This window comes from Phytohabitans sp. LZ39 (assembly GCF_059359075.1).
In genome coordinates this window covers 113,052-170,722 of the sequence record NZ_JCADBM010000002.1, presented here as the reverse complement: position 1 = coordinate 170,722, position 57,671 = coordinate 113,052, and the positions used below count along the sequence as shown (strand labels likewise).

49 protein-coding genes and 1 tRNA gene (2 of these 50 cut by a window edge) are annotated in these 57,671 nt (G+C 70.0%); 24 read left to right on the top strand and 26 right to left on the bottom strand.

Annotated features, from left to right (window positions below):
• The 5 genes from AC5L36_RS04365 to AC5L36_RS04345 all read left to right on the top strand — a co-directional run.
• On the top strand, positions 1-520 hold the 3' portion of the coding sequence (locus AC5L36_RS04365) for an SDR family oxidoreductase (RefSeq protein WP_441214037.1). Its footprint begins 212 nt before the window's first position; 520 of the gene's 732 nt are visible here — the last part of the coding sequence; its start codon lies off the left edge, out of view; its stop codon occupies positions 518-520.
• Positions 521-542: 22 nt separating this feature from the next.
• Positions 543-1,316, top strand: coding sequence for an SDR family NAD(P)-dependent oxidoreductase (locus tag AC5L36_RS04360; protein ID WP_441214036.1), 774 nt, complete (start codon positions 543-545; stop codon positions 1,314-1,316).
• A gap of 127 nt (positions 1,317-1,443) precedes the next feature.
• Positions 1,444-2,406 (top strand): coiled-coil domain-containing protein, encoded by a 963-nt coding sequence (locus AC5L36_RS04355; RefSeq protein ID WP_441214477.1) that lies wholly within the window; start codon positions 1,444-1,446, stop codon positions 2,404-2,406.
• A 15-nt stretch (positions 2,407-2,421) separates the two neighbouring features.
• Positions 2,422-3,921, top strand: a complete 1,500-nt coding sequence (locus AC5L36_RS04350; protein WP_441214035.1) for a fused MFS/spermidine synthase — start codon at positions 2,422-2,424, stop codon at positions 3,919-3,921.
• Between the two features lie 35 nt (positions 3,922-3,956).
• On the top strand, positions 3,957-5,528 hold the full coding sequence (locus tag AC5L36_RS04345) for a serine/threonine-protein kinase (protein ID WP_441214034.1): 1,572 nt from the start codon (positions 3,957-3,959) through the stop codon (positions 5,526-5,528).
• A 737-nt stretch (positions 5,529-6,265) separates the two neighbouring features.
• Here the strand turns inward: AC5L36_RS04345 and AC5L36_RS04340 are convergent.
• The 5 genes from AC5L36_RS04340 to AC5L36_RS04320 form a co-directional block, all read right to left on the bottom strand.
• A complete protein-coding gene (locus AC5L36_RS04340; protein ID WP_441214033.1) occupies positions 6,266-6,820 on the bottom strand; it encodes a hypothetical protein in 555 nt (184 codons plus the stop codon).
• A gap of 237 nt (positions 6,821-7,057) precedes the next feature.
• The gene (locus tag AC5L36_RS04335) at positions 7,058-7,855 is read right to left on the bottom strand and encodes an inositol monophosphatase family protein (protein WP_441214032.1); all 798 of its coding nucleotides are present in this window, start codon (positions 7,853-7,855) and stop codon (positions 7,058-7,060) included.
• A complete protein-coding gene (locus AC5L36_RS04330; protein WP_441214031.1) occupies positions 7,848-8,300 on the bottom strand; it encodes a response regulator in 453 nt (150 codons plus the stop codon). Before AC5L36_RS04330 ends, AC5L36_RS04335 begins: the two co-directional genes overlap by 8 nt.
• Positions 8,297-9,889, bottom strand: coding sequence for a sensor histidine kinase (locus tag AC5L36_RS04325; RefSeq protein WP_441214476.1), 1,593 nt, complete (start codon positions 9,887-9,889; stop codon positions 8,297-8,299). Before AC5L36_RS04325 ends, AC5L36_RS04330 begins: the two co-directional genes overlap by 4 nt.
• Positions 9,889-11,103, bottom strand: a complete 1,215-nt coding sequence (locus tag AC5L36_RS04320; protein WP_441214030.1) for a PP2C family protein-serine/threonine phosphatase — start codon at positions 11,101-11,103, stop codon at positions 9,889-9,891. Before AC5L36_RS04320 ends, AC5L36_RS04325 begins: the two co-directional genes overlap by 1 nt.
• A gap of 136 nt (positions 11,104-11,239) precedes the next feature.
• Here AC5L36_RS04320 and AC5L36_RS04315 point away from each other — a divergent pair, with 136 nt between their 5' ends.
• Positions 11,240-13,618: a M28 family peptidase gene (locus AC5L36_RS04315; RefSeq protein WP_441214029.1), complete on the top strand. Its 2,379-nt coding sequence runs from the start codon at positions 11,240-11,242 to the stop codon at positions 13,616-13,618.
• 240 nt (positions 13,619-13,858) lie between these two features.
• Here the strand turns inward: AC5L36_RS04315 and AC5L36_RS04310 are convergent, their stop codons facing one another.
• The 4 genes from AC5L36_RS04310 to AC5L36_RS04295 are packed head-to-tail and all read right to left on the bottom strand — an operon-like array spanning position 13,859 to position 17,912.
• Positions 13,859-16,114, bottom strand: a complete 2,256-nt coding sequence (locus AC5L36_RS04310) for a glycoside hydrolase family 9 protein (protein ID WP_441214028.1) — start codon at positions 16,112-16,114, stop codon at positions 13,859-13,861.
• Between the two features lie 57 nt (positions 16,115-16,171).
• A complete protein-coding gene (locus AC5L36_RS04305) occupies positions 16,172-16,912 on the bottom strand; it encodes a ZIP family metal transporter (protein ID WP_441214027.1) in 741 nt (246 codons plus the stop codon).
• A gap of 41 nt (positions 16,913-16,953) precedes the next feature.
• Positions 16,954-17,208: a Smr/MutS family protein gene (locus AC5L36_RS04300; RefSeq protein ID WP_441214026.1), complete on the bottom strand. Its 255-nt coding sequence runs from the start codon at positions 17,206-17,208 to the stop codon at positions 16,954-16,956.
• A gap of 11 nt (positions 17,209-17,219) precedes the next feature.
• Positions 17,220-17,912 (bottom strand): ArsR/SmtB family transcription factor, encoded by a 693-nt coding sequence (locus AC5L36_RS04295; protein ID WP_441214025.1) that lies wholly within the window; start codon positions 17,910-17,912, stop codon positions 17,220-17,222.
• 83 nt (positions 17,913-17,995) lie between these two features.
• Between AC5L36_RS04295 and AC5L36_RS04290 the strand changes: the two genes are divergently transcribed.
• Complete coding sequence (locus AC5L36_RS04290) at positions 17,996-18,628, top strand: DedA family protein (RefSeq protein ID WP_441214023.1); 633 nt, start codon at positions 17,996-17,998, stop codon at positions 18,626-18,628.
• On the opposite strand, the gene AC5L36_RS04285 is transcribed toward AC5L36_RS04290, so the two are convergent.
• The 5 genes from AC5L36_RS04285 to AC5L36_RS04265 are packed head-to-tail and all read right to left on the bottom strand — an operon-like array spanning position 18,609 to position 23,015.
• Positions 18,609-19,253, bottom strand: a complete 645-nt coding sequence (locus AC5L36_RS04285) for a response regulator (RefSeq protein ID WP_441214022.1) — start codon at positions 19,251-19,253, stop codon at positions 18,609-18,611. The two genes, AC5L36_RS04290 and AC5L36_RS04285, sit on opposite strands and share 20 nt — an antisense overlap.
• Positions 19,244-20,359: a sensor histidine kinase gene (locus AC5L36_RS04280; RefSeq protein WP_441214021.1), complete on the bottom strand. Its 1,116-nt coding sequence runs from the start codon at positions 20,357-20,359 to the stop codon at positions 19,244-19,246. The genes AC5L36_RS04285 and AC5L36_RS04280 overlap by 10 nt, the downstream gene beginning before the upstream one ends.
• A 58-nt stretch (positions 20,360-20,417) precedes the next feature.
• Positions 20,418-21,329, bottom strand: coding sequence for a GlxA family transcriptional regulator (locus tag AC5L36_RS04275; protein ID WP_441214020.1), 912 nt, complete (start codon positions 21,327-21,329; stop codon positions 20,418-20,420).
• A complete protein-coding gene (locus AC5L36_RS04270; protein WP_441214019.1) occupies positions 21,326-21,871 on the bottom strand; it encodes a cysteine hydrolase family protein in 546 nt (181 codons plus the stop codon). Before AC5L36_RS04270 ends, AC5L36_RS04275 begins: the two co-directional genes overlap by 4 nt.
• 43 nt (positions 21,872-21,914) lie before the next feature.
• Positions 21,915-23,015 (bottom strand): LysR family transcriptional regulator, encoded by a 1,101-nt coding sequence (locus AC5L36_RS04265; RefSeq protein ID WP_441214018.1) that lies wholly within the window; start codon positions 23,013-23,015, stop codon positions 21,915-21,917.
• 75 nt (positions 23,016-23,090) lie between these two features.
• Here AC5L36_RS04265 and AC5L36_RS04260 point away from each other — a divergent pair, with 75 nt between their 5' ends.
• Complete coding sequence (locus AC5L36_RS04260) at positions 23,091-23,789, top strand: CTP synthase C-terminal region-related (seleno)protein (RefSeq protein WP_441214017.1); 699 nt, start codon at positions 23,091-23,093, stop codon at positions 23,787-23,789.
• A 16-nt stretch (positions 23,790-23,805) separates the two neighbouring features.
• Here the strand turns inward: AC5L36_RS04260 and AC5L36_RS04255 are convergent, their stop codons facing one another.
• On the bottom strand, positions 23,806-24,252 hold the full coding sequence (locus AC5L36_RS04255) for a macro domain-containing protein (RefSeq protein WP_441214016.1): 447 nt from the start codon (positions 24,250-24,252) through the stop codon (positions 23,806-23,808).
• A gap of 153 nt (positions 24,253-24,405) precedes the next feature.
• Here AC5L36_RS04255 and AC5L36_RS04250 point away from each other — a divergent pair, with 153 nt between their 5' ends.
• Both AC5L36_RS04250 and AC5L36_RS04245 read left to right on the top strand, forming a co-directional pair.
• Positions 24,406-25,815: a plasmid pRiA4b ORF-3 family protein gene (locus tag AC5L36_RS04250; RefSeq protein WP_441214015.1), complete on the top strand. Its 1,410-nt coding sequence runs from the start codon at positions 24,406-24,408 to the stop codon at positions 25,813-25,815.
• A gap of 153 nt (positions 25,816-25,968) precedes the next feature.
• Entirely contained in the window at positions 25,969-26,295 is a 327-nt protein-coding gene (locus AC5L36_RS04245) for a UPF0158 family protein (protein ID WP_441214475.1), read from the top strand.
• Here AC5L36_RS04245 and AC5L36_RS04240 read toward each other — a convergent pair.
• Positions 26,257-26,329: transfer RNA gene (locus tag AC5L36_RS04240), tRNA-Arg, on the bottom strand. The two genes, AC5L36_RS04245 and AC5L36_RS04240, sit on opposite strands and share 39 nt — an antisense overlap.
• Positions 26,330-26,654: 325 nt before the next feature.
• Between AC5L36_RS04240 and AC5L36_RS04235 the strand changes: the two genes are divergently transcribed.
• Complete coding sequence (locus AC5L36_RS04235; protein ID WP_441214014.1) at positions 26,655-27,602, top strand: HNH endonuclease; 948 nt, start codon at positions 26,655-26,657, stop codon at positions 27,600-27,602.
• A 139-nt stretch (positions 27,603-27,741) separates the two neighbouring features.
• Here AC5L36_RS04235 and AC5L36_RS04230 read toward each other — a convergent pair whose 3' ends face one another.
• Positions 27,742-28,992: a 5'-methylthioadenosine/S-adenosylhomocysteine nucleosidase family protein gene (locus tag AC5L36_RS04230; protein ID WP_441214013.1), complete on the bottom strand. Its 1,251-nt coding sequence runs from the start codon at positions 28,990-28,992 to the stop codon at positions 27,742-27,744.
• Between the two features lie 225 nt (positions 28,993-29,217).
• Here AC5L36_RS04230 and AC5L36_RS04225 point away from each other — a divergent pair, with 225 nt between their 5' ends.
• From AC5L36_RS04225 to AC5L36_RS04210, 4 genes are read left to right on the top strand one after another with little or no spacing between them, the layout of a single operon-like run.
• On the top strand, positions 29,218-31,380 hold the full coding sequence (locus AC5L36_RS04225) for a hypothetical protein (RefSeq protein WP_441214012.1): 2,163 nt from the start codon (positions 29,218-29,220) through the stop codon (positions 31,378-31,380).
• Complete coding sequence (locus AC5L36_RS04220; protein WP_441214011.1) at positions 31,380-32,435, top strand: DUF559 domain-containing protein; 1,056 nt, start codon at positions 31,380-31,382, stop codon at positions 32,433-32,435. The genes AC5L36_RS04225 and AC5L36_RS04220 overlap by 1 nt, the downstream gene beginning before the upstream one ends.
• The gene (locus AC5L36_RS04215; protein WP_441214010.1) at positions 32,428-33,078 is read left to right on the top strand and encodes a hypothetical protein; all 651 of its coding nucleotides are present in this window, start codon (positions 32,428-32,430) and stop codon (positions 33,076-33,078) included. The genes AC5L36_RS04220 and AC5L36_RS04215 overlap by 8 nt, the downstream gene beginning before the upstream one ends.
• Positions 33,075-36,233 carry a helicase HerA domain-containing protein gene (locus AC5L36_RS04210; RefSeq protein ID WP_441214009.1) on the top strand — a complete coding sequence of 1,053 codons (3,159 nt, stop codon included), beginning with the start codon at positions 33,075-33,077 and terminating at the stop codon, positions 36,231-36,233. Before AC5L36_RS04215 ends, AC5L36_RS04210 begins: the two co-directional genes overlap by 4 nt.
• Before the next feature lie 68 nt (positions 36,234-36,301).
• On the opposite strand, the gene AC5L36_RS04205 is transcribed toward AC5L36_RS04210, so the two are convergent.
• From AC5L36_RS04205 to AC5L36_RS04195, 3 genes are all read right to left on the bottom strand, one after another.
• A complete protein-coding gene (locus AC5L36_RS04205) occupies positions 36,302-38,623 on the bottom strand; it encodes a PKD domain-containing protein (protein WP_441214007.1) in 2,322 nt (773 codons plus the stop codon).
• 72 nt (positions 38,624-38,695) lie between these two features.
• Entirely contained in the window at positions 38,696-39,367 is a 672-nt protein-coding gene (locus AC5L36_RS04200; protein ID WP_441214005.1) for a response regulator, read from the bottom strand.
• Positions 39,367-40,992 carry a sensor histidine kinase gene (locus AC5L36_RS04195; RefSeq protein ID WP_441214003.1) on the bottom strand — a complete coding sequence of 542 codons (1,626 nt, stop codon included), beginning with the start codon at positions 40,990-40,992 and terminating at the stop codon, positions 39,367-39,369. The genes AC5L36_RS04200 and AC5L36_RS04195 overlap by 1 nt, the downstream gene beginning before the upstream one ends.
• Before the next feature lie 106 nt (positions 40,993-41,098).
• Between AC5L36_RS04195 and AC5L36_RS04190 the strand changes: the two genes are divergently transcribed.
• The 3 genes from AC5L36_RS04190 to AC5L36_RS04180 are packed head-to-tail and all read left to right on the top strand — an operon-like array spanning position 41,099 to position 44,156.
• Positions 41,099-42,106, top strand: coding sequence for a Bug family tripartite tricarboxylate transporter substrate binding protein (locus tag AC5L36_RS04190; RefSeq protein WP_441214001.1), 1,008 nt, complete (start codon positions 41,099-41,101; stop codon positions 42,104-42,106).
• Positions 42,103-42,633 carry a tripartite tricarboxylate transporter TctB family protein gene (locus AC5L36_RS04185; protein ID WP_441213999.1) on the top strand — a complete coding sequence of 177 codons (531 nt, stop codon included), beginning with the start codon at positions 42,103-42,105 and terminating at the stop codon, positions 42,631-42,633. Before AC5L36_RS04190 ends, AC5L36_RS04185 begins: the two co-directional genes overlap by 4 nt.
• Positions 42,630-44,156, top strand: a complete 1,527-nt coding sequence (locus AC5L36_RS04180) for a tripartite tricarboxylate transporter permease (protein WP_441213998.1) — start codon at positions 42,630-42,632, stop codon at positions 44,154-44,156. Before AC5L36_RS04185 ends, AC5L36_RS04180 begins: the two co-directional genes overlap by 4 nt.
• Before the next feature lie 88 nt (positions 44,157-44,244).
• Here the strand turns inward: AC5L36_RS04180 and rraA are convergent, their stop codons facing one another.
• Together rraA and ctaD are read right to left on the bottom strand one after the other, a co-directional pair.
• Positions 44,245-44,712: a ribonuclease E activity regulator RraA gene (rraA, locus tag AC5L36_RS04175; protein WP_441213997.1), complete on the bottom strand. Its 468-nt coding sequence runs from the start codon at positions 44,710-44,712 to the stop codon at positions 44,245-44,247.
• A gap of 29 nt (positions 44,713-44,741) precedes the next feature.
• A complete protein-coding gene (gene ctaD, locus AC5L36_RS04170) occupies positions 44,742-46,469 on the bottom strand; it encodes an aa3-type cytochrome oxidase subunit I (RefSeq protein ID WP_441214474.1) in 1,728 nt (575 codons plus the stop codon).
• Positions 46,470-46,598: 129 nt separating this feature from the next.
• On the opposite strand from ctaD, the gene AC5L36_RS04165 reads away from it, so the two are divergent.
• Positions 46,599-48,203 (top strand): FAD-dependent monooxygenase, encoded by a 1,605-nt coding sequence (locus tag AC5L36_RS04165; protein ID WP_441213995.1) that lies wholly within the window; start codon positions 46,599-46,601, stop codon positions 48,201-48,203.
• On the opposite strand, the gene AC5L36_RS04160 is transcribed toward AC5L36_RS04165, so the two are convergent.
• A complete protein-coding gene (locus tag AC5L36_RS04160; protein WP_441213993.1) occupies positions 48,200-49,042 on the bottom strand; it encodes an LLM class flavin-dependent oxidoreductase in 843 nt (280 codons plus the stop codon). The two genes, AC5L36_RS04165 and AC5L36_RS04160, sit on opposite strands and share 4 nt — an antisense overlap.
• A 126-nt stretch (positions 49,043-49,168) precedes the next feature.
• Here AC5L36_RS04160 and AC5L36_RS04155 point away from each other — a divergent pair, with 126 nt between their 5' ends.
• The 3 genes from AC5L36_RS04155 to AC5L36_RS04145 are packed head-to-tail and all read left to right on the top strand — an operon-like array spanning position 49,169 to position 51,191.
• Complete coding sequence (locus AC5L36_RS04155; protein WP_441213992.1) at positions 49,169-49,819, top strand: fibronectin type III domain-containing protein; 651 nt, start codon at positions 49,169-49,171, stop codon at positions 49,817-49,819.
• 2 nt (positions 49,820-49,821) lie between these two features.
• Positions 49,822-50,211: a DUF1801 domain-containing protein gene (locus tag AC5L36_RS04150; RefSeq protein ID WP_441213990.1), complete on the top strand. Its 390-nt coding sequence runs from the start codon at positions 49,822-49,824 to the stop codon at positions 50,209-50,211.
• Positions 50,208-51,191: a nucleotidyltransferase domain-containing protein gene (locus AC5L36_RS04145; protein WP_441213988.1), complete on the top strand. Its 984-nt coding sequence runs from the start codon at positions 50,208-50,210 to the stop codon at positions 51,189-51,191. The genes AC5L36_RS04150 and AC5L36_RS04145 overlap by 4 nt, the downstream gene beginning before the upstream one ends.
• On the opposite strand, the gene AC5L36_RS04140 is transcribed toward AC5L36_RS04145, so the two are convergent.
• Complete coding sequence (locus AC5L36_RS04140; protein WP_441213986.1) at positions 51,175-51,594, bottom strand: helix-turn-helix transcriptional regulator; 420 nt, start codon at positions 51,592-51,594, stop codon at positions 51,175-51,177. The two genes, AC5L36_RS04145 and AC5L36_RS04140, sit on opposite strands and share 17 nt — an antisense overlap.
• 191 nt (positions 51,595-51,785) lie before the next feature.
• On the opposite strand from AC5L36_RS04140, the gene AC5L36_RS04135 reads away from it, so the two are divergent.
• Both AC5L36_RS04135 and AC5L36_RS04130 read left to right on the top strand, forming a co-directional pair.
• Complete coding sequence (locus AC5L36_RS04135; protein ID WP_441213984.1) at positions 51,786-52,889, top strand: trypsin-like serine peptidase; 1,104 nt, start codon at positions 51,786-51,788, stop codon at positions 52,887-52,889.
• A gap of 24 nt (positions 52,890-52,913) precedes the next feature.
• Complete coding sequence (locus AC5L36_RS04130) at positions 52,914-54,584, top strand: phospholipase D-like domain-containing protein (RefSeq protein WP_441213983.1); 1,671 nt, start codon at positions 52,914-52,916, stop codon at positions 54,582-54,584.
• Between the two features lie 3 nt (positions 54,585-54,587).
• Here the strand turns inward: AC5L36_RS04130 and AC5L36_RS04125 are convergent, their stop codons facing one another.
• Positions 54,588-55,877: a serine hydrolase domain-containing protein gene (locus AC5L36_RS04125; protein WP_441213982.1), complete on the bottom strand. Its 1,290-nt coding sequence runs from the start codon at positions 55,875-55,877 to the stop codon at positions 54,588-54,590.
• A 65-nt stretch (positions 55,878-55,942) separates the two neighbouring features.
• Positions 55,943-57,671, bottom strand: the 3' portion of a protein-coding gene (locus AC5L36_RS04120) for a S8 family peptidase (protein WP_441213981.1). 1,559 nt of this gene lie beyond the right edge of the window; the window shows 1,729 of its 3,288 coding nt (coding positions 1,560-3,288); its start codon lies beyond the right edge, outside the window; the stop codon is at positions 55,943-55,945.

Below are 57,671 nucleotides of genomic sequence, written 5' to 3'. Positions count from 1 at the left end.
GGCCGCGGCACGTGTCGAGCGGGAGTACGGCCGGCTGGACATCCTGGTCAACAACGCCGGCGTCCTCGTCGAGCGGGGACAGCGGCCGAGCCGGACGCCGCTTCAGATGCTGGAGCGCACGTACGCCACCAACGTGTACGGCGTCGTCGCGGTGACCAACGCCCTGCTGCCGCTGCTGCGCCAGGCGCCGGCCGGCCGCATCGTCAACCTCTCCAGTGGGCTCGGCTCGATGGCGCTGACCAGCGACCCGGACGGGCCGTTTCCCGGGGCGTGGCTGCTGGCGTACAACTCCTCCAAGAGCGCGCTCAACTCGATCACCGTGACCTACGCGAACGAGCTGCGGGACACACCGATCAAGGTGAACGCGGCCGATCCGGGCTACTGCGCGACCGACCTCAACGGCCACGCCGGGCCGCGCACGCCGGCGCAGGGTGCGGTCGCCGCGGTGCGCCTGGCCACACTCCCGCAGGACGGTCCGACCGGGGGCTTCTTCGACGACGCGGGCACGGTGCCCTGGTAGCGGTTCAACTTAAGATCGCTGAGTGTCCACGTACCTGGAGAGTCTGTTCTCGCTGGATGGGCGCGTGGCGCTCGTGACGGGTGGCAGCTCGGGGATCGGCCGGGCCATCGCGGAGGCGTTGGGCCGCGCGGGCGCCAAGGTGGTGGTGGTCGCGCGGCGCGAGGCGCCGCTGGCGGCGGCCGTCGCCGAGCTGGCCGCCGTCGGGGTGGAGGCGGCGGCGGTGCCCGCGGACCTCGCCGACCGCGGCGCGCTGCGGCAGGCGGCGCGGGCGGCCGTCGACTGCTTCGGCGAGCCGGACATCCTGGTCAACTCGGCCGGGATCAACCGGCGCCCGCACCTGTCGGAGCTGACCGAGGACGACTGGGACGCCACTATCTCCGCCAATCTCGACGCGCCGTTCCTGCTCGGGCAGCGCTTCGGCCCGGCGATGGCGGCGCGGGGCTGGGGCCGGATCATCAACATCGCCTCGCAGCAGTCGGTGCGCGCGTACGGCAACAGCGGTGCGTACGGCGCGGCCAAGGCGGGCCTGGCCGGGCTCACCCGCTCGCAGGCCGAGGCGTGGTCGCGGCACGGCGTCACCGCCAACGCGATCGCGCCGGGCATCGTGCGGACGCCGCTGACCGCCGAGCTGTTCGCCGACCCGGCGCGGGTGGCGTCGGCGGCCGCCCGCAGCATGGTGGGGCGCAACGGCGAGCTGGCGGACTTCGCCGGGGCGGCGGTGTTTCTGGCCAGTGAGTCGAGCGTGTACGTGACCGGCCAGACGCTCTTCGTAGACGGCGGCTTCTCCGTGGCCTGATCAAAATGCCAAACCGTGTGATCAAGATGCCCTATACCACAGGTGCGGCTTAATTCTGAGGCTCGTGTGGCTTAAGGGACTTGTGAGTCCGGTAGGCTCTCGCACCGTGCTCCGTCGTCCCGTAGTGATGTTGCTCGGTCTCGTGCTGGCGTTGACCGCCGCCGGGCCCGCCAGCGCGGCACCCAACACCGACGACGAAGGTGCCTCCAAGACGTTGCGGGCCCAGCTGTCGGCGGCCAACAAGGGCCACATCGAGGCCAAGGCCAAGCTGGCCAACTCCAAAAAGCGCCAGCTCGAGCTCAGCCTCCAGCTGAAGAAGGTCGAGGGAGACCTGGCCGCGATCACGGCCGAGGTGGCCGTGCTCGCCGCCCAGTCCTACCGGGTCGGCCGGCTCACGCCGATCAACCTGATGCTCAATAGCGCCTCGCCCAACGAGTTCCTCCAGAAGGCGGCCGGCCTCGAGCTGCTCGCCCAGCGCGACGGCACCGCGATGCGGCGGCTGGCCGAGGCGCGCGAAGAGGTAGCCCGCACCAAGGCGGCGATCGACAACGAGGTCCGCGAGCAGACCAAGCAGGTCGCCATCATGGCGTCGAAGAAGAAGGAGCTGGAGAAGGCGCTGGGCATCGGCACGGCCGGCGGTTTCGTCACCGCCAACTCGCCGCTGGCCAAGCCCGCGCCGCGTAACTCCGACGGCTCCTGGCCGAGCGAAAAGTGCATCGTCGACGACCCGACCACCAGCGGCTGCATCACCGCTCGCACGCTGCACGCGTACAACGAGGCGCGGGCGGCCGGCTTCAAGCGGTACACCTCGTGCAAGCGCAGCGGAGGCGGTGGCGAGCACCCGCTGGGCCGGGCCTGTGACTTCTCGTCGGCGACCAGCACGTTCAAAAACAGCGACGCCACCGGCGGCGACCGCACGTACGGCAACAACCTGGCCGCGTTCCTCGTCAAGAACGCCGACCGCCTGGGTGTGCTCTACGTGATCTGGTACAAGCAGATCTGGTCGCCCAGCTCGGGGTGGCGGGCCTACAGCGGCAGTGGCAGCGCGGCGGCCAGGCACACCAACCACGTGCACCTCTCGATGGTCTGACTACCCTTCTCCTTGATGGAGCCCTCCCCACTGCCCCCCAAGCTCGCGGCCGCCCTCGTCTTCCTCGCCAGCGGCGCCGTCCTCGTGCTCGAGACCGTCGCGTTGCGCCTCGTCGGGCCCTATGTCGGGGTGACGCTCCAAGTCACCAGCGCGGTGATCGGCGTGGCGCTCGGCGCGATCGCGTACGGCGCGTGGCTGGGTGGCTTCCTGGCCGACCGGCAGGACCCGCGCCGCCTGCTCGCCCCGGCGCTGGTGCTCGCCGCGATCGCGACCGCCGTGACGCTGCCGGTCGTGCGGTGGGCCGGCGAAGGGCTGCGGGGCAACGCCGACACCGGCATCATCCTGCTCACCGCGCTGGCCGTCTTCGTGCCCGCGGCGCTGCTGTCCGGCATCACCCCGCTGGTGGTCAAGCTCCAGCTCGGTGACCTCAAGCGCACCGGCCAGGTGGTCGGCAAGCTCTCTAGCATCGGCACGCTCGGCGGCATCACCGCCACGCTCGTCACCGGCTTCGTGCTGGTCGCCGCGCTGCCCACCAGCGTGATCATCCTGGGCCTGGCCGGGCTGCTCGCCACGACCGGCGTCGGCCTGGGCGTGTACCTGCACCGCCGCGACCCGGTGCCGGCCCCTCCCCGGGCCCGCGCGCTGCTGGCCGCCGTCGGGCTGGCCGGCGCGGGACTGTCCACTGTGGCACCCAACCCGTGCGACATCGAGACCGCGTACCACTGCGCCACCGTCGTGGAAGATCCGGCCAACCCGTTCGGCCGGGTGCTGATGCTCAACTCCGCCCGCCACTCGTACGTCGACCTGGGCAACCCGGAGCACCTGGAGTTCGCGTACACCCAGTGGCTCGGTGCGGTCGCCGACACCGTCGCGCCGGAGGGGCGGCGGATCGACGCGCTGCACCTGGGCGGTGGCGGGTTCACCATGCCCCGCTACCTCAACGCCACCCGGCCGGGCAGCACCAACGAGGTGTACGAGATCGACGGCGGCCTGGTCGACCTGGCCCGCCGCGAGCTCGACCTGACCACCGGTCCCGACCTGACGCCGGTGGTCGGCGACGCGCGGGTGCTGGTCACCGCCCGGCCGGCGGCCAGCGTCGACTTCGTGGTGGGCGACGCCTTCGGCCACCTGGTGGTGCCCTGGCACCTGGCCACCCGCGAGATGGCCGAGCAGATCCACCGCACACTGCGCCCCACCGGCGTGTACGCGCAAAACGTCATCGACTACCCGCCGCTGCGCTTCATCCGGGCCGAGATGGCGACGGTGGCCGACGTCTTCCCGCACGTGGCGCTGATCGGTCCGCCCGAGGCGCTGGCCGGCGAGGAGGGCGCCAACTTCGTGATCGTCGCCTCCGACTCGCCCCTGCCGCTGGACACGATCCGCGCCCACCTGACAAGCACCGCGCGGGAGCCGGTCACCCTCCTGGCCGGGGCGGATCTGGATGCCTTTGTACGGGATGCCCCGGTGCTCACCGACGACTTCGCACCAGTCGACCAACTACTGGCCGGTCCATAGGTTTTCTGCCTCGTCGCCTGGGCAAATGACCACCTATGACGGTGCTGGGTGGGCGGTACCGCCTCGTTGAACGGCTCGGCGCGGGCGGCATGGCGGTGGTCTGGCGGGCGTACGACGAGGTGCTCGACCGACCGGTCGCCATCAAGGTGCTCGCCCCGCGGCTGGCCGCCGACCCCAACTTCCGCTGGCAGCTGCGCGCCGAGGCGCAGGCCGCCGGCAAGCTCTGCCACCCGCACATCACCAACGTGTACGACTACGGGGAGCAGGGCCTCGACCCAGAGCCGGCGAGGTCCGAGCCGAGCAGCGAAGCGACGAGGACGGACCCTTCCGGCGCCTGGGGAGAAGCGGAGGCGGAGCCGGAGCCGGTCAGCAGGGCACCGTACGTCGTCATGGAGCTGATCGACGGCCAGTCGATGGCGGCTCGACTCGACCACGACGGGCCGATGCCGTGGCCGGAGGCGGTCAAGGCCTGCGCCGAGGTCGCGTCCGCGCTTGCCGTCGCGCACGCCAACGGCGTCGTGCACCGTGACGTGAAACCGTCCAACGTCATGCTCACCGCCAGCGGTGCCAAGGTCGTCGACTTCGGTATCTCCGCCCTGATCGGCGCCAACGACGTCACACCCGAAGGCGAACTGTTGGGTACGCCGGCGTACCTGGCCCCGGAGCGGCTGGAGGGCGGGCAGGTCTCGCCGGCCACCGACGTGTACGCGCTGGGCCTGCTGCTCTACCGCGCGCTGACCGGGCACCTGCCGTGGGAGGTGGCCACCACCACGCAGATGCTGCGCGCGCACCGGTACTCCGACCCCGGCCCGCTACCGCCGGTCGAGGGGCTGCCCGAGGCGGTCGCGCTGCTGTGCCGCCGCTGCCTGTCCAAGCGGCCGGAGGCAAGGCCCAGCAGCGCGGAGGCGGCGGGCCTGCTCGCGTCGTACTCCACGCCGTCGTGGGTGGCGGTCCCGACCTCGTCCACCCCGTCGCGCAGCCGCCAGTGGGCAAGCGCCGTCCTGGCGGCGACCGCGCTGCTGGCCGTCACCGGAGGGCTGTGGATCAACGGCAACCGGAGCCCGTCCGGCACCGCCGGCTCGGGCGCCGCCGCGGCGGTCACGCTCCCGGAGTCCACGGCCACACCCTCGGCGGCCTGCTCGGTCACGTACGCCCTCAAGCGCGACTCCGGCCGCGACTTCCACGCCGACGTGACCCTGACGAACGCCGGCGGCCAGCGGGTCGAGGGCTGGCGCCTGACGTTCGCGTTCCCCGGCGACCAACGCCTCGTCAACGCAAGCCCGGTGAGCTTCGCGCAGACCGGCCGCGAGGTGGTGATCCAGCCGGCGGGCAAGCAGCCGATCGCCGCGGGCGACTCGGTCGCGATGCGGATGACCGGCCGATACCAGAAGGGCAACCCGCTGCCGACCACCTTCGCGGTCGACGGCACCAAGTGCGAGGCGCTGGTCTCCGGCGCGCCACCGCCACCGCCGTCGCCGTCGGCCCGCCCGGCCAACCCGCCCGGTACCGGCGCCGGCGCTTCTGACGACGACAACTCCGGCAAGGGCAAGGGCAGCGGCAAGGGCAAGTCCGGCAAAGGCAGCGACGACGACGAGGACGACGACTAGAGACCTTCCGGGTCAAGGTGACGCCGGCGCGGTGTGCCGCAAGCTTGACTTGCCCGGGTCCGTGTCAGCTGCGGACCGTTGCTCCCGCCGGAGACCGCGCGGGTCGGCGGCGAGCTGGCGCTCGCCGAGATCCCCGACCCGCGCTGCCAGGTCCGCGCCGCAAGCCCGCGGGGCGAACCTTTGTCGGACCGGTCGAGGAAGTGGATCTGGGCCGCACCGTGATCGTTAGCCCTACAGCTGTGCGACACGCCCAGGAGAGTGCGGGTGACGGGCTAACGATCATCGCGGGTGGCGTGTCGAGAGCAGATGGTGGGTGGCCTCGGGCAGGCCCACCCGCTCACGTGGCTAGGGCGACTGGCACCAGACCGAACAGACGCGCCGTCACCGCCAGTAACCGCCACAGCGGGTGTAAACCGCGTCCGATGCCAGATCTTGGAGAGTTAGGGCGGCATAAGAACCCTAACTCTCCAAGATCTGAAAGCCCCACCCCGACACTGGTAACGCTACGTCAAGATGTCGGGGAGTAGAGGCATACGGCTGTCCGCGAACTCACCCGGGGGCTTGTCCCGCGGACCCGGCAGTGGACGGCCGGGGAATTCGGCTCGCCCTGGCGAGCCGCCGGCCGGGAACGGTGCCCGCGGGAGCATACGGTCTACAACTGACACGAACCTGGGAAATCTGCCTCGAATTTGACCGCGCATTGTGGGCAGGCTCGCGAACCCCGACCGCAAAGCTCTCTAGAACAGCGGATCCAGATATACACCCCAGTAGTACCAGCCCGCGTCCTCGACGAACCAGTCCCACGATTTCACCCAAGGCTGCCAGTCCGGGTTGTCGGGCCAGAGACCCACGGTCCAGGTATATCGCTGGCCGCCGCGTGGGTCCACGCAGACCGACATCCCGTACCAACCTCCGCCTACGTATTTGTTTTGGTAGTCCGTAAACTTGGACCCTCGGCTGTCCCAGATGGCACCCCAGTCGTACTGTCCGCTGCGCAACTGGAGCCGTCCGCCCATACATAGGGTTTCCATGTTTTCCGTTGCCTCGTTGGTGAAGAAATTGTAGCCGCGAATTTCCCAGCAGGGGAAAGCTTGGTCTCGACATTTCGGCCAACAAGGCTGAGTGCAATCGGGAGGTGGCGGCGGAGCGGCGTCCGACATGCCGGGCGCAAGATGCCCTTTAGCGGCGACGGTCACACTCGCGGAGTCCGCCGTATTGGCCTGAGCTGGGCTGGCCGTCACCGGGACGACGGTCAGGATCGCGAGCAGGGGTAACAGGATTCTCCTCAGCATAATTGGGCTCCAAATGTCGTCCGGGATCCTCGTCGACATCGTCGCAAATTGCGCATTCAAAGCAACTTCAAGGCGGCTTCACGATCTTGATAGGACAGCACGGTGACTTTACCCATTCCGGTGGTCCTGACCAGAAAGGGCTAACCGAATGGGGAGGCCGCGGGAGCAACGGAGAGCAACCACGACGGCCGCCTATCCAGCAGCCGACCAGCCGCACATGCCCAGAAAGATCGACGCCTAGCTGAGCAGCGTGGCGTGGACGCGTTGCCAGGTGGCTTCGTTGGCGGCGGCCAGCAGGCCGTAGCCGTCCGCGGTCGGGTCGTACTGGCCGCCGTCCAGGCGGCGGACCGCGCCGCCGGCCTCGTGGACCAGCAGCGCGCCGGGCACGTGGTCCCACGGCAGGGTGCGCCAAAAGAGCACGAAGTCTTGCGCGCCGGTGACGATGTCGACGTACTCGCGGCCGGCACAGTGCAGGCCCGGAAGTACCTCGTCGATGGCGGTCAGGCCGCGTCGGACGCGGGCCCGCAGGTCGGCGGGGAGGAAGCGGTTCATCGCGGCCCCGCGCAGTGGCCTGGACGCGTCGTCGGGGAGGGCGGCGCGGACGCCGTCGACGTAGGCGCCGGAGCCTGACTCCGCCACCGCGAGGGTGCCGGCCAGTGGGTCGAGGATCCAGGCGGCCACGGGCGCGCCGCCGCGGACCAGCGCGGCCATGATGGCGAAGGGGCCGTGGCCGGCGGCGAAGTTGCCGGTGCCGTCGATCGGGTCGACGATCCAGACCGGGCCGGGCTCGCGGAGCAGGTCGAGCACGGACGGGTCGGCGGCGACGCCCTCCTCGCCGACCACCACGGATTCGGGCAGCAGGGCGCGCAGGCCGTCGGCGATCAGGGTCTCGGCGCGCCGGTCGGCCACCGTGACGACCTCGCCGGGCACCTTTTCCTCGATGTCGCCCTCGGCCAGGTGTCGAAACGATGGCAGCACCACGGTGGCGGCCGCCTCGCGCAGCAGCTGCCCGACCGAGTCGATCAGATCAGCCACGAGGCGGCAGCTTGACCACGCTGACGAAGAACTCGTCGATCTGGCGGACGACGGCGATGAACCGGTCGAAGTCGACGGGCTTGGTGACGTACGCGTTGGCGTGGAGCTCGTAGCTGCGCAGGATGTCTTCGTCGGCCTGCGAGGTGGTGAGCACGACCACCGGGATGCGGCCCAGCCGCTCGTCCTTCTTTATCTCGGCGAGCACCTCGCGGCCGTCGCGGCGGGGCAGGTTGAGGTCGAGCAGGATGAGGTCTGGTGGGACGGCGTCCTTGTACTCGCCCTCGCGGCGCAGGTAGGAAAGCGCGGCGTCGCCGTCGGTGACCACGGTGAGCTTGTTGCGCAGCTTGTGCTCCTCGAACGCCTCCTGGGTCATCAGGACGTCGCCCGGGTCGTCTTCGACCAGCAGGACCTCGATGGGGCTCCTCCCGTCCGGTGGCACGGTCACGCGTTCACCTCGCTGTCTCGCACCGGCTCAGTTTCGCCCGCCGGCTCCTCCTCGCGCCCGACAAGCACCGGGAGCGTGAACCTGATCACCGTACCCTCGTCGACGTCCGGGGCGACCCAGATCCGGCCGCCGTGGTATTCGACGATCTTCTTTGCGATGGCCAGCCCAATGCCGGTGCCCGGGTAGGAATCTTTGGCGTGCAGCCGCTGGAAGATCACGAAGATCTTGTCGGCGAACTCCTGCTCGACGCCGATGCCGTTGTCGCGGCAGCTGATCTCCCACTCGTCGCCGACCCGCTCGGCGGAGACGTGCACCCTGGGTGGTCGGTCGGGGTGGCGGAACTTGATCGAGTTGCTCACCAGGTTGGCCAGCAGGGTGGTCAGCAGCGCCTGCTCGCCCAGCACCGTGGGCAGGTCGTCCCAGGTCAGCTCGCCCTTGGCGTAGTTGCGGGCGTTTTCGGTCTGGCTGGCGACTTCGACCATCAGGGCGTTGAGGTCGACGTCGGTGAAGCCCGCGGTCATCCGCCCGATCCGGGAGAACGCGAGCAGGTCGTTGATCAGCCGCTGCATCCGCTGGGCTCCGTCGACCGCGAACGCGATGTACTGGTCGGCGCGCTCGTCGAGCTGGCCGGCGTATCGCCGCTGGAGCAGCTGGCAGAAGCTGGCCACCTTGCGCAGCGGCTCCTGGAGGTCGTGCGAGGCCACGTACGCGAACTGCTCCAGGTCGCGGTTGGAGCGGATCAGCTCCTCGGCCTGGGTTTGCAGCTGGCCGTTGACCCACTCGATCCGCTCGCGGGCCTCGCGCACCTCGGCCAGGTCGGATGCGATCTTGCGGCGCATGCCGTCGACGTCGGCGGCGAGCGTGGCCAGCTCGGGCGGCCCGTTGGTGGAGATGGGGTGGTCGTACTCGCCGCCGGCCACCGAGCGGACCTGCTTGGCGAGCTCGGTGAGCGGCTCGATCACCATCCGGCGCAGCGAGATCAGCAGGGCGACGCCGGCCAGCAGCACGATCACCGTGGCCGCGATGAGCAGCACGACGAGGACGTTGCTGCTGCTCTTGGCGTCGTCGGAGGTCTTGTCGCGGAATGTCCGGATCTCGTCCTGCAAGGCCGCCGCGGCAGCCCGGACCTCTTCGAACCGTTGCCGCGACGTGTCGTTGATCAGCGCCTGGCCGGCGGCCGGGCCTTGCGCGCGGACCATCGAGATCACCGGTTCGGCGACATCACGCCGCCAGGTGGCCGCCTCGGCGTTCAAGCGTTCCAGGCTCGCCCGAATGGCCTGCTCGTCTTCGATCAGGCCACTCATCTCGTCGGTCAGCCGGCGCTCTTCGACGATGCCATCCGTGTACGGCGTGAGGTCCGCGTCCTTGCCGCTGAGCGCGAAGCCGCGGACCGCCGTCTCCTGGTCGACGAGCGCGGTGAGCAGCGCCTCCGAGCCGGTGCGGAGCGGGGTGGCGCGGTTGGCCAGCGTGTCGACCTGCGAGCGGGTGGCCGTGGCGGTGACCGAGGCGCCGATCGCCAACAGCGCGAGCAGCCCACCGACCACCGCGCAGAGCGCGGTGACCCGCTGGCGCAGGCTCCAGGACCGCATCACCGGCCCGCGCCCCTCGAGATCACCAGCATGGCGACATCGTCGACGAGGGGCCCGCCATTGGCGTCTTCGGCCCGGCGCAGCAGCCACCGGGGCAGGGCGGGCAGGGGCGTCTGGCGTGCCTCCGGCTCGGTGAGCAGCTGGCACAGGCCGGTCACGTCGAGCCGCTCGTTGCCGCCGCCGACCCGCCCCTCGATGAGGCCGTCCGTGTACATCAGCAGGGACCAATCCTCACCGTCGAACTCCAGGTCGTACGGCCGGGGCGGTCGGGGCTGCACGCCCAGCAGCAGCCCGTGCGGCGCCGGCACCGGCACCACCTTGCCGCCGGACAGCAGCAGCGGTGGCGGGTGCCCGGCCAGCCGCACGGTGGCCCGGTTTCCGGGCAGGTCGAGCGTTATGGCGGCGACGGTGGCGAAGATCTCCCGCGCCTTTCGCTCGCTCATCAGCACCTGCTCCAGCGCCGGCAGCACCGCGTCTTCCGGCACGCCGGCGAGGATCAGGGCCCGCCAGGCCACCCGGAGCTCGACGCCGAGGGCCGCCTCGTCGGCGCCGTGTCCGCACACGTCGCCCACGATCAGATGCAGGCGTTCGCCCGCCTGCACCACGTCGTAGAAGTCGCCGCCGATCACGGCGGCGTGCCGTCCCGGCTGGTAGAAGGGGTGGGTTTGCACCACTTCGGTGGTCATGATCGGCTGCGGGAGCAGGCCGCGTTCCAGCCGGGCCGACTCCTCCTGGCGCAGCTCGACCTCGCGCAGCCGCCGGGCGTTTTCGTCGGCCCGCTTGCGCTCGACGGCGTAACGCAGCGCCCGGGTCAGCAGGATCCCGTCGACCTGGCCCTTGAGCAGATAGTCCTGCGCGCCCTCGGCGACGGCGCCGACGCCGAGGTGCTCGTCCTGGCGGCCGGTCAGCACGACGACGGCCGCGTGCACGGCCATCGCGAGCACCTGGCGCAGCCCGTCGAGCCCCTGCGCGTCGGGCAGGCCGAGATCGAGCAGGATGCAGTCGACGCTGGCGAGCCGCTCACGCGCCTCGGTGAGGCTCGCGGCGACGGCGAGGTCGACCTTGGCGTCGGCCTCGGCCAGCAGCTCACCGACGAGAAACGCGTCCGCGTCGTCGTCTTCGACGAGAAGCACGCGCAGGCGGTCGCCGCTGGGCATGCTCGCGCCCGGATCAGCCCCTCCGTACGGATATGCCCGCGGAGGCACGACGGTCATCGCTCGGCTCCTCGGGAGCGCGGCGACGACACACGCGCGACAGACATGCCAACACGCTAGGCCACGCGTGGCGGTAGCGGCGACCCGCCGTACCCCATGGGTGCCGGCGCGTCGCCCCGGACGCATGATGTCTGCCATGGTCGTGGATCTGGAAGCCCCCGCGGATCGCGCACTGACCCGTCCGCGCCGCCGTGCGCTGGCCGCCGTGGCGGCCGTCGCCGCGCTGGTCGCGGTGGGTTTGGTCACGCTGCTCGACCTGCGGCCACCGGCCCCGCGCGGCACCGGCACGCCGGCCGGGCAGTTCAGCGCCGCGCGTGCCTACACCCAGGTGGAGGCGCTGGGCGCGCAGACCCACGTGGCCGGCAGCGCCGCCAACGACCGCAATCGCAACCGGATCGAGACCGCGCTGCGCGAGGCCGGCCTGTCGCCGGCCGTGCAGGACACCGTGGGTACCGAGGCGGGGCAGCTGTCCGGCGGCGCCGGCGGCGCGACTTTCGCCCGGGTACGCAACGTGGTGGCCACGCTGCCCGGCACCGCCTCCACCGGCCGCGTCTTCCTGGTCGCCCACTACGACTCGGTTCAGGTGGGTCCGGGCGGAAACGACGACGGCGCGGGCGTGGCCACGATCCTGGAAGTGGCGCGGGCCATGGCCGGCGGGCCGCGGCCGCGCAACGACGTGGTGTTCGTGCTGACCGACGCCGAGGAGGCGTGCCTGTGCGGCGCCTCCGCGTTCGTCTCCGCCCACCCGCTGGCCGCCGACGGTGGCGTGGTGCTCAACCTCGAAGCGCGCGGCAGCAGCGGCCCGGTCATCACGTTCGAGACGTCCCGCCGCAACGCCGCGCTGGTGGACGTCTTCGGGCGGGCCGCGCCGCATCCGGTGGGCACGTCGTTCGCGGTCGAGGTCTACCGGCTGCTGCCCAACGACACCGACTTCACCCCCTTTCTGGACAAGGGTTTCGCCGGGCTCAACTCCGCGTACATCGACGGTGCGGCGATCTACCACACGCCGCTGGACACACCGGCCACAATGGACCGGGCCAGCCTCCAGCAGCACGGCGACAACGCGCTGGCGCTGGCTCGCGAGTTCGGGCGGCTCGACCTGTCCACGATGGAGTCGGACGGCGACGCCACCTACTTTCCGGTCCCCGGCGGCCTGGTCCACTACCCGGGCTGGCTGACCTGGCCGCTGGCGGTCGCCGCGCTCGTCGCGACCGCCGCGCTGGCCTGGCTCGCCCGCCGCCGCGGCCGCACCACGTGGCCGCGGGTGGCGGCCGGGTTCGGCCTGGGCCTGGTCCCGGTGGTGCTCGCGCCCGTGCTGGCGCAGGTGCTGTGGGCGATCCTGGCCGCGCTGCGGCCGGGCTACACCGAGATGGTCGACCCGTACCGTCCACTGTGGTTTCGGCTCGCGGTCGTCGCGCTCTCCGCGTCGGTCCTTTTCACCTGGTACGCGCTGCTGCGCCGCCGCCTCGGCCCGGCTTCCCTGGCGATCGGGGGTCTGGGCTGGCTGGTCGTGTTCGGATTCGCGCTGGCCGCTCTCGCGCCCGGCGGGTCGTACCTGACGAGCCTGCCGGGCTTGGCCGGCGCGCTCGCTGGCCTTCTCGCGCTGGCGATGCCCCGGATCGGGGTGGTGGCGGTGACCGCCGCCGCGGCCGTCGCCACAGTGATCCTGCTGCCCACGGTGACCCTGCTGTTTCCCGCGCTGGGGCTGGCGATGGGCGCGGTGGGCGCGCTGTTCTGCGTGCTGCTCGGGCTCGCCGCGCTGCCTGTGGTCGACCTGCTCTTCGCGGAGGCCGGCGGGCAGCGGGCGATGGTGGCGATGCTGGCCCGCCGCCACGCCATGTACCCCGGGCTCGCCGGCGTGCTGGCCGCGGTGGTGTTTACGGTCGTGGGGCTGTCGGTGGACGGCTTCGACGCGAAGCACCCGTCGCCGACCCACCTGATGTACGCGCTGGACGCGGGTGCCGGCAAGGCGGTGTGGCTCAGCCAGGAGAGCACCGAGCAGCAGTGGACCTCGCGGTACGTCTCCGGGGATCCCGCGCCGCTGGCCGACTTTCCCGGCCTGGGCGACCACGACGTGCGTAGCGGGCCGGCCGAGGTGGCGCCGCTGCAAGCGCCCACTGTGGACGTCCAGCAGCTGCCCAGTGCCTCCGGCGAGCGGCACGTACGCCTGCGGGTGCGGCCGCAACGCCCGGTGCGGCTGCTGTCGTTGCACGTGGACGCCGCGACCGCCGCGGTCGTCTCGGCCCGGGTGGCCGGGCAGCCGGCGCCGGTGGGCCGCGAGGGCGAACAGTGGTCGTTCGGCATGGTCTTCCACGCCCCGCCACCCGAAGGCGTTGAGGTGGAGCTGGTGCTACGGCCGGCCAACGGCCCGGCGGGCCGGGTCAGCTTGCGGGTGATGGACGGCAGCGACGGGCTGTCCGGCCTGCCCGGCTACCGCCCCCGCCCGCCGGACGTGGGCATCGCCGGATCCCACTCCAGCGAACTTGTCGCGGTAGCCACGACGGTGCCCATCTAAGGGGGGTCAGGGCCGCCACCCGTCGCGGCGTTTTCTTGGGGTGAGCGCGACCAACGGCGGACGGGTGAGGCCGCGGGAGCAGCGGTCTGGACCACGACGGACGTCGCGGTAGCTCAAATCTTTGTGCGCGTGTGCGGCGACGGCTGGAACACCAGTGCTGTTAAACCGCCGCTATAACAGCACTGGTGTTCCAGTCGCGCCACAGGCGGGGAGCGGCTGGCGCCGCTCCCCGCCCTGGCTTTATCCCTTGCCCTGGTCGGCGATGAACGCCGAGATCCAGGCCAACGGGGCGTTCCAGTTGATGGTCAGCTCGTTGGTCGACCACGACTCGATGTCGTCGAGGTAGCAGAACTGCGCGACGCAGCCTTGCAGCTTCTGCTGCGCGACCGGGTCCTGGATCGAGGAGTTCGGCCCGCCGGAGAGCGTGCCGACCGGTGGGTTGGGCAGGTCGGGGTTGAGCTGGCGGGCGTACCAGCGGCTGTGCTGGTTCTTCGAGGCGACCTCGCCGTAACCGGTCACATAGGACTGGTTGAGCGCGTTGCGGCCGAAGATGTAGTCCATCCCCTGCACCACGCCGTCGAGGTAGCGATCCCGGCCGGTCAGGTCGTACGCGGCGGCGACCACGACCAGGTTGTTGATGATGAGGTTGTTGGAGCCCCAGTCGTACACGTTGTCGCTGGGCGCGTACGCGATGCCGTACGGGTGTGCCTTCTGGGTCGCCAGGTACTTGTCGGCGCCCTGCACCACCGAGGCCCGCACGCGGTGCAGGTTGGGCAGGTGGTTGGGGCGGGTGGCGAGGTCGATGCGGCCGAGCTGGGCGGTGTTGCCCCAGTCGAAGCCGCGCTCGCGCCAGATGTCGGCGGTGTGGTGCGGCGAGGCGAGCACGAAGTCCTTGAACTCGCGCGCGCCCGTGGTGATGTACAGCTCGGCCGCGGCCCAGTAGAACTCGTCGCTCACGTCCGGGTCGCTGTACGTGCCACCGCCGTTGCCGTCGGCCGGGTCGGCGATGATGTCCGGGTGCGCCTTGGCCGCGGCCCACGCGCTCTTCGCCGCGGCGAGGTTGCGCAGGGCGAACGCCTTGTCGTACCGCCAGAACACGCGTGCGGTCTGCGCCGCGGTGGCCGCCAGGTTGAGCGTCGCCGCGGTCGACGGCGGGTGCAGCTCGCGCAGCCGGTCGTCGAGGTGAGGCATCAGCGGCAGCCCGGTCCAGGTCTGGTCGTGGATCTTGTGGTGGGCCATGCCGGCGAGCGGCTTTCCGGCCGGCACCTGCATGCTCAGCAGGAACTCCTGCTCCCAGCGCGCCTCGTCGAGGATGTCCGGCACCCGGTTGCTGCTCTCCGGGATGTTCAGCGTGCCGTCGCGCAGCTTCCACGGCTCGCGCGACCGCTCGTACTCGCTCAGCAGCTGCCACACCGAGATGCCGCCATTGACCACGTACTTGCCGTGGTCGCCGGCGTCGTACCAGCCGCCGGAGACGTCGAGGGTGTAGTCGCAGACGCCGGGCTGGCAGGGCACGTTGGTGTCGCCCTGGTTGGGTGCGACGCCCACGTGGCCGGCCGGGCGGCCGTAGCCGGGGCGCAGGCTGTCCAGGATCTCGATGCCGCTGCGCTGGGTGTAGTAGAACTTCAGCGCGTCGGTGCGCAGCTTCTCCCAGAAGCCTTCACCGATGTCGAACGGGTGGCTGGTTTCCCCGTCCGCCACGATCGTGTAGCCGGTGCCGGCCTTGGTGTAGCGGCTGAAGTCGAGGCTGTGCACGTTCTGCCCCGAGGAGGCGTCCACGCCGCGCGGGGTGGTGCGTCCGCCGGCGACGACCTTGCCGGCCGCGTTCTTCAGCTGCCACGGCAGGGCCGCGGTCGCCTCGGTGACGAGCGTGGCGTTCTTGGGGCCGTTGGGCAGGTAGCCGACCTGGTTGACGCGCACGCGCGGCCCGGTGTCCGGCTCGTACGGCTCCTGCACCGCGCCGCCGGTCAGCGAGATGTTGTCGACGCAGAAGCGCCACGGGTCGGTGCTGCCGCCGATCTGGAACGCGACCTGCGCGTTGGGCAGGTCGACCGGCGAGGTGAACGTGTAGGTGTACTGGTTACCGGAGACGCTCAGCTCCGGATTGGCGCTCAGAAACTGTGTCCACGGGTCCACCGGGAGCTGGATGAGCGCCTTGCCGACCTTGGCCGGGGTGGCGGTGGCGAAGAAGGTGTACGCGTAGGTCTCCCCGCTGACCAGGGGCACGTTGTCCTGCCCGATGATCACGTCCCACGGCTGGGTGGTGCCGCCGGGGACGTCGGCGCAGAGCTGGCCGCTACTGGAGTCTAGGGTGATGTTGGCAGTCCCCCACCAGGGGGCGTGCCCGTTGTCGAAGGTGCCGTTGACGATCTGCTCGGGCCCCTCTGCCTGGGCGGAGGAGGCGGTCAGGCCGGTGGCGAGCAGGACGCCCGCGGCGACTATGGCGAGCCGTCCAATGGGTCTGGTCACATTGATCCTTCCCGATGGGTGGGGCATCGGTAGATGGGAGCGCTCCCAACCATCGCTCCATGTTGTCAACGTGTTTCAGACGTGTCAATGGACCGATGACTCGGAAAGCCACGTGGTGGCATAGGCAGCGCCGAAGCCGAGGGTCGTGGTCAGCCCGGCCAGGCGGCCGGCCGACTCGTACGCCTCGGGGATCATCGTGGTGGAGAGCATGGCCAGGACCGCCCCGCCGGCGAACGCGAACGTGAAGGCCAGCTGCCGTGGCGAGGCGCCGTCCAGCATCGTGTAGCCGGCCGCGGACGCCAGCGCGCAGACCAGCGCGGTGGCCGACCACATCAGGTAGAGCCGCGACCAGGGCCAGCCCTGCTGGCGCAGCCCGCTGGTGGCCGCGACGGATTCGGGGACGTTGGAGATGAAGACGGCCACGAGTATCGACACGCCGACCGTGCCGGCCTGGAGCAGCGTCAGGCCGATCACCGCCGACTCGGGCACGCCGTCGAGCACGATGCCCAGCACGATGCCCAGGGCGCCCGTGGGTGCGGCGCCACCGCGTCCACGGTCACGGTGGCCCAGCCGGCTGATCATGAGATCGCCGCCGAGGAACACCGCCGCGCCGGTGAAGAACCCCAGCGCCACGCCGCCCTCACCGCCGGCTACCTGCACCGCCTCGTCGACCAGCTCGAAGGAGACGGCGCTGAGCAGGACGCCGGCGCCGAAACCCATGACCAGCCCGACCGTGCGGCGTTGCGGCCGCAACAGCGACACGATCGCCGCGCCCAGCACGAGGGAACTACCGGCCAGCAGCCCCCAGACAAACGCTCCGACCATCGCGGGTTGATGCCCGCCGCAGGCAGCCGTAAGCGGCGGCCCTACTTCCAGCGGAAGTGGATGAACAGGCGGCCGAAGTTCTTGGAGTCCTTCTCCACCCGGTGGTACAGCTGCTTGATCTCTTTCTGGTCCAGGAAGCGCAGCACGCGTTTCTTGAGCTGGCCGGAGCCCTTGCCCGGGATGATCTCCACGAGCGTGGCCTTCTTCGCCACGGCCTCGTCGATGATGCCGCGCAACGCGCGGTCGATGTCGTGGCCGCGGTTGAAGATGTCGTGCAGGTCCAGCTTCAGCTTCATCGCGTCCGATATTAGGCGAGGTCGGCCGGGGACAGGCCGAGCAGTTCACGCAGGCCGACCTCGCCCGCCGGCGTCACCCGCACCGCCCGCTGGCTGCCGATCCGCACCACCCAGCCGCGTTCGTGCAGCCGCCGGCACAGCGCCGCGCCGGCGGCGCCGGCCAGGTGGGGGCGGCGTTCGGTCCAGTCCAGGCAGGCCCGCACCACCGGCCGCCGGCTCCCGCCGAGGGTGGCGCCGACCTCGGACTCCAGCCATCCGCGACCCCGCGCGGTCAGCACGAAGCCGTCCGCGGTGCCCAGCAGGCCCCGCGCGGCCATCGCCTCCGTGACCCGCACGCCCAGGCGGCCGGCCAGGTGGTCGTAGCAGGTGCGGGCCCTGGCCATCGCCGCGCTGGCGACCGCGCCGCGCAGGGACGTCGGTGGCGCGGGCGAGCCGGCGTCCGCGTACACCGACATCTCCTCGATCAGCTCGGCCACCCGCGGCGTGGCCAGCCGCACGTAGCGGTGGCGGCCCTGGTGTTCCTCGGCCAGCAGGCCGCCGGCGACCAGGAGGGTGAGGTGTTCGCTGGCGGTCGACGCGGCGACGCCCGCGTAGCGGGCCAGCTCGCCCGCGGTCCAGGCCCGGCCGTCGAGCAGGGCCATGCAGAACGTGGCCCGCGTGCCGTCCGCGAGCAGCCCCGCGAACCGGGCCAGGGGTGGCGTCATGCCACCCATCATGCGCGCGGCATACTTCGGCGCCCGCCGAAACAAGGCATGAAACGGCCGGCATGGGTAATAACTGCAAGACGATGATCGAGCAAAGTGAACCCGGTGGCCTCGCCGGCTGGGCGATCGGGCTGATGGAGGCGCTGGGTGCTCCCGGCGCCGGCCTGGCCGTGGCGCTGGAAAACCTCTTCCCGCCCCTGCCCAGCGAGCTGATCCTGCCGCTGGCCGGCTTCACCGCCAGCCAGGGTGAGATCAGTCTCGTGGCGGCGGTCGTGTGGACCACGATCGGTTCGCTCACCGGCGCGCTGGTGCTCTACGGGCTGGGCGCGTGGCTCGGCCGCGACCGGATGCGGGCGATCGCCGCGCGCGTGCCGCTGGTGGAGGTTTCGGACGTCGACCGCAGCGAGGAGTGGTTTGCCCGGCATGGCGCCAAGGCGGTGTTCTTCGGGCGGATGCTCCCGGTCTTCCGGAGTTTCATCTCCATCCCGGCCGGCATCGAACGGATGCCGCTGCTCTCGTTTGCGCTGCTCACCACGCTGGGCAGCCTGATCTGGAACACCGCCTTCATCGTCGCCGGCTACATGCTCGGCGAAAACTGGCGGGTGGTCGAGGGCTACGCCGGCTGGCTCCAGTGGGTGGTGATCGGCGCCGTCGTGGTCGCGGTGGGCTGGTTCGTCACCGCCCGCCTGCGCAAGATCAAGAGCCGAGATACCTGAGTACCGCCAGCACCCGCCGGCTGTATCCGGTGACGTGCGACAGGTCCAGCTTGTCGAAGATCGCGTTGACGTGCTTCTCGACCGCGCTCTGCGACACGTGCAGCTGCTCGGCGATCGTGGCGTTGGTGTGGCCCTGCGCCATGTGGTCCAGCACGGTGCGTTCGCGCTCGGTGAGGCGGCTGATCGGGTCGGTGTGCGTGGTGCGGGCCAGCAGCTGCCGCACCACCTCCGGGTCGAACGCGGCGCCCCCGCCGGCCACCCGCACCAGCGCGTCCAGGAACTCCCCCACCTGGGCCACCCGGTCCTTGAGCAGGTACCCGACCCCCTCCGGCTGGCCGGTGAGCAGGTCGACGGCGTACCGCTTCTCCACGTACTGGGACAGCACCAGCACGCCCACCCCTGGCCACCGCTCGCGGATCTGGAGCGCGGCGCGCAGGCCCTCGTCGGTGTGGGTGGGTGGCATGCGCACGTCGACCACCACCACGTCCGGCTGCTCGGCGGCCACGGCGGCCAGCAGCGCGTCACCGTCGCCGACCGCGGCCACCACCTCGTGCCCCTCCTCGGCCAGCAGCCGCACAAGGCCCTCGCGCAGCAGCGTGGAGTCTTCGGCGAGCGTCACGCGCATGGCAGCTCCGCCACGATCACCGTCGGCCCGCCGGCCGGGCTGTCCACAGTGAACTTCCCATCCAGCGCCGCCACCCGCCGCGCCAGGCCGGAAAGGCCGCTCCCGCCGGGGTCGGCGCCGCCGACGCCGTCGTCGCGGACCCGGATGGTCAGCGTGCCGGCCTGCGCGATGTCCACGGTGACCTCCTGGGCGTGTGCGTGCTTGGCGGCGTTGGTGACGGCTTCGGAGACCACGAAGTACGCGGCGGTCTCGACCGCGGTCGGTGGGCGCTCGGCCAGCTCGTAGCGCAGCCGCACCGCGATGCCGGCCCGCTCGGCCACCCGCAGCAGCGCCTCGTGCAGGCCGAGGTTGTCCAGCGCCGCCGGGTACGCGCGCCAGGCCACGTCGCGCAGCTCGTCGAGGATGTGCTGGGTCTCCTCGTGCGCCTGGGCGATCAGCAGGCTGTTGTCCGGCGCGCGGCGGGCCCGCCCGAGCAGCATGCCGAGCGCGACGAGCCGCTGCTGTACCCCGTCGTGCAGGTCGCGTTCAATGCGCCGGCGCTCGGCGTCGACGGCCGCGACGACACCGGCGCGGCTGGTGGAAAGCTCGGTGATCCGCCGCTCCAGCACCTCGCGGGTGCTCGGCCCGAGAAAGCGCCGGGCCAGCCGCCGCTCGATCGCCGCGATGCCGGCGAAACCCTGCACGCTCAAAAAGAGCCCGATGACGCCCAGCCCGACCTGCGCCATCGCCAGGAGCGCGGTGCTGCGGCCGACGAGCAGGTCGCGGGTCCAGAAAACGCCCACCGCCACGCCGTAGAGGAAAAGCAGCAGGATCACACCGCCGAGCAGACCCACCGCCCACCGCAGCACCAGGTACTCCACGGCGCGGCCGCCGGTGTAGTCGCTGGCGTTCTCCGCGCGCAGGAACGCGGCCAGCCGCCACCGCTCCACCTCGGCCAGGTTGCGGGCGCCGGCCTGGATCCGCTGCACGGCCGCCCGCCGGGTACGCGGCTGCGGCCACGCCGGGATCAGGATGATGCCGGCCCAGATCAGGTAGACGAGCTCGACGAGGCCGGTGACGGCGCCGAGCAGCACCCCGATGCCCACCCGAAACCACGTCGCCACCACAAGGCGAGGCTAGCGTTGCGGTTTTCCACAGGGCGGGTCGTGGGGTTTTCCTGCCCCGTCATCGGGTTTCCCTGCCGCGGAGCCGGCGCAGCATGCGGGCGTCCTGGAAGCCCACCGCCCGCGCCGCCGACTCCACCGTCGAGCCGTGACCGATCAGGTGCTCGGCCCGCTCCACCCGCAGCAGCTGCTGGTAGCGCAGCGGCGTCGTGCCGGTCGCCCGCCCGAAGACGCGGGTCAGCGTGCGCTCGCTGACCCCCGACGCGGCGGCCAGGTCGGCCAGCGACAGCCGGTCGGCGAACCGGGCGTCGATCAGGTCCTGCACCCGGTGCGCCACCTCGCTCACATGCGCCCGGTGCCGCAGCATCGCGCTGGACTGCTGCTCGTCGCCGTTGCGTCGGGCGTACACGACCATCTCGCGGGCCACCCGCGCCGCGACACCCGGCCCGTGCCGCACCGCGATCAGGTGCAGGGCCAGGTCGATGCCGCTGGCGATACCGGCCGAGGTGACCACCCGGTCGTCGACCACGTACAGCACGTCGCGCACCACGGCCGCCCGCGGGTACCGGCGGGCCAGCTCGTCCTGGAGCTGGTGGTGGGTGGTGCAGCGCCGGCCGTCCAGCAGCCCCACCCGCCCCAACGCGTCGGCGCCCGCGCACACGCTCGCCACCGTGCCACCCGCGCGGTGATGCGCGACAAGGCGTTCGAGCGTCGCGGCCGCCAGCCGCCCGGTGCCCTCCAGCGCCATCGCCCGCCACCCCGGCACCACGATCAGGTCGTCCGGGCCCAGCTCGGGCCACTGCACGCTCGCCCGCAGCGGCACGCCCTGCGCGGTCGGCACCTCTTCCCGCTCGGCCACGTAGGTGAGGCGGTAGTCGTACCCGACGCCGGCCGCGGTGTGGAAGACCTGCGCCGGGCCGGCCAGGTCGAGCAGGTGCACGTCCGGGACGAGCAGGAAGACGACGCGGGTCACGATCTGGTCAGTTCGTCCACCGTCTTGACCGTGGCGAAGCGGCCGGCGAGCACGTACTCGGTGCGTTCCAGGATCTCCTCGACACCCAGCGTGCGCCCGGACGGGTGCTCGATCGGGGTGGTCGCGGTCGCGTCGATCGCGAACGTCACCTCGTACCCGAAGTCGGACGCCACCCGCGCGGTGGTCTCGCAGCACTGCTCGGTGCGGATGCCGCAGATGGTCACCGCGCCGACCCCGCGGGAAGTGAGCAGCTGCTGGAGGTTGGTCGTGGTGAACGCGTTGTGCGACGTCTTGGTCAGCGTCGGCTCGCCGGGCTCGGGCTTGAGCCCGTCCATCAGCCGCACGAAGCCCAACGCCGGGTCGAACACGTCACCGGTGTCCGGCTCGGCGTGCAGCACCCAGACCACCAGCTCGCCCCGGCCACGCGCGGCCGCGACAAGCCGACCGACCTGGTCGGCGATATCGGGCCGGCTGGCGTGCCGCCAGTTGGGCCGCTGCCGAAACGATTCCTGGACGTCGATGACGACGAGTGCGCTCCGCATGCTCCGATCCTGACCCGGCGGCAGGGCCCGCCAGAAGACACCATCATGCCCGGATGCGGAACGATCCGGTCAAGGCGGCGGCCGCCTGAGTGAGGTGCCCGTGGACGATCTCCGTGCGGTAGACGAGCCGCGGGCTCGTGAGCGGCACGGCCACGATGCCGTCGCTCCCCGTGGAAGCGTGCTGTCCACCGAGTGCGGCCTGTTCTCCGGATGCCGGCTGCGGCGCGGCGGCCTGCTGCGCGGGGACGGCCTGCGCCCCGGAGGCGGGCCGCGCCGCCGACGCGGATTCCGGCGCGGGGGCCGCGGCCTGCCGCGCGGGGACGACCTGCGTCCCGGAGGCGACCTGCGCCCCGGAGGCGGGCCGCGCCTCGGGCGGGGGCGTGGCCTGCGGCGCGGCCCGCTTTGGCAAGATCGCAAGCCCATGATCGGCGGCGACGAGCGCGACCAGCGTCCGGACGTCGCAGCCCTCGTAGCGGACCGTGCCCCGGATGCCGTCGCTACCCACCGCCGCCCGCAGGTCGGCCAGCGGCGCGCCCACGTCAGGCGCGTCGATCCACCGCGCGTCGACGAGGTCGTCGAGCCGCAGGCCGGCCCGCCCCGCGAGCGGATGGCCGGCAGGCAGCAGCACCACGCATGGCTCCTCCGCGGCCGCCACCGTGGTCAGCCCGGCCAGGTCGCCCAGCCGCAGCGGATCGGTCGGCGCGGCCACCCCGTCGACGAAGCCCACGTCGAGGTCACCCGCCGCGACCCCCGCCACCACCGCGTCCCGCCCGGCCACGCACAGCACAAGGCCGAGACCGGGCCGCACCCGCCGCGCCTCCGCAAAGGCAACCCCGACATGGAACCCCGCGAGCGCGCAAGCCCCCACCCTCAGCACCCCGGCCGGCTCCATCGCGGAACGGCGCACGTCTGCCCGCGCCGCGTCCAGGTGCAGCAGGATCGGGATCGCGTGCTCCAGCAGCCGCGCCCCCGCCTCGGTCGGCGCGACAGGACGGCGATGCAGCAGCGTCACGCCGAGGTCGTCTTCCAGCGTGGCGATGTGCTGCGACACCGCCGACTGCGTGTAGCCGAGGTGCCGCGCCGCCGCCGAAAACGACGCCCGCTGCGCCACCGCCACGAACGTGCGTAGCAGATGCGGATCCACCCCATCAGTGTTGCTTATCGACCGGTCACGAATCATCGTTGGCGCTTAACGCGGTACCCGATGAAGGATGCTGGCATGACCACCCGCCTCGCGCTTGTCGGCGACCGCTCGCCGCACGTCCGCTCGCATGTCCGCATCCCCACGCTGCTCGCGGCGCTGCACGGCCGCGACCACCTCGACCTCGACGCGTATTGGCTTTCCACCGACGAGGTGGACGAGCCGACGATCGCAGGCTTCGACGGGGTGTGGCTGCTGCCCGGCAGCCCGTACCGCAGCGAGGACGGCGCGGTCACCGCCGTGCGCACCGCCCGCGAGCGGGACATCCCGTTTCTGGGCACCTGCGGCGGCTTCCAGCACGCGCTGCTGGAGTACGCACGCGACGTGTGCGGCATGGCCACCGCCCAGCACGGCGAAAACAACCCCGCGTCGGAGGACCTGTTGATCGTTCCACTGGCCTGCTCGCTGGCCGGCCACGACGCGGCGGTACGCGTGGAACCCGACTCACTGGCCGGCCGTGTGCTCGGCACGACGCGGACCGTGGAACGGTACTTCTGCGCTTACGGCCTCGACCCCGGCCGGCTGGACGCGCTGCGCGCCGGCGGGATGCGCTTCACCGGCTTCGACGAGGAGGGCGAGGTGCGGGTGGCCGAGCTGCCCGAGCACCCGTTCTTCCTGGCGACGCTGTTTCAACCCGAGCTGGCCGGCGACGGCACCCGCGCCCACCCGATCGTGCGCGCCTTCGCCGAGGCGGCGAGCTCACGGGTTCGGCAGTGAGGCTGTTTTCAGGTTTTCAGGGTGTCGGAAGTGACACCGCGACAAGCTCGACCGGGCTGTCCTCTCCTGCGTTAGCCAGCACCTCGGCGACGTCCACCCACTTGAGGCCGCCCAGCCCGGCCCCGATCCGCGGCACGCCAAGGCGCGGCAACCCGCGGCCGGCGGCGTCGGCGAGCGCCGCCCGGATGCTTGTGTCTATCGCTTCCAGGGTGGCCGAGGGCCGCGGGATCGGCTGCGTCGCCAGGTTGTAGACCACCACGTCGGGCGCCTCCCAGACGAAGATGTCGCCGAGCTGAAACTCACCCTTCTGGCACAGCTCGCGGTACTCCTCGTACATCTGCGGAAACCGCCGCCGAAACTCGACCGCGATGCCCGCCCCCATCGCACCGGTGCAGTTACACCCGTGCCCGAGCGCGGGCAGGCCGAGCTGGAAAAGGTCGCCCGTCACCATGGTGAACGTCATGCCGGAGAGTCTGCCCGGCCCCATCGATCTTCATGCGTCCTCCCCCAGGGTGACCCGGGCACGCGGGACCGGCGCGCCAGGAGCAAACTGTGCTCCGTGACGAACGCGTGCGACTGCCCAGTGTGCTCAGGCGAAGACGTCGACCTCTCGCAAATGCTCAGCGAAATGCTCGACGGCGTGGCCGCCATGACCGACACCGACGACGCGCTCGAGGCGGAACTGGCCGGCGCGACGGTGCTGACCGTGGTTTCCGAATCCGAGGATGACCTGGTGCCCTTGTTGGTCGACGAGCTCATCCCTCAGGTCGAGGCCAAGCCAGGCCCTGGCGCGCTCGCGCTGCTGCTCTCGGTCGGCGCGCTCGCATCCGGCACGCACGACCAGATCACCAAGGCCGCCGCGGCCGCGGCCGACCGGCTGGCGTCCACAGGCATCCCGAAACCGGCATGGGCCGCTAATCTGGCCGCGCCGCTTCAGCTCACCGACTGCACGCGGATGCGCGGCCACGCCAACACAATGTCGGTGCTAGTCGCCACGTTCCGCCGGGCCGACCAGGCGCACGCGTTCATCGTGATCGTCGACCACCTGGACTGCGGCATCGCCGCTGAGATTTTCTTCGTGGACGCCGACGACCTGCCCGAGGTGCTGGAGGAGCTGCGCGAGGACAGCCAGGTCGTCACGACCGAGGCACTCGACCCGGCCGAGTTCCGCTGGTACGTCGAAGACGCGCTGGCCGCACGGGCCGTACACGAACAGGAAGGTCCCGCCGACACCGCGCCGTTCGAGGACGAGGACGAGGAGGACGCGGCAGGGCCGCCGTTCCCGGTCTCCGCGACAGTGGTGCGGTCCAGGCTGGCCGTCCTGCCAATGCCCCGCAAGCCGGCCGACGCGCGTCCACACCACCAAGACGGCAGGCACGCCGGCCTGGTGGCCGACATGGCCTATCTAGCCGCCCAATCGGCAGGAGGACGGACGCCGACCAAACTGCCGGCCAAGCGCCAGACGTCGGACGGCACCGCACCGATCTACCAGATCAAGATCGGACTGCGCGACACCAAGCCGCCGATCTGGCGACGCCTCCTCGTGCCCGCCGACATCAGCCTGGCCAAACTTCACCGGACCATCCAGGTCGCATTCGGCTGGGACGACAGTCACCTACACGTATTCGAGACACCGTACGGCGACTTCGGCACCGCGGACCGCGAGCTAGGGCACAGGGCCGAAAAGCCCGTCACCCTGGAGCAGGTCGCCCCGCAAGCCAAAGACAAGCTCCGGTACACCTACGACTTCGGTGACAACTGGTCACACGAAATCCTGGTGGAAGAGGTGCTCGACCCCGACCCGACACAGACCTACCCCCGCTGCGTCGGCGGCCGCCGCGCCGCGCCACCCGACGACTGCGGCGGCGTCTGGGGATACGAACACCTAGTGGAAATCCTTACCAACCCAGCGCACCCCGACCACCAGGACCGGCTGGAGTGGATGGGCTGGGACGACGCCACCCACTTCGACCCGGCCGCCTTCGACCCCGACGAGGTAAACAAGGCGCTCGCCAAACTACGGTGACATTTTGCTCGACTTGGCCAGGCTCGACCTCGACCAGATCGCGGCAGCGCTGGCGCACCGGTGGCCGGTCAACGCGAAGACCGGCGAGATCGTGTACTGGACCTCCGACGCCGGCATCGATGGTCAACCCCGTCACGCGTCTGGTACACCGACATGGCCGACTTCGCCGACGGGATCAGCAACGAGCAGGCCCAGCGAAGGCTGGAGCGCGCCATCCGAGGACGTGGCGCGTTCCGGCGCTTCAGGGAGGAGCTGTACGAGGAGTACCCGGATCTGGTGGCGGTGTGGAACGCCTACCGGGAGAGCCGAGCCCAGCGCCGGGCCGTAGCGTGGCTGGTCGACAACGGCTCGTCGCCGAGGCGGACGGTGAGCGCTTCCTGGCCGAGCGCGCGGAGCCGCCGCTGCCCTAACCAACTCCAGTTATGGGAAGTCGTCTGGGTGTGCCCCCGGCAAGATTCGAACTTGCGACACACGGTTTAGGAAACCGTTGCTCTATCCCCTGAGCTACGAGGGCGCGGCTCCCTAGGCTACCTGCCAGCGGTTGCTGACGAGCGCCGGGGAGCGCCGACGGCCGCCGAGCGTCCCAACGTCGACCGGCGGAGCACGAACCGATCGCACAGCCCGGCATGATCTTGGTTCGTGCCGGACGTCGCTGATCGTCACCAACGGCCGCCGGCCGGCGCCGATCTCCATTGCTGCCACATCCGAGCACACATGGAAACCCGCTGCTCTTTCGACGGCGGATGGCTCTGGCATGAACCGCTGGGCAATGACGGCGGGCGGTTCCGATTCCAGCCGGGCCTCGCCGAAGCCACCGGTCGCCCGCCCATAACAGCCGTGTGTCCGACTCCCCGTCCCACCGAGCGGTGGACTATAAAGGCCGTGTGGGCGGCAGCGGGGATCTGGACGCGCAACTGCGCGCGGCGATGTTCGCCCATCTGAGCCGAGTCAGTGCCGCTCACCCGGACGGCGCTCCCTCCGAGGTGATCAACTCGTTTGTGTTCGCGGACGCCCCGATGCGGCTGATCGTCCAGCCCGGCATTCGCAAGCCGGCGCAGCTCGACGCGGCGTTGACCATCCGCACCACCTGGACCCCACCGGGAGCTGAGGCACCCTACGCCGACGAGGTCAGCCAGGACGGCAGCCTGCGCTACAAATGGCGCGGCACCGACCCGAACCACCCGGACAACCGAGCCTTGCGCGAGGCGATGCGACGCCAAGCCCCGCTGGCCTACTTCTATCCCGTCGCCCGCGGCGTCTACCAAGCCATCTACCCGGTGTACCTAGTGGACGAAGACCAGACGGCACACGAGTTCGGGGTGGGCCTCGGCCAGTACCCCGACGACGAGGATTCCGGTGCGGACACGCCGCTGGACCGCCGCTACACCCGCCGCCTGACCCTCCAGCGACTGCACCAGGTGCTGTTCCGTCCCAAAGTCCTACGCGCCTACGAATCCCGCTGCGCGCTGTGCCGGTTGCGGCACGCGCCCCTGCTGGACGCCGCGCACATACTGCCCGACCACCACCCGCACGGTGAGCCGGTCGTCCCCAACGGGTTGGCCATGTGCAAAATCCACCACGCTGCCTACGACGCCGACATCATCGGTATCCGACCCGACCGTGTCGTGGAGGTCCGCCAGGACATCCTTGCCGAGATCGATGGGCCGATGCTGCGCCACGGCCTGCAAGAAATGCACGGCGCCACAATGTTTCTACCCCGCTCCCGCCGCGACCACCCCGACCCCGAACGGCTGGAAGAACGCTACACACAGTTCCGCGCCGCCTGACCCACGACCTCGACGAGCCACCGTCGCGCGCCAGCGACGCGACGGCCGACATGGGGATCACCACCCGGCAGAGGAACGGCCTCATCCTCCGTGCCAGCCGAGTGGCGACCACCCATGGACGTCCGACTTTCCCGCAAGGTCAAGTCGTCGCCCGCTGGGGCATCGGCGCACGGTAACCGCCTACGGGTCCGCGACCAGACGCACTGGAGGTCCCGGCCGTTCGAGCCAACTCGGTCATGCGCTGTGTGGCCGTTTTTGTCTTTACCGCGAGGCGTTCCAGCAAGGCGAACACGACTTGCGCTGAGGCGCGGGCGGCGAATTGCCGGTAGCGGTCGTCTTTCCTGGTGTCTGCGTGGTCGATGACACCCTTGGCGACGAACCAGTCAAGTCCCCGATCATGGGCGATGGTCGCGATGGTAGCGGCCTCCATCTCGACGGCGGTGACGTTCCGCATGCCCATCGCCCTCAGCCGACCCCATACGTCGGGATCGGCGACGACCGCGTTGCCGCTGGCCATTGGCGCGGCGAGCACGCGAAACGGAAGCCGCTGCGGCCCGTCGACGTCGTCGTAGAGCCGTCGCTGTACGAGGCCGGACCCCTTGCCGGTCAGAGCCGCCTCGCCGGTCGGCTCGCGCCGGATCAGACCTTCTCCCTCCAGCCGTGCTAGGCGCCCCTGCCAGGTGCCGCTTGGGAAGTAGGCGTCGCGCGCGGGGTGGCTGCGTGGCTGCTGCCCGCGGTGTAACAGTTCGAGAAACCAGAGCAATGACTCGTCTTCGCTGGCGTCGCCGTAGCTGTCCAACCGGCTGGGGTCGAAGTCCTGCGCGGCACGCAGCCAGCGGGGCTCCAGCCGGAATTGCCGGTGATCGCCCTCGAACCCGGAGGCCAACACCCTGCCCTCGTCCCACTCATAGACGGGCTCGCCGACCACGACGTCACCCAGCGCCGTGTCTGCGGGGTTGCCGGCGCAGACGCCACACATGGCCAGCAACGACGGGCACAACCGATCGACCAATGACGCAGCGAATGGTCCTGTAGCGCGACCGCCCATCTGCGTCGGTCGGGCCAACGCCACCGTGAATCGAGCCCTCCCATCGACACGGTACTCGCCCCGAAGGAACGGTGGGACACCGTCCAGGTCGCGCTCCTCCCACCGAAGCACTCCCGGACCCGCCGGAGCGCTCGCCAGGCCAGCGGCCTTGGCCGCGTCGAACTCCTCCGGCAATGCCGCAACCACCAGCACATCGACGCGGTCAGTGCTTCCCCCGTAGTGATTCACTGCACTGTCGCGAGCGGCGTGTAGAGCCACGGCTCGCTGCTCGTCCAGCACCCAATCCTTGGGGCGAAGTTGCCAGTACTCGACTGTGCGCATGAATGTGAGCCAGTTGTCCATTGGACCCCCTGATGTTTCGTGGACCGTTCGCGGATGGAGCCCATGTGAGCAGCGCAAACGTGAGTCGGTCGAGGGTTTGGAACGATCCCGCACGATCTCGAAGGGGTCCGTTCGGATGATCCTGGCGCTCAACTCTGACGATGGCTTTCCGGAGAGGCGGTTCGTAGGCTGTTCGCGAACGTTCGACGCCCTCCGTCGAACAGCGTCAAGGCGTGCGCAAGGGGGTTGAGCTACCTGGCAATCGTCAGTGCTGCCGATCTTGCGGACGTCCAGGACTGGGTGGCGTTCGGGAAGCTCCTCAATCGGCTGAAAGCTGATCGAGATATGTCGTTCGCCGCCATTCAGTTGCGGGCCAAGCGCCTCAAACTTCCGCGTGACCTGCCGCCGGCGACGTTGAGCCCGGTGATGAAAGGCAAGCGCCCGGCGAAGGAGGTGCTGTCGTGCCTGCTCAAGGTCTTTGACGTGGCTCAGGCCGATCAGGCGACTTGGCAGGAGGCCTGGAATCGGCTCGCCGAGACGCAGCCGGCCAGCCCGATACCGCGCTTCGACGAGGTATCACCCCGTCAGCTGGGGATCCACGCGGCGATCTCCGCCGAGGAAAGCATTGGAGACTTGCCCGAGTACGTTAGCCGTGACTTCGACGATGACTTGCGGAAGCTCATTTCCGCGGGGATCGAGCGGGGTTGCTTCGTCGTGCTGGTCGGCCGATCATCCTCGGGCAAGACAAGATCGCTGTACGAGGCTGTCCATGTAGTCGCTCCGAACTGGCCAATTGTTCAGCCGGCCGGCACCGGCGAGATCGTCGAACTGCTGGATGGTCCACGGCAAAGGATCATTATCTGGCTCGATGAAATGCACCGCTTCTTCGGTGCCGACCTTCGGCTGACCAAAGAACACGTCATTCGGCTGCTCCAGTTTCCCGCGATCGTGGTCGCGACCCTGTGGCCCGACGACTACCTGAAGAGGAAGACGCCACGCGGCCTCGGCGCTCCCGCGGAACACGAGAACGATCGCCGCCTCCTCGAACTCGCCGAGGTCGTGAGCGTGCCGGACGTACTGTCGGGGCCGGAGCAGGCGGAGGCCGAGCGCATCGCGGAGACCGACACTCGAATCCGGCTCGCGCTCGATGTCAAGGACGCCGGGCTCACTCAGGTGCTCGCTGCCGGACCCGACCTGCTGCACCGGTGGGAACAGGCGCCGGATCCCTACGCCAAAGCCGTCATCAGTTTCGCCGCCGACGCGCGGCGGCTCGGAGTCCTGTCACCGGTCGCCGAGAACGCCTTCGAGTCGGCGATCAGCGGGTATCTGACCTCGTCGCAGCGCGTCAACCGGCCGCGGCGATGGCTGGCGGATGCCCTGGCTTTCGGCGGGCAGGAGCTCCACGGTGCGGTGTCCGCCCTGACACCGGTCGACGACGGCCAGGCCGGGTTGCTGGCCGGCTACGTCGTTGCCGACTACGTGGCCCAGCACATCCGGCGTACCGAGTGCCCTCCGCGCAGTGCGTGGGAGACACTGATCTCCGCCGCCGAGGATGCGGAGGACCTCCGTCGCCTCGCCGCCGCGGCGAACGCGCGGATGCGCTATTGCCACGAGGAAGAGGCGTTGCGCCGGCTTTTCGACCGGCATGGCACGGGAGCTGCCGAACTCGCGGGTGTGCTTTTCCGGAGTGGCCGCGAGCGGGAGGCAGTCGACCTGCTGCAACGACACTTGCGGGACGCCCCGGACGATCGACCAGCCGCCGACCGGCTTGAACAGATCCTCACGCTTGCCCCGCGTATCGACGAAATGCGGGCGGCCTCGGCGGATGGCGATTTCGAGGCTGGCCGGCGCCTGGCCGAGGTGTTTGTCGACGCCGGCGAAGCCGACGCGTTGCGGGCGCGAGCCGACGCCGGCAGCCTCCTCGCCGCGGAGGACCTCGCCGCCCTGCTAGCAGACCGTGGAGCGGTCGATGAACTGCGTGAGCGCGCGGATGGGGGCAACCAACCGGCCGCCAATTCTTTGGCCGAGCTGCTGGCGACGCACGGCCGGGTAGACGACCTTCAGCAGCGAGCGGATGCCGGTGACGAGGCCGCCTCTCGTCAGCTGGCCAAGCTCCTCGCCTCCGGCACGACCATCGACGGAGCCGCGATCCAGGCGCAGCTCGCCTATCTGCGGCGCCGGATCGGCAGCGGAGACGAGGCGGCGGCCCGGCAGCTCACCGCACTGTTGTTCGAGCTGCGAAACGAGGCCGAACTCAGACGCGAAGTCGATGCGGGCACGTTCCAGGCCGCCGATCGGCTCGTGGCGTTGCTCAACGCCACGGAGACCGTCGATCGCCCGCTCGTCGACCGTCTCCGTGCGTACGGTCTCGACGCGGACGGCGTTCCATATAGGCCGCGTGAGGCGTGATGGGAGACGCGATCACGATGCTGCGCGATGGCGAGGCCGCCTGGCACCGCCAACTGGCCAGGGTTCCCTTCGATCGAGTGGTGCACATCTCGGGTGCCTCGGCTGGAGACGTCGCCGCGGCTGTCGCTCGATTCGGCGATCTCCCGGCGACCGTCGTGATGGCGCCGTCGGCGACCGGCTCGGTGGCTGCCTTTGTGGCCGAGGTGCTTGATGCCCTTGACGCGGTCGCCCGACAGCTCCTCCCCGGATGGCTTCCTGAGGTGGATGAGCTCGACGGTCCGCAGGGCGCCGCGCTGACCGCGATCCGGGCCGTGGCGACCGAGCGGGCGCGCGTCGCGGGCTATTCCAGTGCTTTCCTGGCCGATCTGGCGGAACGCGCGCTGACCGGCCGACCCTCGCGCGCGCGACTGCGGCCCGAGGTGCGGGTCGCCGGCCTTGCCCGCATCGTCGCGAGGGGGTACGAGCGCGACCGGCTGGTGCTGGCCATACCTACCGAGACGAAGCCCGGACCGACGTCCGCCAACAACGTCGTGGTAGCGGCTGTGGAGTGGCTCGCCGGTCGCGGCCGCCTAGGCGTATGGCTCACCGGCACCGAATCACCCAACCCTGAGCGCGTCGGCAGCGTCCACCTGCTGCCGGTGCCGCATAAAACCGACGTGGCGTCGACGCGGGCACCACTGGCCGTCCTTGGGCGACCGCATCCACGCAGCAGCGTCGAGGCCGCGCTTGAGGCGGTACTGGCGCGCCAGGAGTGGGCATACGGTCGGATCTGGAACGCCGCGTATCAGCCGACGTTGGTACGGAGCCCGATTCGGCCCGACCTACTGTGGCCCACCGAGCGTGTGGTGGTGGAGTTGGACGGGGTCGAGCATTGCCGGCCCGAGCAGTACGACGCCGATCGGGTCCGCGACGTGCAGTTGCAGCTGGACGGCTACGCCGTTCTCCGGTTCACCAACGCGCGAGTGATGCACGATGTTCAGGCGGTAGCGGCGCAAATCGAACATCTCATTCGGGCACGAAGGCATGACATGGCGAAAGGACCGCATAGTGGCTGACAATCTCACTCCGTCCGAGAGTGCGCTGCTCATCGTGTTGATGGCGGAGGCACGAGAAGTTTCCAACCCTGATCTGGAAAAGCTCTACCAGATAACCTTGACTGGCGAAAGCCGCAGAAAGCTCAACGACGCAGGCTACGTCAGGAGCGAGAAGAAGGGCCGATCCTTCGTCCACGTGCTGGACGACAAGGGCTGGGACCGCGTGCACCAAGAGCTCAACTTCGACAGTCCACGGGCCAGGACGCTGGGAGCGGCGCTGAGCGCGCTGCACGACAACCTCCGGGAACGGGTGCTGAAGGGTGGCGCGTATCGCAGATTCGGAGAGATGTTCTCCCGCACCGCCCCGGTAACCGATGACGATGTCGCGGTGCCCGATGATGACGACCTCGACGTGCGGATTCGCAAGGTCTACGGCTCGCTAGTCCCACATCCCGGTGCCTGGCTTAAGCACACATACCTTCGCCAGAAACTCGCTGACGTGCCCGGTGAGGTGCTCGACGAGGCTTTCCGGCTGCTCAGCCGGGCGGAGGACGTGGAAATGATGCCTGAATCCAACCAGAAGACGCTCACCGCCGAGGATCGCCGCAACGCGGTTCGGGTTGGCGGGCAGGACACCCACCTGATTGCCATCGGAACGCGATGAACGAAGACGAACGCAAAGCACTGGCAGCGCTCAGGTTCGACTGGGCGCCGGTACCCGACGACGTCTGGCGCCCGTCGCCGTTCCATGTCGAAGGGCTGCACCAAGGCGTGGTCAACGACGTCCTCGCGGGCATGGCCGACGCGAAAGCGAGTAAGGACGCCAGCCCGCTCGGCCTGATATTGAAGGGCCGACGTGGCTCGGGAAAGACCCACCTGCTCGGATGGGTTCGCCAACAGATCCAGGACCAGGGTGGCTACTTCTTCCTGGTTAGCCTGCTCGATGCCAAGGGATTCTGGGACAGCGTCCTGGCCTCGATGCTGGAAGGCCTCTTTCGAGGCGTTCCGGGTAGTGATACCCAGCTGCGACTGTTCCTACGGCGGCTTTCGTCGGTGGTTGGCGCGCCCCGGTCGGCACGGCGTGCCGTCATGGGGGAAACCGAACTGACTCCGGCGGCGCTGGACGCCTTCGTCCTCGGCTTGGGCGACTACGACCGGCTGGTCGCACGCGAGTGTGACGACACCGCCCGCGCGCTCGCACTGTCGGCCTCGGATAACGTCGCGCATCGCGACCTCGCGGAAAACTACTTCAGCTCGGAGCCGGAGGCCGAACCCGGGGAGCGCGCACCGTGGCGCATGAAACGGAAGCCGCGCACCGCGCAGGAGATCGTCCGCGAGCTGTCCAAGCTCCTCGCACTGACTGGCCCCACCGTTATGGCCGTCGACCAGATCGACACGTTGATCTCACAGTCGTCGGTGGCATCACACGAGGGGCACCAGCCCGAACCGGCAAACGCCGACGACTGGGCACAGCTGCTCGTCATCGAACAGATCGCGCACGGGCTCATGGCGTTGCGCCAGGACACCCGCCGGACGCTGACCCTTGTGGCTTGCATCCCACCATCGTGGATGCTCATCAAGAGCAAAGCCACCGACACCGTGCGGGACCGCTTCCGCGAACCCGAGGAGATGTTGACGATCCGGGACGCCGCCATCGCCCGGAGCCTCATCGAGAAGCGGTTTGCCCACAGCTTCCGGCAGGTCCGGTTCACACCGCCCTACCCATCGTGGCCGATCCGTCCCGAGGCGTTCGACACCGCCGCCAAGTTCACTCCGCGGCAGTTGCTTATCGAGATCGACGCCCACGTCCGCGACTGTGTGCTGAACGACCAGGTCCGAGAGCTCAAGCGCCTAGGCGAACCACCAAGCAGCGAGCCGAGTGCGGCGGCGCTCGTCCCTACAAGCATCACCGACGACGTAGCCAAGCAATTTGACGCGCGCTTCAGCGAACTGAAGGACGAAGCCGACGTCGTGACACCGCTCGACCCCGATCGTGAAGACACCGTCGTGCCGGGCCTGCTTTCGGCTGGGCTGACGGCATGGATCATCGAACAAGGGGGGACCGACGAGACTTTTCACCAGGACGGTCCGCCGAGCGCCAAACCCGCACTCCACGCAAGGCTTCGCCGCACTCTGAACGAACGCACCGAGGACCAGGCGCACTGGTCCTTCCGGGCGATCAGCGCCAAGCATCACGGCGTGGCGGCGCTGCATCGCATCAAGCGAGCGGTCACGGCGGCGGGTGTCGAATACCAGGTGCCGAAGCGCCGACTCTACTTCCTGCGCAAAGGCGCGTGGACCGGTCCGAAGACGCTGAACATCATCGAGGGACTCAAGTCCAAGAACACGATGACGCTGGCCTTCGAAGAGTCTGACCTCCGTGCCCTGGCCGCGCTCAAGGTCATGCTCGACGAAGCAGCCGTCGACCTGCCCGCATGGCTGATACAACGACGACCAGCCAGCGAAATCCAGATCTTCCGTCAGGCCATGGCGGCTGTGTCGGAGTCGCCGACGCCGTCGAAAGAACCGGCAGCCGCCACCGCTGAGCCGACTCCGTTGACGCAGATGTCCGGCGAGTCACAGCAAGCGGCGCCGACGCTGACGGTGGGCCACGACCACACCACCGGTGAACCCGTCAACCTGGCCCTCGAGTCGTTGCGCAAGCACGTCGCGATCTTCGCCGGCTCGGGATCGGGCAAGACGGTGCTGATCCGGCGCCTGGTCGAGGAATGCGCCCTCCAAGGCGTGTCCGCCATCGTGCTTGATCCAAACAACGACCTTGCCCGGCTCGGCGATCCGTGGCCCTCGGCGCCGAAAGCATGGGGCGGCGGCGACGCGGAGAAGGCCGCCAACTACATCGCCGGCACCGAGGTCGTCGTGTGGACGCCAAGGCGGGAAACCGGACGACCGCTGAGCTTCCAACCATTGCCAGACTTCACGAGCGTGCTCGATGACCCAGACGAGTTCAACGAGGCTGTCGACTCGGCGGTGGCCGCGCTGACCCCGCGGGCGCGGCTGGACAGTCGGGCCGCAAAGGCGCACCTCGGCCTTGCTGTCCTGCGACGCGCGGTGGATCACTACGGCCGGCGCGGCGGCAGCACCTTGCGCGGCCTGATCGAGACGCTTGCCGACCTGCCGGACGGGGTCAGCGGGCTCGAAGAAGCCGACAAGATAGCCAGCGGCCTGGCTCAGACACTCACTGCGTCGATAGACAACGACCCGATGTTCGGCGGCGACGGTACACCGTTGGACCCGGCCATCCTGCTGACACCGTCTGCTGGAAAGCGTGCGCGTATCTCGGTGATCAGCCTGGTCGGCCTCCCCTCCGACGACATGCGCCAGAGCTTCGTCAACCAACTGGAGATGGCTCTCTTCGCACACATCAAGAAGCACCCGGCCGGAGATCGGCCATTGCTCGGCCTGTTCGTGATGGACGAGGCCCAGACCCTCGCACCATCGGGGACCATGACGGCGTGCACACAGAGCACCCTTGCCCTGGCCTCACAGGCGCGCAAGTACGGTCTCGGGCTGGTATTCGCCACCCAGGCGCCGAAGGGACTGCACAACCGCATTCCGGGCAACGCGGCCACCCAGTTCTACGGCCTACTGAACAGCCCGATCCAGATCGAAGCCGCACGTGAGATGGCGAAGGCGAAGGGCGGAGACGTCCCAGACGTCTCACGGCTGAGCACCGGCGAGTTCTACGTCGCGGCCGAGGGCGAGGCCCCGCAAAAGGTGCGAACGCCGCTGTGCCTCAGCCACCACCCGAAGAGCCCGCTGACGACCGAGGAGGTCCTCGACCGCGCCCGTGCGCGCTAGTCATCCGAAACCTGCGCGCGGGGTTGATCCGCTACGCCGATGTGACGCCGTGGCTCGATCCCACTCCGTCAGCTCATTGTGTACTTCTCCCAGGTGTTGATGGCGGGTCGGCTGGCGATCAGTGGCTGGGCGCCGGCCTGCTCGGCCGACACATAGAGGTTGTTGGCGGCGGCCTTGAAACTCACCGTGCCGTCACTGTTGCGGATGAGGGTGAACGTTTCCCAGGAGCTGACCGCGACCCGGCCCGCGAGCAGGGGCTTCGTCCCACCGGACTCGGCGGCGACGAACTTGTTGTTGACCCGGGCGAACAGCGCGACCTTCCCGCTGCCCAGGTCGACGATGTCGAACTTTTCCCAGAGGTTGGCCGCGGGTCGGCTGGCGATCAGGGGCTTGGTGCCGGCCTGTTCGGCGGAGACGAACTTGCCGTTGGCGCTGGCCTTGAAAGAGCGCGCCGCGTCGACGATCTTAACTTGGTAGAACTTCTCCCACGCGCCGATGGCGGTGCGGCTGGCGATCAAGAACGGGTTGTCGAGCGCCACGATGCTGAGGTAGCGGCCGCTGGCCACTGATTTGAGGCTGATGCTGCCGTCGGCGTTGCGGATGAGCGTGAACTTTTCGGTGTTGCCGACCGCGACGCGTCCGAGTCGGAGTGTCTGGGTGCCGGCGGTGTCGGCGGAGGCGTATTTTCCGGTCGCTCGGTGCAGGATCGCGACGTGTCCGGAGCCGGCGTCGGCGAGATCGAGCTGCGCGTCGGTGGTCAGGGAGTCCCGGTTGACGTCGAGCGATGTGCCCGACTGGCTGCCGCCGACGTACCGCAGCAGGGGCAGGGAGATCAGCCCGGCGGTGGCGGTGGCCCGCAGTACGGAGATCTGGTCCGTGCGGGACGCTGACAGGCCGTCGGTCCCGATGGCTGTGGTCTTGACGTTGAACGTGCCCGGGTTGGCGTAGCGGTGGCTGACGACCGGCGATGTCTGCTTGACGATGGTGCCGTCGCCGAAGTCGACCTCGTAGGAGGCGATCGGGACAGTGCCGGGCAGCGAGGTGGAGGCGTCCACTTTCACCGTGGCGGCGGCGAGGTCCAGGGCGAAGGTGGCGCGAGGCTCTGGGAGGTGGCTCGCCTCGACGGCGCCGCGGTCGGCGTAGCCGCCGTCCACGCCGACGCCGGTGTTCGGCACGTCCGGGTCGTCGATGCGGGCCCTGCCGAGCCGGTCGGTTTGGGGGTATCCGAACGCGGCTTCGTAGGCCGAGTCGATGTCCTCGGTGGCGTCCAGCGTTTCCCTGTCGCCGGCTCCCTCGCCCGACGTCAGGAAGAACGTGTGCGCGTTCATCCGGGTGCCGTCCCACGCGTAGTTCAGCTTTCCGTCCCGCTTACGCGTGTTGTTCCAGCCCACGCGGGTATGCCCGACCGCGTCCTCGTAGATCCCGATGTCGACGCCGTCAGCTGGCGCCTCGCCGCAGAGATTGGCGTCGAAGGTGCCGTTGTCGATCAGGACGTTGTTTTCGATGGACGTGCTGCTCGTGAAAGCGTCTGCGCGGATGCCGTCGGCGCAGCGGTTCTTCACCGTGTTGTTGACGATGTACGTGCGGAGAGGGCCGCGGCTGTGGATGCCGTGGCCGGGTCCGCCGTTGACTTGGTTGTTGACCACGAGGGTGTCGGCGGCGGTGTGCCAGACCAGGATGGCGGCGCCGGTCCAGCCGTCGACGGTGCTGTTGATGACCTGATTGTCACGCCCACCGACCTCGATGCCGTCGGCGAGCCTGCCGTCGTCACTGACCGGGCCACTCACCGAGACGGTGTCGACGACGACACCTGAGCTGTAGGTGTCGATGTGGATGCCGTCTGGCACCCGGCCGGCGACGCTGATGTTCTTCAAGGTCGACGCGTGAACCTCGGCCAGCCGGATCGCGGGCACGGTCGCTGGGGTCCCGGACATCGTGTAGCTGCCGCCGTCGACGGCGATGGCCGACGAGCGGCTGACGTCGAGGGCGGGCGCGTCCGTGCCTCCGTTGACGCGGATTCCCCGCAGCACGATGTCGTGCTGGCCGTCGATGACGATGCCGGCGGTGGGCCCGGACAGCTGCACCACCGCGTCCGTCGCGGCCCGGAACACGATCGGCCGCTCCGGGGTTCCGGATCGGGCGATGGTGACGCGCTCGCCGTACTGCCCGTTGGCGATTTCCACGCTCTGCCCCGCGCCGGCGACCGCTGCCGCGGCCCCGATGGTGCAGAAGGGCTGCTGCTGCGTGCCGGCACCGGTGTCCGCGCAGACGGCGGCGTCCTGCTTGACGTAGAGGACCGGGGCGGCGGCGTGAGCCGGGGTGACGACACCCACCACGGTGCCGCCGGTCAACGCGATCGCGGTGATGCCGGCGCGGAACGTCCTGCGCACGCTTGGCCCCCATGTGTGCGGAGAGAGAAAGTCACCGCGATGAGATCATGAGCGACCGGTAGCGGCTATCGGCTAACCAGTCCAGCGGTATCGACGTTCGGGGCGTCCCGGTACGGCGTATCGCAGTGTGACTGTTGCTTTGGCGGTGTCGTGGAGGTGTTCGAGGTAGCGGCGGGCGCTGACGCGGGAGATGCCGATCTGGTCGGCGCATTCGGCCGCGGAAAGGGTTTCGGTGGCGGCGCGGAGCGCGTTTTCGACGAGTTGGGCGGTTTCGGCGCTGAGTCCTTTGGGGAGTGCGGTCGAGGTGCGTCCGGAGGCGCGGGCGAGGACCCGGTCGACATCGGCTTGGTTGTGTACCTCCGCGATGTACATGCCGCTGCGTTGGGCGGCGTACTGCTCCAGGCGTTGGCGTAGGTCGTCGAAGCCGAAGGGTTTGAGCAGGTAGTTGATGACACCGTGACGGACGGCGCCGCGGACCGCTTCGGCTTCTTTGGCGGCGGAAATCACCAGGACGTCGCATTCGTGGCCGGCGGTGCGTAGCTTGGCCACGACGTCGAGGCCGAACATGTCGGGCAGGTAGAGGTCGAGCAGCAGCAGGTCGGGGCGCAGGTCGCGGGTGGCGTCGAGGGCCTGCTGGCCGGTGTGTGCGGTGCCGACGACGTGAAAGCCGGGGATGCGGTCGACGAATCCACAGTGGATCCGGGAGACCATGAAGTCGTCGTCGACCACGAGCACGCCGATCATCAGGCACCCTTCGAAGAACTCATCGCCGGCTCTCCGACGGTCAGCCGCGCGGTGAACACCGCACCAGGCGACGTGTTCGACACCGCGACCTCACCGCCGTGGCGTTTGCAGACGAGCCGGGTCAGCGCAAGACCGATCCCCCGCTCCCCGCCCTTGGCCGCCTTGGTCGTGAAGCCGTGCGAAAAAACCTCCTGAGCCAGCTCCGCCGCCACCCCAGGACCAGAGTCACGGACCACGATCTCCACTGTGGACGCGTCCTGGCGCAGCTCGACCTCGACCCACCCAGGGTCGCCCGCCGTGGCGGCGTCTATCGCGTTGTCCACGAGGTTTCCGACGACGGTGGCCACGTCGGCGGAGTCGGCGGGATCGAGCCGGTCCAGTGACGTGCGTTCGGAGATGCGCAGCTGCACGCGGCTTTCGGCGGCCTGGGCGGACTTGGCCATCAGCAGCGCGGCGACGGCGGTGTCGTGGATCCGGCTGGTCAGCGCCAGGTCGAGCGATTCGCGGTGCCGTGCGAGCGCGTCGACGTATCGCACGACCTCGTCGTGTTCGCCGATCTGGATCAGGCCGGAGATGGTGTGCAGCTGGTTGGCGAACTCGTGTGCCTGCGCCCGCAACAGCTCGGTGCTGCTGCGGAACGACCCGAGCTCGCGTTCGAGCTGGGCCAGCTCGGTGCGGTCGCGCAGGGTGGTGACCGAGCCGAGCCGGTGGCCGTCCTTGGTGACGTCCATCTGGTTCATCACCAGGACCCGCCCGCGGCGCAGCACGACCTCGTCGCGGGCCTGGCCGTCGCGGTCCGAGCCGGTCAGCACGTCGCGCAGCCGGCCCTCGATCCGCAGCTCGGTCAGGCTTTTGCCGACGCAGTCTTCGGGCAGGTCCAGCAGCGTGCGGCCGACCGCGTTGACGAGCGTGACGCGGTGGTGCGGGTCGAGCGCGATGACGCCTTCGGCGATGCCGTACAGCATCGCCTCCCGGTGCTCGGCGAGGCCGGCGATCTCACGCGGCTCGAGCCCGAGCGTCTGGCGCTTGATCCGCCGGGCCAGCAGCCACGAGCCGATCAGCCCGACGAGGCTGGCCAGGCCGAGGTAGATGACCAGATTGGAGGTGGCGTTGCGGGCCCGCTGCCAGATCGTCGGTGACGCCTCGCCGATCATCACGAAGCCGAGCTGCTGGCCGAGGTTGTGCCGTTCCGCGCCGAGGACCGGCACCTGGGCGACCAGCTCCCGGGAGCCGTCCACGCGTAGCTCGCCGGACCAGCCACGGCCCTCGGCCACGCGCGGATCGCCGAACGGCAGCTGGCCGCGGATCAGGATGGGGTTGGTCGAGCTGACCACGATCCCGCGGGCGTTGGCGATGGTCACCGACGTGACGCCGGACTGGGTCTGGCTGGTCTGCACCAGCGGGGCCAGCGCTTCGCGCGGGGCCGGCTCGTCGAGCTGGGCGCGCACCAGCGGGTTGTCGGCCAGCTGCTCGGCCAGGGCGGCCACCCGGCGGCCCTCGACCCGGTCGAACGTGGCGGTCGACTGGGCCAGCGACAGCGCGGCGACCGCGACCAGCACGATCACGATGATCGCGAGCTGGAGCGCGAAAAGCTGACCGGCCAGCGTCGGTCGCCGGGAGATCACGACCACAATGTTCTTAACCTTCGCTGTTAACGCAAGGCAGACGTACCGCCTGCCGCGGGGCCACCATCATCGCGCCAGCCTCTCTCGAAACGAAAGAGAAACCGCGATGAAAACTTCGACGAAGGCGCTCGTCGGTGCGGCCGCAGCCGTGTCGATGCTCGCGCTGAGCGCGTGCGGCGCCACCGCGGACGATAACGAAGCCAGTGGGACGTCCGGGGACAAACCAGTCACCAACCTGCGGCTCATGGTGCCCAACAGCCCGGGCGGCGGGTACGACACCACCGCGCGAACCATCGCCAAGGTGATGGAGGACGGCAAGATCGCTTCCGGTGTCGAGGTGTTCAACCTGTCCGGCGCCGGCGGGACCGTCGGGCTCCAGCGCACGGTCAACGAGAAGGGCAACGGCAAGCTCGCCATGCAGATGGGGCTGGGCGTGGTCGGCGCCTCGTACACCCAGAAGTCGCCGGCGAAGTTGACCCAGACCACACCGCTGGCGAAGGTGATCGAGGAGCCCGGGGCGATCGTGGTGCCCAAGAACTCGCCGTACCAGACGATCAACGACCTTGTCGCGGCGTGGAAGGCGGACCCGAAGAAGGTCGCCGTCGGCGGCGGCTCGTCGCCCGGCGGACCCGACCACCTGCTGCCGATGCAGCTGGCCAAGACCGTCGGCATCGACCCCAAGCAGGTCAACTTCGTCTCCTACGACGGCGGCGGCGAGCTGCTGCCGGCGGTACTCGGCGGCAAGATCGCCTTTGGGGCCAGCGGTGTGGGTGAGTTTCTCGACCAGGTCGAGGCCGGCCAGGTCCGGGTGTTGGCGGTGACCGGCGAGCAGCGCCTGGACGCGGTCAAGGACACCCCGACCCTCAAGGAGTCCGGCATCGACCTGATCTTCACCAACTGGCGCGGGATCGTCGCGCCGCCGGAGATCTCCGCCGCCGACAAGCAGACCTGGATCGACGTGCTGACCAAGATGCACGACACCGAGGCGTGGAAGACGGAGCTGACCAAGCACGGCTGGAGCGACGCGTTCGTCACCGGCGACCAGTTCGCCACGTTCCTCACCGAGCAGGACAAAGCCGTCGCCGACATCCTGACCGGGCTGGGGCTGACGTGAGCCAGGCGACCGCCCCGGTCCAGTCCGAGACGGGCCGGACCGGGGCCCGGGATCGCGCGCAGTACGGCATCTGCGCCTTCCTCGCCCTGGTCGGCGTCCTAGTGATCGTCGACGCCAGCCGCACCGGCCAGGCCACCAGCAGCAACGACCCGATCGGCCCCCGCCCGGTGCCGATCATCCTCGGTGTCCTGCTGCTCGTCGTCGCCGTGGTGTACGCGATCGATGTGACCCGCGGCGGCACCGGCGCACCCGAGCAGGGCGAAGACATCGACCTCGGATCGAAGGTCGACTGGCGCACCGTGCTGCTGCTGATCGCCGCGTTCGCCCTCAACGCGGTGCTGATCGAGCCGCTGGGTTGGGTGATCAGCGGGACGCTGCTGTTCTGGGGCGCGGCGTTCGCGCTCGGCTCCCGCCGCTACCTGCTCACCGCGGCGATCGCCGTAGCGCTATCGCTGCTCACCTTCTACGGGTTCGCGATCGGGCTCGGCGTCAACCTGCCCGCCGGCATATTGCAGGGAATACTGTGATCGACAACCTGAGCAGCCTGCTCGACGGGTTCGGCCACATCCTGACGCCGATGTCCCTGCTCATCGCGCTCATCGGCGTCACCGTGGGCACCGCCGTCGGGGTCCTGCCCGGCATCGGCCCGGCGATGACCGTCGCGCTGCTGCTGCCCCTGACCTACGGGATGGAGCCGGCGCACGCGTTCATCATGTTCGCCGGCATCTTCTACGGCGGCATGTACGGCGGCTCCACCACCTCGATCCTGCTCAACACCCCCGGCGAATCCTCCTCCGTGGTCACCGCCATCGAAGGCAACAAGATGGCCAGAACCGGCCGCGCCGCCCAAGCCCTGGCCACCGCCGCGATCGGATCGTTCGTCGCCGGCACCATCGGCACCCTGCTGCTGGTGCTGGTCACCCCGGTCATGGTGACATTCGCGATCAGCCTCGGCGCGCCGGACTACCTGGCCATCATGCTGCTCGGCTTCATCGCGGTCAGCGCGGTGCTCGGCGCCTCCCGGATACGAGGCTTCGCCGCCCTGCTGCTCGGCCTCGTCATCGGGCTGATCGGCATCGACCGGGTCACCGGCCAGCAGCGCCTGACCCTGGACATCCCCCAACTGGCCGACGGCATCGACGTCGTCGTGGTCGCGGTCGGCATCTTCGCCATCGGCGAAGCCCTCTGGGTCGCCGCGCACCTGCGCCGCAAGGCCGACGAGGTCATCCCCGTCGGGCAGCCCTGGCTCGGCCGCGAAGACTGGCGCCGATCCTGGCGCCCCTGGCTACGCGGCACCGCCCTCGGCTTCCCGTTCGGCGTCATGCCGGCCGGCGGCGCCGAGCTACCCACTTTCCTGTCGTACACGGCCGAAAAGAAGCTCAGCAAACACCCGGAAGAGTTCGGCAAAGGCGCCATAGAGGGCGTCGCCGGCCCGGAAGCCGCGAACAACGCCTCGGCCGCCGGCACCCTGGTGCCGATGCTCGCCCTGGGCCTGCCCACCAACGCGACCGCCGCCGTCATGCTCGCCGCGTTCCAGTCCTACGGCATCCAGCCCGGGCCACTGCTCCTGGAACGCGAGTCCACTCTGGTGTGGACACTGATCGCCAGCCTGTTCGTCGGCAACCTGCTACTGCTCGTGCTCAACCTCCCGCTCGCACCGGCCTGGGCGAAGCTGCTCCAGATCCCCCGCCCCTACCTCTACGCGGGCATCGTCTTCTTCGCCTCGATGGGCGCCTACGCCGTCAACGCCCAGCCGTTCGACCTGTTTCTGCTGCTGACCCTCGGCCTGCTCGGCTTCGCCATGCGCCGCTTCGGCCTGCCCGTCCTACCCCTGATCGTCGGCGTCATCCTCGGCCCCATCGCCGAACGGCAAGGCCGCATGGCACTCCAGCTGTCCGGCGGCGACCTGTCCGGCCTGATCGGCGGCCCGGTGTCCTACCTGATCTACACGGCGATCGCGGTGATCCTGCTCTGGCCGCTGCTGCGCCGTTTCGTCCCCCCCGCCAAAACCACCACAAGCCCAAAGAGCCAAACAATGACCAAAATCTGAGCTACCGCGATGTCCGCGGTGGTCCGGACCGCTGCTCCCGCGGCCTCACCCTCCGCGCTTCACCACCAATGGACAGCGACCACAGTGTCTATTTGACGACGATGCCGTCTTCGTCGCTGTAGAGGTCGGCGCCGGGGCGGAAGGTGCAGCCGCCGAAGGTGACCTCGACGTCGCGCTCGCCGGCGCCGGTTTTCGTGCTCTTGCGGGGGTTGGAGCCGAGCGCCTTGATGCCCATGTCGATGGTGCGCAGCGCCGCCACGTCGCGCACGGCGCCGTTGACGACGACGCCGGCCCAGCCGTTGCCCTGGGCTAGCGCGGCGATGACGTCGCCCATGAGGGCCCGGTGAACCGATCCACCGCCGTCGACGACGAGCACCTGGCCCTCACCCGGCTCGGATACCACAGACTTCAAGAGCGCATTGTCTTCGTGGCAGCGGACCGTGACGATGCGGCCGTGGAAGTGGGTTCGCGCGCCGAACTGCTTGAGCTGTAGGTCGCAGGAGTCCAGCGCGTCGCCGAGTTCGTCGTACAGGTCCGCGGTCGCGAAGTCAGGCATTCGATCATGGTAGTCGGCTGGCGGGCGGCTCAGTGCTCGTCCGAGGTGTCCTCCTGGTAGGTGGCGCCGCCGCGGGATTCGCGTGTCAACGGCTTGGCGCCGCCCTCGGGCGGGCCGGCCTCGGACTGGCCGCCGGCGGCCAGGTGGGGAAACTTCAGGTCGAAGGCGGGCCGTTCCGAGCGGATGCGCGGCATGCGGTCGAAGTTTCGCAGCGGTGGCGGTGAGGACGTGGCCCACTCCAGCGAGTTGCCGTGGCCCCACGGGTCGTCGACGGTCGCCTCCTGCCCGGCCCTGTACGACTTCCACACGTTGTAGAGGAACGGCAGCGTGGACGCGCCCAGCACGAACGAACCGATCGTGGAGACCGTGTTGAGCGTGGTGAACCCGTCGGTGGGCAGGTAGTCGGCGTACCGCCGGGGAAAGCCCTCGCTGCCCAGCCAGTGCTGCACCAGGAACGTGGTGTGGAAGCCGATGAACGTCAGCCAGAAATGCACCCGGCCGAGCCGCTCGTCGAGCATGCGGCCGGTCACCTTGGGAAACCAGAAGTAGATGCCGGCGTACACGGCGAACACGATGGTGCCGAAGAGCACGTAGTGGAAGTGGGCGACCACGAAGTACGAGTCGGTGACGTGGAAGTCGACCGGCGGGGAGGCGAGCAGCACGCCGGAGAGGCCGCCGAGCAGGAAGGTGACGAGGAACCCGATCGAGAAGAGCATCGGGGTTTCGAAGGTGAGCTGGCCGCGCCACATGGTGCCGATCCAGTTGAAGAACTTCAGGCCGGTCGGGACGGCGATCAGAAAGCTCAGGAACGAGAAGAAGGGCAGCAGTACCTGGCCGGTGGCGAACATGTGGTGCGCCCACACGCTCATCGACAACAGTGTGATCGCGATGGTCGCCCCGACCAGGCCCTTGTAGCCGAAGATCGGCTTGCGGGCGAAGACCGGGATCACTTCGCTGACGATGCCGAAGAACGGCAGCGCGACCACGTACACCTCGGGATGGCCGAAGAACCAGAACAGGTGCTGCCACAGCAGCGGCCCGCCGGTGGCCGGGTCGTACACGTGCGCGCCCAGCAGCCGGTCCGCGGCGAGGGCGAGCAGGGTCGCGGCCAGCAGCGGAAACACCAGGACCACCAGCACGCTGGTGAGCAGGATGTTCCACGTGAAGATCGACATCCGGAACATGGTCATGCCGGGTGCCCGCAGCGTCAGGATCGTGGTGATCATGTTGACCGCGCCGAGGATCGTGCCGAGGCCGGAGAGCACCAGGCCGACGAGCCACAGGTTGGCCCCCACGCCCGGCGAATGCCTGGCGGTCGACAGGGGTGTGTAGGCGGTCCAGCCGTAGTCGGCGGCGCCGCCCGGGGTGAGAAACCCGGCGACGACGAGCGCGCCACCGAACGCGAACAGCCAGTAGGCGAGCGCGTTGAGCCGCGGGAAGGCCACGTCCGGGGCGCCGATCTGGAGCGGGACCACGTAGTTGGCGAAGGCGAACACGATCGGCGTCGCGAACAGCAGCAGCATGATCGTGCCGTGCATGGTGAACAGCTGGTTGTACTGCTCGGGCGAGAGAAACTGCATGCCCGGGCGGGCCAGCTCACCGCGCATCAGCAGTGCCATCAGGCCGCCGATCACGAAGAACGCGAACGCGGTGACGCCGTACATGATCCCGATCTGCTTGGCGTCCGTCGAGCGCAGCGTGCGGCTCAGGAACGACCCGCGGACCTGCTCGCGCACCGGCCACGGCCGTGCCACCATCGGGCTCGGACGCGGTTCTATCCTGGTCACGGCGCTCACCCCCGGCGCGCGGCATTCCCCGGCCCTCCCGCACCAAACATCGACGTTCATGCCTTCCCGCGCCGATCGCCGCGGAGTAGCTTGCTGCGTATGCGGCACGTGGAGACTCCGGTGCTGATCGTGGGCGGCAGCCTTGTCGGCCTGTCGATGTCTGTCTTCCTGGCCCACCACGGTGTGCAGCACCTTGTGGTCGAGCGCCACCCCGGCACCGCCATCCACCCCCGCGCGGCGTTCCTGATGCAGCGGACCGTGGAGCTGTTTCGCGGCGTGGGACTCCAGGAAGAGGTGATCGCGGCCGCCGAGCGGGAGTTCGAGCAGAACGGCGCGATCGTGGCGGTGGAGTCGCTGAGCGGCCGCGAGTTGCAGTGGTTCTTCGAAAACATCAACGAGGGCGTCGAGCACCTGAGCCCGTCGCCGCGGATCTTCGTGACCCAGATCGGGTTGGAGCCGGTGCTGCGCGCGCGGGCCGCCGCGCTGGGTGGGCAGCTGCGCTACTCCTGCGAGCTCGTTTCACTCCAGGTCGAAGAGGACGGGGTGACCGCGCTGGTGCGCGACCGCGGCACCGGCGAGGAGTCGACGGTGCGGGCCGCCTACGCCGTGGCCGCCGACGGTGTGCGCAGCGCGGTCCGCCAGCAGCTCGGCATCCAGATGGCCGGGCACGGCAGTTTTTCCGACAGCATCACGATCTACTTCCGCGGCGACGTGCGGCCGCTGCTGCGCGGGCGCAACCTCAGCGTCGTCTACGTGGTAAACCCGCGCCTGCAAGGTTTCTTCCGCTTCTCCTTCGACGGCCGGTCCGGCTTCCTGGTGGTCAACTCGGCGCTGGACGGCGACGGCAACCGCACCACCGCGATCGGGGCGACCGCGACCGAGGCGGACTGCGTGCGGTACGTGCGTGACGCCCTCGGCGCGCCCGACCTGCCTGTGGAGATCGAGGACGTGCAGCGGTGGAACGCCGCGGCCGAGTGGGCCGGGCGTTTCCGCGCCGGCCGGGTCTTCCTGGCCGGCGACTCGGCGCACGTCATGCCGCCGACCGGTGGCTACGGCGGCAACACCGGCGTGCACGACGCCCACAACCTCGCCTGGAAGCTCGCCCACGTGCTCGACGGGCGGGCCGGCGCCGACCTGCTCGACACGTACCAGGCGGAGCGCCTGCCGGTCGCCCGGATGACGGTCGAGCAGGCGTATACCCGTTACGTCACCCGGCTGGATCCGGGGCTGGGCACGGACGGTCTCGAGCCGGTGATCGACGACGCCCTGATCGACCTCGGCTACCGCTACCGTTCGAGGTCCATTGTGGATGATGACGTGGACGTCGACGCGGAGTGGGAGGACCCGCGGGCGCCGACCGGCCGGCCCGGCGTGCGTGCCCCACACGTGACCCTGCGGCGCGGCGACACCGAACTGTCCACACTGGACGTCATCGGCTGCGACGCGGTGCTGTTCACCGGCCCGGACGGCACCGCGTGGGTGCGGGCCGTCCAGCGGCTGGGTGCCCCGCTGGCCGTGTGCCGCGTCGGTGCGGGCGGCGACGTCGACGATCCGCGGGGCGAGTTCGCCAAGGCGTACGGCATCGGCCCGAGCGGCGCCTCGCTCGTCCGCCCCGACGGCGTGGTCGCGTGGCGCGCCCGCGAGGCGGTCGACGACGCCGGCGAGGCGGTAGGCGCGGCGCTGGCGCGGGTCTTCTGCCGCTAGGCGGGGCCGTCCTGGATCACACCGCGCAGCTGGTCAACGGAGATCGCGTCCCACGCGGGCCCCACCAGCCACCATGTCGCACCGGCCTTGGCGTAGGGCGCCGGATCCGTACCCGGTGGCAGGTCGACCACGACGTCGAAGGGCGACTCCGGATCGTGGCCGCGCAGCCGCGCGAGGTCGGCGACGATCTCGGCGAGCTGGTCGGGATTCTCGACGTTGATCGGGACGAAGCCCTGATAGCGGGCCGCGCGGCGCATCGGCTTCGGCTTTCCGGGAAAGCCCGCCACCCACACGGGCACGCCCGGCCGCTGCACCGGCCGGGGCAGAAACCGCATGCCGTCGACCACGTAGTGCTCGCCCCGGTGCCGCACGGTCTCGCCGGACCAGGCGGCGGCGAGGATTTCGAGTGACTCGTCGAGCATGCCCGCACGGCGCCGGTCGTCCAGCTCTTCGCCGGTGAGGGAGAACTCGTTTCCGAACCTGTCGCTGCCCAGACCGACACCGAGGTTGAGACGGCCACCGCTGAGGCGGTCGAGGGTCGCGGTCTCCCGGGCGAGCTTGACCGGCCTGCGCCGCGCGAGCGGGGTGACCATCGGGCCGAGCCGGATCCGCTCGGTCGACGTGGCGATGGCCGCCAGCGTGATCCATGCGTCAGCCAGCTCGGTCACCGGCTCTCGCCAGTGCACGTGGTCCCAGACGAAGACGCCGTGCCAGCCCGCCTCTTCCGCCTCGGCGGCGAGTCGGGCGACGAGCACCGGGTCGGCGAGCTCGTCGAAGAGCGGCAGGAACAGTCCGGAGCGCAAGGCTGGGCGCGCGGGCGCGACGTTCGATTCGATCATTTCCCGATGGTAGGGGCACCGCGGCGCATCGAAGGTCCCGCACGGCCCCACACCCCAGTGACCTGCGTAAATACGCACTGCCGGCGGTCTGGTCCGGGCCCGGATCGACCCTTACCATCGATCGACATGGGCCAATTTAATGGGCGCTTCGTGGCGATGGGCCTCGGGCTCGTCGTTGCCGCGTTCGCCGCCACTCCCGCGCACGCCGCTCCCTGCCGACCGCTGGACGTCACCCCGCCAACCACGCCGATCGGTGGTTTCCGCGTCGACGGCACCGCGTGGTCACTGACCTGGAGTCCGTCCACAGACGACACCCGCGTCGTGGGATACGAGATTTTCGGCAACGACGGCGTGAGCGCGACCACCACGAGCACGAGCATCCCGCTGGGCAACACGCCGCCATCGACCGGCGCCACCCACGCGATCCGGGCCGTCGACGCCGCCGGCAACGCCTCTCCCGCGATGATCGCCACGTTCAGGTTCGACATCAGTGCGCCGAGCGCGCCGACCAACCTGCGCATATCCGGCCCGGCACGCGGATTCCTCCAGGTCGGCTGGGACGCCTCCCGCGACGACATCGCCGTCAAGGGCTACGAGGTCTACCTCAACGACACCCTGGTCCGAAACGTCGGCAACACCAAGGCGTACGTGCCCTACAGCGGATACGGGATCTACCGGGTGAGCGTGCGCGCCTACGACATGATGAACCGGTTCTCACCGGCCACCGAGCTGAGCCTCGCGATCGACCCACCTCCCACGGGGCGCAGTAACGTGTGACCGTGAGTTACGTCAAGGATCCCCGCGTCGACGCCTACATCGACGCGCTCCCCGATTGGCAGCAGGCCATCTGCGGCGAGCTGCGCGACATCATCCACGCCGCGGAGCCGGAGATCGAAGAGACCATCAAGCGCACCGTCCAGCCGTACTTCGTGCTCAACGGCAACGTGTGCGCCCTGCTGGCCACCAAAGACCACATCAATCTGTTTCTCTATGACGGCGCGATCGTCCCCGATCCCGAAGGCATCATCACCAGCGGCCACGACAACAAGACCGCCCGGTGTATCGCCGTCTACCGCGACCAGAAAATCAACGTGCCCGCGCTGAAGACGATGCTGCGCCACATCGCGGACAACAACCGCGCCGGTGGGTGGCGCAAGCTCAAGGGGTGAAGCCCACCGACCGGTGGCGGCAGCTGATCGACGACCGCCTCGACGAAGCCATTACGGTGCTCGGACAAACGCCTGGCCTGCACGGCCTCATCGTCGCCGGCAGCCTCGGGCGGGGCGAGCCCTGGCCGATGTCCGACATCGACCTGCTACCCATCTACGACGACCGCGCCGATCCCGCCGAGTCCGCGGCCCAGCTCGACCAGCGCCGGGCCACGCTCGTCGACTGGTGGGCCGCGTCCGGCCGCGCACAGACCCTCGACGTCGGCTGGCTCGCGTTCACCACGGCCGAGATCCGCGAGGCGGTCGCCGCCGGGCCGGACCACGCCGCCGCGCGCGTCGGCGACCCGCGCTGGTTTCACGGCCTGGACAAGGCGTACGGCGGGCGCACCGCCGACCCCGACGACGCGCTCGGCGACGCGTTCGCCACCTGGATACGCACCGTCCGGTTCGACCCCGCGGTCGTCGCCGCCCGCATCGACACCTGGCGCCGGCAGGCCACCGACGCCCTCGCCGAGGCGACCCAGGCCCAGTTCGAGGACCCGGCCAAGGCCACCCACCTGCTGCGTGTCTCGGCCCGCGCGCTGCGGCTGGTCCTCATCGAGCGGTGGGGTGAACGGCTCGGCTCCATGGGCCGGGAGTGGACCCGCTTCGAACGCATGGCCGAACGTCACGGCCAACGCCCACTCGCCGCCCGCGTCGCGGTCCTGGCCGCCGCCGACCCGGCCACCGCCGGGCGCCGCGCCGACCTCGCTCCAGCGTGGCTGCGCGAACGTATCGACCTGTGCTACGCCGCCCGCACCGCGGTCGGCGAAGACGTCACCTGGGCCGAAAACGCCCGTGACCAGATCGCCGCCTTCACCGTGCACGTCACGCGGCACCGCCCCGACCTCGACGGACCCTGGACCGAAACCCCCGACCCCGCCCTCGACGCACACCTGGCCGAGCTGCGCGAGCTCGTCGCCGCTACGACGCGGGACTGACCTGCGCCTCTCGTAGCCGGCTCGGCCGGGTGACAAGCTTTGACCAGCAGCCCGGGATAGGTGCCAGGTCGGCGTGGTTGCGCGCCCGGTAGGCGCTCGGGCTCTCCCCGACGAGCTCGGTGAAGCGGGTGCTGAACGAGCCGAGCGAGGTACACCCGACGGCCATGCACACGTCGGTGACGCTCAGGTCGCCGCGGCGCAGGAGGGTCTTGGCGCGCTCGATCCGCCGGGTCATCAGGTAGCTGTACGGCGTCTCGCCGAACGCGGCGCGGAACTGCCGGGAGAAGTGCGCCGGAGACATGTAGGCGGCCCGCGCCAGCGCCCGCACGTCCAGCGGCCGGGCATACTCCCGGTCGATCAGGTCGCGTGCGCGCCGCAGGTGCCGGAGCTCCTCAAGCCTCACCCAGCCAGGATAGCCCCGCAGGTGATCAAGTCGCGCGCCGTGGGAGCGAGCGCGGTCGTTGATCCGACAGCGGCGCCGACGAAATCGCGCCCCGGCCACGACGCCGCGGGCTAACCTGAGCTAAATAGCGCTATTCGCCAGCGACAACACGATCGAATTCGAAAGCCCGAAACCCATCGAAGGTGATTGAAATGGCAGATCGGCGCGTCGTCGTGGAGGCGGTCCGGAGCGTATTTGGCGATCGACTGTCCGATCTGGAAGGCCGGCTGTCCACGACCAATGAAAATGAGCTGCCCGAGCCGGCAGACCCGGCGGAGCCCGATATCGATTCCGCTCCGTCCGGCGAGCTGCCCGACCGCGCCGGCGTGTCCGGCGTGGCCCGGGCCGCGGCGGCCGAGCGGCAGCAGCTCCTCCTTGAGGGCACCGCTGGCCTGCGCAAAGTGATCGAAGGCAGGGACGACGAGCTGACCCCGCGCGAGCAGGTCGGGCTCGAGGCGATCATCGTGCTGGAGGGCCGGCCCCCGCTGTTCATCCAAGGTGGGGATTTCGTTCGCACCCCGGTCGAATGGCAGTTTCTCGACGGCCATCGCGAAGAGATCAAAGCCTCGATCGCCCGGGTGGGTCGGGTCGAGGTGGTCGGCCATCCCGATTACGAGTGGATCGGCACCGGCTTTCTCGCCGGCCCCGACGCGATCATTACAAATCGCCACGTGGCTCGGGAGTTCGCCCGCGCCGAGGGCGACGAGTGGCGGTTCGAGGCGGGCATGTCCGCGTCGCTCGACTTCAACGAAGAGCACGGCGCGCTCGAACCGCTCGCATTCGACATCACCGGCATCGTCGGCATCCACGACCACTTCGACCTCGCGGTCCTGCGGATCGCACCGACCGGCGGCGCGGCGCGGCCACTGCCCGATCCGGTGCTGGTCGCCGCGAGCCGGCCCGGCGAGGTCACCGAGCGGCCGGTCTACGTCATCGGCTACCCAGCCTGGGACGGACGCCGCAACGACCCGACCTACATGCGGCAGATCTTCAGCAACATCTACGACGTCAAGCGGCTCCAACCGGGCCTGATCACCGCGTGGACCGACGGCAGCGACCGGTTCGTCCACGACTGCTCGACGCTGGGCGGCAACTCCGGCTCACCCGTGTTCGACCTGGAGACACACCAGGTGGTGGGGCTTCACTTCGGCGGTCGATACCTGTCGGGCAACAACGCCGTCCCGCTGTGGCGGCTGACCGACGACCGCCTCCTGCGCGCCGCCGGCGTCAACTTCGTCGGGCCGGCACTCGTCTGACGACCTCACCAGCGGGGAGCCATCATGACCACCAAGGATCTCGCGGCCGCCATCGCTTCCGCCCAGGCCCACCGGGCCGAGCTGATGCGGCTGCCCGGCGTGATCGCGGTACGCGGCGGCTACAAGTTCGTCGACGGCCGCATCACCAGCACGCCCGCGGTCGTCGTGGCGGTCGACCGCAAGCAAGACAAGGTCGAGGCCGACGCCGCCGTCCCGGCGGTCCTGCCCGACGGGATGCCGACGGACGTGACCGTCGCGGACCCGTTCGAGCGCATCGAGGCGGCCGGGTTGGAGGCGCCGGCGGTCGCGGCACCACCGCTGCTCATCGAGCAGCTCCAGGCGCCCGGACGCCCGCCGGGCGGCGACGAGGCGGAGGCCGAGGCGATCGTGGCGATCACCTACCAGCCGCCGCCCGGCGTATCCCTGGCGCCGGTCACCGGGCCGATGGTGTTGACCTGCCACGTCTCGCCCGACGCCGGCTGGCGGGTGCTGCGCGAGTTCCTCCGCGAGACCGAAGGCGACATCACTCTCGGCATGTACGACTTCACCGCGCCGCACATCTACCGGGCCGTCCGCCGCCTGCTTCAAGGCAAGCCCGTCACGTGGCGGCAGACCCTGGGCCTGCGTGAGTCACTGCCGGCACCCGACGACATCGACTCCAACAAGGCCGACGACAAGACCGAGGCGTCGATCATCAAAGGGCTGGGGCGGGTCGCGCCGGACCGGTTCGAAAACGCCTTCGCCAAGACCGGCCGCGGTCGCACCTTCGCCTCGGCGTACCACATCAAGGTGGCCGTCCGCGACGAGCAGGCTTTCTGGTTGTCGAGCGGAAACTGGCAGTCTTCCAACCAGCCGGTCACCGACTTCCTCGACGACGACGCCGACCGCCACCTGATCCGCGATTTCAACCGCGAGTGGCACATCGTGGTCGAACACCCGGGGCTGGCGGCCACGTTCGGCAAGTTTCTCCAGCACGACTTCCGCACCGCCCAGACCGAGCAGGAGGCGGTAGAGCCACCCGAGCCGGACATGCCCGACCTGCTCGTGCCGCTGGACGGCGACCTCGAAGCCGCCGCCCGGCGGGCGCCGGACGTCTTCGCCCCGGCCCGGTTCTCCTTCGACGAGGCCGACCCGCTGACGATCGAGCCGATCCTCACGCCGGACAACTACGCCGAGGTCGTGCTCGGCCTGCTGCGCGAGCGGCCACAGCAAAAGCTGTACTTCCAGAACCAGTCGCTCAACCCGGTGCTCCAGCCATCGCCGGCGTGGGCCGAGATGCTGCGCCTGCTCGCCGAGTACTCGCAGGACCCGGCGCTCGACGTCCGGATCATCCTGCGCGACATCGGGTCGATCCGGAAGAAGCTGGAATCCCTTCAGGCCGCGGGCTTCGACATGACCAAGGTTCGGGTGCAGGAGGGCTGCCACACCAAGGGGATCGTCATCGACTCCGAGACCGTCCTGCTCGGCAGCCACAACTGGACCGACCAGGGCGTGCAGGTCAACCGCGACGCGAGCCTGCTGATCCGCCGCCCCGAGATCGCGCAGTACTACGAGCGGGTCTTCCTGCACGACTGGGAGCGGATGGCCCGCTCGAAGATCCGCGAAGAGGCGATGCCGATCCCGGTCGTCTCCCAGGACGAGGCGGTCGATCCGGGTCTGCGGCGCGTGCCCTGGTCGGCCTGGGAAGAGGAGTAGCCGCTACCGGACCAGGTCGGCGACGGCGTTGGCGATCGCCACGCGCATCGGGTCGGGGTTGGCCCAGCTCCAGTTGGGGTGCGCGCGGTTGGTCAGCAGCGCCAGCACCAGCCGCCGCTCGGGTGCGACCAGCAGCGACGTCCCGGTGAAACCGGTGTGCCCGAAGGTCGCGGGCGTGGAGAGCCGCCCCATAAACCAGGGCTGCCGCAGCACCACGCCCAGCCCGTGGTCCGAGGGGCGCCCCGGCCGCTCGGGGTCGACCGCGGGCAGGCCGCGGTTGGCGTTGGTCAGCATCGCCTTCACGGTCGCGGTGGACAGCACGTCACCGCCGCCGTCCAGCAGCATCTGCCCGACCGCGGCCACGTCGCGGGCGGTGGCGAAGATGCCGGCGCTGCCGGCCACGCCGCCCAACTGGTTGGCCACGTCGTCGTGTACCACGCCGCGGAGCAGGCCGCGTGACGAGCGCGCGTCGGTCGCGACGAGCCGCTGCTTGGAGGAGACCCAGCCCAGCGGCTTGAACCCGGTGTCACGCAGGCCGAGCGGGCCGGTCAGCTCCGCCTTGAGCGCGCGGTCGAGCGTCATGCCGGTGACCTTCTCGACCAGCTGCTGGGCGACCAGCAGGCCGGTGCTGGAGTAGCGGAAGACCTTGCCCGGCACGGCACCCTTGAGCAGGGGCGTGGCCAGCACCGCCTTGCGCTTGGCGGCAAGGTCGGGCAGGCCGGCGACGGTGGCGCCGACCGGCAGGCCACTGGTGTGGGTCAGCAGCATCCGGACCGTCACCGCGTCTTTGCCGGTGAAGTCCGGCAGGTAGCTCACGACCGGCGCGGACAGGTCAAGCTTGCCCTTGTCGACCTGCCGCAGCAGCAGGATCGCCGTGTACACCTTGGTGAGCGAGGCCAGGTCGAAGACGGAGTCGGCGCGCATAGGCACGCGCTTGTCGGCCGGCAGCTCGACCGGGCCTGCCGTGTACCGCAGCGCGTGGCCCACCGCGGCCTGAGCCTGGACCTTTCCGTCGACCAGGACCAGCGCGACCGCGCCGGCGTAGGTGGGGTGCTTCGGGTTCTCCTTGGTCGGCTTGAGAAAGCGTTCCAGCGCGGCGGTGAGCTTGCTCTTGGCCGCCGCCGCCGCGGATGCCGACGGTGACGGCGAGGCGGACGGTGCCGTCGACCGGGGCGCGGCGGAGGCGGGCGCGGAGGCCGGCGAGGCCCACAAGGCCTCGGGCCGCGGTCCGCAGCCGGCCAGCCCGGCGCCAGCAGCCGCCAGGCCGGCCCCGAGGACGGATCGCCGAGTCATGGACACGGCCAGGATCATCGCACGCCGAGTCGCGGACCCACGTCGGTTGATCAGGGAGTCTCTGGTCAACCGCCGGGGGTGCGGTACGCGCGGATGATCGTCTGGTCGAATCCGCTGCCGCCGCTGGCCGCCACCGAGACTCGCAGCGAGACCGCCGAGCCGGCCGGGAGGGTTGCCCGGTAGCGGTCGCCGCCGAACGGGCGCACCGATACCCACCGCCACGTGGCACCGTCGTCCAGCGAAGCCCACAGCCGGAACGACGTGATCTTCTGCCGGGCCACCCCGTGGGCCTGGTGCACCGTGAACTCCGCCGGCCCGCCGCGCGGGTGGTTGAGCGCGTCCAGCGGCAACGCGTAGTCCACCGACAGCAGCGGCAGCGGCGCGCTCGCCGTTCCCGCGGGCGCCGCCGAGCGGAAGGTCCACGCGGTGTTCACCCGCGTCGACACGGGCAGCAGCGCGCTCGTGTCCAGGTCGTAGGTCAACCGGTAGGTGGCCGCGGGCGCGGGTACGGCGAAGTCGGCGATGGTGCTCGCGGTGGAGCCGAGCAGCGTGCCGTTGCGGTACAGGGCCAGCCGCCGCTGTACGTCAGCGCCCCAGTCGAAGCAGGCGAAGCGCTGATGCTGGTCGGTCAGCTCGACGAGCTGGATGTGCAGGTTGCCGCGGGTGCGGCTGGGCGGCGTGGGCACGCAGTCGCTGGGCGAGGGGTCGACCGCGTCGTACCAGTCGGGGCGCAGCGGCTGCCGCACCCAGACCTTCTCGTGCCGGCTGCCCGGCGCGTACGTGCGGGTCGGCTCCTGGGTCACCACCCCGTCCGCGTAGAAGGCCTCGTCGATCCAGGCGTACCCGGGCGAGAGGTAGTCCACTCGATCACCGCTGACGTCGGTGGCGAAGTCTTCCAGCACGATGAGGCCGGAGGGCGCCAGGCCGTACCGCTTGTGGCCGGTCACGGCGTCCGGTGTGTCGAGCCGGTGGAAACGCTGGTCGATCCGGATCAGCGAGGCCGTACCGACCACGGGCAGGAAGTCGGACAGGCCGGACGGGTGCGTGTGGATCACGTCGTACAGCACGGGTCCGGCGGCGTTGAGCCCGGCCGCCGTGTACGCGCGGAACTCGCCGACGCCTGGCTGCTCCATGGGGACCGCGAACACGCTCTGCCGGCGGGCACCCTCGCCCCAGGCGTAGGCGAAGTCGTCCCAGCCGCTGCCGCGGCGGCCGCGCTGCTCGTAGAGGATGCCCAGCGCGCTGGCCTCGGTCTGCACGCCCTCGATCGCCATGCCGACCGGGCGGGCCGAGGCGGCGTCGAGCACCACCGCGGTGTCGCGGTCGACCGTGACGTCGGGGTCGCCGGTGAGCGCCATGCGCTCCCGTTCGCCGAACTCCCACACCGATCCGACCACGCTGTACCGCCCCGCCGGTACCCGGATCCGGATGGTGCCTCCGGGCGAGAGGTCGAAGCGGACCGCGTAGGCCGCGGGGTCGTCGAGGTTGACGATGGTGCCGAAGGCCGAAATATCCGAAGCGTCCGGCGGGTCGGGCAGCGTGGTCATCGTGAGCGTCAGCTCGTGACTCGGCGGCTCGACGGAGAAGGTGACCAGCGTGCCGCCGACCCTGGCCGCGTAGAAGCCGGGTGCCAGCCGCGACCTGTCGATGCTCAGGTGCGCCGAGCCGGTGGCGCCGGCCGGGATGGTCAGCACCCGCGGCGAGACCGTCGCGGCCCGGAAGGATCCGCCCCGCCGGTCCACCACGCGCACGTCCAGCGCGAGCGCGACCATCGCCTTGCCGGTGTTGGTCCAG

Coding starts and splice junctions, on each gene's coding strand:
- AC5L36_RS04355 (WP_441214477.1), top strand. CDS start 1,444: ATGTTGCTCGGTCTCGTGCTGGCGTTGACCGCCGCCGGGCCCGCCAGC.
- AC5L36_RS04350 (WP_441214035.1), top strand. CDS start 2,422: ATGGAGCCCTCCCCACTGCCCCCCAAGCTCGCGGCCGCCCTCGTCTTC.
- AC5L36_RS04345 (WP_441214034.1), top strand. CDS start 3,957: ATGACGGTGCTGGGTGGGCGGTACCGCCTCGTTGAACGGCTCGGCGCG.
- AC5L36_RS04340 (WP_441214033.1), bottom strand. CDS start 6,820: ATGCTGAGGAGAATCCTGTTACCCCTGCTCGCGATCCTGACCGTCGTC.
- AC5L36_RS04325 (WP_441214476.1), bottom strand. CDS start 9,889: ATGCGGTCCTGGAGCCTGCGCCAGCGGGTCACCGCGCTCTGCGCGGTG.
- AC5L36_RS04320 (WP_441214030.1), bottom strand. CDS start 11,103: ATGACCGTCGTGCCTCCGCGGGCATATCCGTACGGAGGGGCTGATCCG.
- AC5L36_RS04315 (WP_441214029.1), top strand. CDS start 11,240: ATGGTCGTGGATCTGGAAGCCCCCGCGGATCGCGCACTGACCCGTCCG.
- AC5L36_RS04310 (WP_441214028.1), bottom strand. CDS start 16,114: ATGCCCCACCCATCGGGAAGGATCAATGTGACCAGACCCATTGGACGG.
- AC5L36_RS04305 (WP_441214027.1), bottom strand. CDS start 16,912: ATGGTCGGAGCGTTTGTCTGGGGGCTGCTGGCCGGTAGTTCCCTCGTG.
- AC5L36_RS04300 (WP_441214026.1), bottom strand. CDS start 17,208: ATGAAGCTGAAGCTGGACCTGCACGACATCTTCAACCGCGGCCACGAC.
- AC5L36_RS04295 (WP_441214025.1), bottom strand. CDS start 17,912: ATGACGCCACCCCTGGCCCGGTTCGCGGGGCTGCTCGCGGACGGCACG.
- AC5L36_RS04290 (WP_441214023.1), top strand. CDS start 17,996: ATGATCGAGCAAAGTGAACCCGGTGGCCTCGCCGGCTGGGCGATCGGG.
- AC5L36_RS04285 (WP_441214022.1), bottom strand. CDS start 19,253: ATGCGCGTGACGCTCGCCGAAGACTCCACGCTGCTGCGCGAGGGCCTT.
- AC5L36_RS04270 (WP_441214019.1), bottom strand. CDS start 21,871: ATGCGGAGCGCACTCGTCGTCATCGACGTCCAGGAATCGTTTCGGCAG.
- AC5L36_RS04260 (WP_441214017.1), top strand. CDS start 23,091: ATGACCACCCGCCTCGCGCTTGTCGGCGACCGCTCGCCGCACGTCCGC.
- AC5L36_RS04255 (WP_441214016.1), bottom strand. CDS start 24,252: ATGACGTTCACCATGGTGACGGGCGACCTTTTCCAGCTCGGCCTGCCC.
- AC5L36_RS04250 (WP_441214015.1), top strand. CDS start 24,406: ATGCTCAGCGAAATGCTCGACGGCGTGGCCGCCATGACCGACACCGAC.
- AC5L36_RS04245 (WP_441214475.1), top strand. CDS start 25,969: ATGGCCGACTTCGCCGACGGGATCAGCAACGAGCAGGCCCAGCGAAGG.
- AC5L36_RS04230 (WP_441214013.1), bottom strand. CDS start 28,992: ATGGACAACTGGCTCACATTCATGCGCACAGTCGAGTACTGGCAACTT.
- AC5L36_RS04220 (WP_441214011.1), top strand. CDS start 31,380: ATGGGAGACGCGATCACGATGCTGCGCGATGGCGAGGCCGCCTGGCAC.
- AC5L36_RS04210 (WP_441214009.1), top strand. CDS start 33,075: ATGAACGAAGACGAACGCAAAGCACTGGCAGCGCTCAGGTTCGACTGG.
- AC5L36_RS04200 (WP_441214005.1), bottom strand. CDS start 39,367: ATGATCGGCGTGCTCGTGGTCGACGACGACTTCATGGTCTCCCGGATC.
- AC5L36_RS04190 (WP_441214001.1), top strand. CDS start 41,099: ATGAAAACTTCGACGAAGGCGCTCGTCGGTGCGGCCGCAGCCGTGTCG.
- rraA (WP_441213997.1), bottom strand. CDS start 44,712: ATGCCTGACTTCGCGACCGCGGACCTGTACGACGAACTCGGCGACGCG.
- ctaD (WP_441214474.1), bottom strand. CDS start 46,469: ATGGTGGCACGGCCGTGGCCGGTGCGCGAGCAGGTCCGCGGGTCGTTC.
- AC5L36_RS04165 (WP_441213995.1), top strand. CDS start 46,599: ATGCGGCACGTGGAGACTCCGGTGCTGATCGTGGGCGGCAGCCTTGTC.
- AC5L36_RS04160 (WP_441213993.1), bottom strand. CDS start 49,042: ATGATCGAATCGAACGTCGCGCCCGCGCGCCCAGCCTTGCGCTCCGGA.
- AC5L36_RS04155 (WP_441213992.1), top strand. CDS start 49,169: ATGGGCCAATTTAATGGGCGCTTCGTGGCGATGGGCCTCGGGCTCGTC.
- AC5L36_RS04135 (WP_441213984.1), top strand. CDS start 51,786: ATGGCAGATCGGCGCGTCGTCGTGGAGGCGGTCCGGAGCGTATTTGGC.
- AC5L36_RS04130 (WP_441213983.1), top strand. CDS start 52,914: ATGACCACCAAGGATCTCGCGGCCGCCATCGCTTCCGCCCAGGCCCAC.
- AC5L36_RS04125 (WP_441213982.1), bottom strand. CDS start 55,877: ATGACTCGGCGATCCGTCCTCGGGGCCGGCCTGGCGGCTGCTGGCGCC.